Raw genomic sequence first — 55822 nt, forward strand, 5'->3', positions numbered from 1 at the left:
GCGACGCTGTCCATGGTTCTGCGTCCCTCCGATATCCTTCCGTGCCGATCCGGAACAGATGGATGGCAAGACGCGCTCAGCTATAGGTCTTTGCTAACGCAACGCCTTCAGCATTCTCTAAGCCCTTGCATGTACAAGAATTTCATCCAGTTCTGGGGAAACGGCTGATGAGCATATCGGGCATTACGAGCACTGCTCTTTCGGGGATGCGAGCACAGACGACGCGTGTCGGCGCAATTGCCAACAACATCGCCAACAGCAGCACGCCGGGCTATGCCAGGCTGAACACCAGCCTCACCTCCGCTGTGTCAGGCGGCGTCCAGGCCGTCATCAACCCGAGCGCGTCAGATGTCGATCCGGCCACCGAACTGACCGACCTGATTGAAGCCGAACAGAGCTATAAGGCAAACGCCGTTGTCTTCGAGACTGGCGCCGACATGTGGGAAATGCTGATGAGCATCAAGCGCGACTGAGCACGCCCGGTTTCATCGGAGACTTGCTAGTGGAATTTTCCACCCAGCCTGAGGACGACCGTCAGGAATGCGCCGGCTCGCTCTGGCGCTGGGCGGCAAGGGCTGCGAGATCGGCGGGCTTCAGCTCGACGGATTCGCCGCAGCCGCAGGCCGATGTCTGGTTCGGATTGGTGAAGGTGAAGCCGGAGCGCAGCGTCGTCGTCTCGAAACCCATTTCGGTGCCCAGCAGATAGAGGGCTGCCGACGGCTCGACCCAGACTTTGGCGCCGTCGCGCTCGATCAAATCGTCCTTGGCATTGGGCTCGGTCACCAGGTCGATGGTATATTCCATCCCGGCGCAGCCGCCCTTCTTGATGCCGACGCGAATGCCTTTGGCATCCGATCCTGAGTTCTCGACGATCGCCTTGACGCGGGCTGCAGCCCCGTCCGTCATGCTCATGATTGCAAAGCCCATTGGCTCATTCTCCTTCCGCAACCGGGGTCAAGATCCGGCGCATCGTCACTCAAATGTAGTACCCTGAAGTAAACGGATCAATACCGCGGGATGTCAGTACCAGCCGACGGCGACTTGCGCCTCCTCCGACATGCGGTCCGGCGACCACGGCGGATCGAAGGTCATGGCCACCTCGACCCCGGACACGCCTTCGACGGCGCCGACGGCATTTTCGACCCAGCCGGGCATCTCGCCGGCAACCGGGCAGCCGGGGGCGGTCAGCGTCATCATGATCTTCACCATCCGGTCGTCTTCGATGTCGATCTTGTAGATCAGACCAAGTTCGAAGATGTCGGCGGGAATTTCCGGATCGTAGACGGTCTTCAGCGCGCTGATGACGTCATCGCTCAGCCGCGCCAGCTCATCGGCCGGAATGCTGGAATGCACGATGCCTTCGCGCACGTCGATCTTCTGTTCGCTTTCGTCCAGGCTCATCACGGACACTCCTCAAGCAAAGAACTTGCGCGCATATTCAAGCGCATCGGCCAGGGTATCGACCTCGGCGCGGGTATTGTACATGCCGAAGGATGCACGGCATGTGGATGTGACGCCGAAGCGTTTCAAGAGCGGCATGGCGCAATGTGTGCCGGCCCTGACCGCAACACCCTGCCGGTCGATCACCATCGAGACGTCATGGGCATGGATGCCGGCAAGCTCGAAGGAAAAGATGCTTCCCTTGTCGGGTGCCGTCCCGAAGACGCGCAGCGAATTGACGGATTTCAGCCGCTCGACCGCATAGGCGGCAAGATCGCCCTCATGGCGGGCGATCGCCTCGCGGCCAACCTTCTCCATGTAGTCGAGCGCATAACCGAGCCCGATCGCCTGCACGATCGGCGGCGTGCCGGCCTCGAAGCGATGCGGCGGGTCGTTATAAGTGACCATATCCTCGGCGACCTCGAAGATCATCTCCCCGCCGCCCTGGAACGGCCGCATCTCGAAAAGCCGCTCCTTCTTGCCGTAGAGCACGCCGATGCCCGACGGGCCGTAGAGCTTGTGGCCGGTCATCACATACCAGTCGCAATCAATGTCCTGGACATCCACAGGCAGATGCACGGCGCCCTGGCTGCCGTCGATCAGCACCGGGATGCCGCGCTCATGCGCGATCCGGCAGACTTCCTTGACGGGAACGATGGTGCCGAGCGCATTCGACATATGGGTGATGGCGACGAGCTTGGTGCGCTCCGTCAGGCTTTTCTCGAAATCTTCGATATGGAAGGCGCCTTCGTCATCCACGGGCACCCAGACGAGCTTGGCGCCTTGCCGCTCGCGGATGAAGTGCCAGGGCACGATGTTGGAATGGTGCTCCATGATCGTGAGCACGATCTCGTCGCCTTCGCCGATCTTCGGCATGCCCCAGCCGTAGGCGACGGTGTTGATGGCTTCCGTCGAATTCTTGGTGAAGACAATGTCGTTGACAGAGGGGGCATTGAGGAAACGGCGCACCTTCTCGCGCGCTGCCTCATAGGCGTCCGTGGCCGCATTCGAGAGATAGTGCAGGCCGCGATGCACATTGGCGTATTCATGCGAATAGGTATGCGAGATGGCGTCGATCACCACCTGCGGCTTCTGTGCCGATGCGCCGTTGTCGAGATAGACCAGCGGCTTGCCGTGCACCTTCTCCGCCAGGATCGGAAAATCCCGACGGATGGCTTCGACGTCGTATGGCGTGGCCGGCACTATCTTGTCCATTGATATATCCGATCAGGCGTGCTTTTCGAGCCAGGCCGAAATCACGCCTTCCAGCGCCTCGACCAGGGCTTCGTCTTCCAGTTCCTCGACGATCTCGGCGACGAAGGCGTTGACGAGCATCGCCCGCGCCTTGTTCTCCGGAATGCCGCGCGCCATCATGTAAAAGAGATGGTTGGCGTCGATATCGGTCACAGTGGCGCCGTGGCCGCACTGCACGTCGTCAGCGAAGATTTCGAGCTCGGGCTTGACCGAGAATTCGGCATCGTCGGACATCAACAGCGTGTTGCAGGCCATCTTGGCATCGGTCTTCTGCGCATCGGGCGCGACCCGGATCATCCCCTGGAACACTCCTTTGGCGCGGTCGAAGACGACGTTGCGGATCACTTCGGTCGAGCCGGTATTCGGCACGTCATGGCCGAGCACCATCGTCACGTCGGTATGGCTGTCGCCGCCGAGCAGATTGATACCGCGCAGCGTCAGATCGGCGCCCTCGCCCGTCACCTTCATGTTGAGCTCCTGGCGCACCAGCTTGCCGCCGGCATTGATGACGAAAAGCCGAAGCTTGGCATCAGCGCCGAGATCGATGCGGATCTGGCCGAGATGCGTATCGTCGGCTCCCTGCTGCTGCAATATGATCCAGGTCAGCTCCGTGCCCTCGCCCACAACGATGTCACTGACGTGAGACACAAAGGCTGCGTCGCCAGTCACCGCAAGGTGACGCTCGATGACGGTCGCCTTGACGTTGGCGCCGAAGGAAACAGGAAGACGCGTATGCGTCTGCCCGCCCGCATGGATGAACTGGATTTCGAGCGGGTTTTCAAGCTCGGTCTCAGCAGGCACGTCGATGACATAGCCGTCGCGCACGAAGCTGCCATTGATGCGGCCGACCGCGTCGTCGCTGCCGAGCGCATCCAGGCCGTCGGCGGCGGAGCCGTCGAGCAGACGTTCGGAATAGGGCGAAACGCCAAGACCGTCAGCGGCAGCCTTCTGGTTGGAATGGCCCTGGATCACCGCCAGCACGGTGGCCTCGGCAACGAGCGGCTCCAAAGCGCCCGAGCCGGCATCACCCGCCTGCGACGGGACAGTGCGCAAAAGATTCTTGAGATCGGTATAGTGCCAGGCCTCGATCCGGCGCGTCGGCAGGCCGGCCCTCTTCAGATCGTCGAGAAGCCGGTCCCGCAGTGCTGTTACCGCGCCATTGCCCGGCAGCTCACCGATCTGCTGGTTGAATGCCTCGATCAGCGCCGCCTCGGCCGCGGTCAGGCGGCTTGTCGTCTGCATGTTCATGGACGTCGTCCTTTCCGCCCGAAACTCAGGCTGCCGCACCGATGATGTCGGCATAGCCATTGGCTTCCAGCTCATGCGCCAGCGTCTTGTCGCCCGACTTGATCACCTGGCCCTTGTAGAGCACATGGACGGTATCAGGCACGATGTAGTCGAGCAGGCGCTGGTAGTGGGTGATGACGACGACCGCGCGGTCCGGCGAACGCAGCGCGTTGACGCCGTCGGCGACGATCTTCAGCGCGTCGATGTCGAGGCCGGAATCGGTTTCGTCGAGCACGCAGAGCTTCGGTTCGAGCAGCGCCATCTGCAGGATCTCGGCCCGCTTCTTTTCGCCGCCGGAGAAGCCGACGTTCAGCGGACGCTTCAGCATCTCAGTATTGATCTGCAACTTGCCGGCGGCATCCTTGACGCGGCGCATGAAGTCCGGCGTCGTCAGCTCGTCCTCGCCGCGCGCCTTGCGCTGCTCGTTCATCGCCACCTTCAGGAACTGCATGGTGGCAACGCCCGGAATTTCGACCGGATACTGGAAGGCGAGGAAGATGCCCTTGGCGGCGCGTTCGGCCGGATCGAGCTCGAGGATGCTCTCGCCATTGTAGAGAATGTCACCCTCGGTGACTTCGTAATCGCTGCGGCCGGAAAGGACGTAGGAGAGCGTCGACTTGCCGGAGCCGTTCGGCCCCATGATCGCGGCAACTTCACCGGCCTTCACCGTCAGGTTCAGACCACGGATGATCTCGGTGCCGTCTTCGGCGATACGGGCATGGAGGTTCTTGATTTCAAGCATCTTTGGTTCCTGGGTTTTCTCTGCGTAGCTCATCAGAGCCTCGCGTAATTTCTAAGGGCGTCGACATGATGCTTGGCGCTATCGCCAAAAACAGATCACAACGAAACCGCGTCTGCTACATCCTGAAGACATTCAATAAATTCTCCGACAGACAGAATAACCTCTCCCGGTTTTTCCACGCGCTGCCGGAGAAACACGTAAGGCTGCTCCGGCGGCGTTTCTGTCTCGTCTCTTTGCTCACGGGGCTGTATCTTCGACAATATCTCCCCGCGCATATTTGCTAGGCGAGCAACAACGAGCTCCTTGGTCATTTCGGTCATCTCAGCCCTCAGTTGTTGCGCCTGTCATCCTCGGGACAAGCCCGAGAATGACGGAGGCCGTGTTTAACCGACCGAGCCTTCCAGCGAGATGCTAATCAGCTTCTGCGCCTCGACGGCGAATTCCATCGGCAGTTCCTGCAGCACTTCCTTGACGAAACCGTTGACGATCAGCGCGATCGCCGCTTCGGTCGGGATGCCGCGCTGCAGGCAGTAGAACAGCTGGTCCTCGGAGATCTTCGAGGTCGTCGCCTCATGCTCGAACTGCGCCGTCGAATTCTTCGCCTCGATGTAGGGCACCGTATGAGCGCCGCACTTGTCGCCGATCAGCAGCGAATCGCACTGGGTGAAGTTGCGCGCATTCGACGCCTTGCGGTGAGCCGAGACCTGGCCGCGATAGGTGTTGTTGGAAACGCCGGCGGCAATGCCCTTGGAGACGATGCGGCTCGACGTGTTCTTGCCGAGATGGATCATCTTGGTGCCGCTGTCGATCTGCTGATGGCCATTCGAAACGGCGATCGAGTAGAATTCGCCGCGGCTGTCGTCGCCACGCAGGATGCAGGACGGATATTTCCAGGTGATCGCCGAGCCGGTTTCGACCTGCGTCCAGGAGATCTTCGAGCGGTCGCCGCGGCAATCGCCGCGCTTGGTCACGAAGTTGTAAATGCCGCCCTTGCCGTTTTTGTCACCGGGATACCAGTTCTGCACCGTCGAATATTTGATCTCGGCATCGTCGAGCGCAACCAGCTCGACCACGGCGGCATGCAGCTGGTTTTCGTCGCGCTGCGGCGCCGTGCAGCCTTCGAGATAGGAGACGTAGGCGCCCTCTTCCGCGATGATCAGTGTGCGCTCGAACTGGCCGGTGCCCTTCTCATTGATGCGGAAATAGGTCGACAGCTCCATCGGGCAGCGAACGCCCTTCGGCACGAAGACGAAGGAACCGTCGGTAAAGACGGCCGAATTGAGCGTCGCATAGTAGTTGTCGCTGGTCGGAACGACGGAACCGAGGTACTTCTTCACCAGTTCCGGATACTCGCGGATGGCTTCCGAGATCGACATGAAGATCACACCGGCCTTCTTCAGCTCTGCCTTGAACGTGGTAACGACCGAGACGCTGTCGAAGACGGCGTCGACGGCGATCTTCGGTTTCTCGACGCCGGCAAGGATCTCCTGCTCACGCAGCGGGATGCCGAGCTTTTCATAGACCTTCAGCAGCTCCGGATCGACGTCGTCGAGCGACTTTGGACCCGGCGTGCTTTTCGGCGCGGCGTAATAATAGATGTCGTTGAAATCGATCTTCGGATAGTCGACGCGCGCCCAGGTCGGTTCTTCCAGCGTCAGCCAGCGACGATAGGCCTCGAGACGCCATTCCAGCATCCACTCCGGCTCCTGCTTCTTGGCCGAAATGAAGCGGATGATGTCCTCCGACAGGCCTTTCGGCGCCTTGTCCATCTCGATGACGGTCTCGAAACCGTATTTGTACTGATCCACATCGATCAGGCGCACCCGGTCGATTGTTTCCTGCACCGCAGCCATCTCATTCTCCAATCTCGCCGGATACAAGGTCCGGCAGCTTGTAGCGTTTGGGCAATTGTCTTGCCCTTTATGTAAGAGGCCAAAAGGGACTTTTCAGCCCGATTGGCAAGTAGAAATTTGCGTTTCCGCAAGTTTTGACAGCGGGCACGCCGCCTCCCCAACCGACCTGCGCCGGTTGGCGATCTTTGTGAAAGCCGCAATCGCCCTGTCGATATCCTCTTCCGTCGTCGAAAAGCCGAGCGAGATGCGCAGAGCTCCGAGCTTGGCGTCACGGCCCATCGCCGTCAGCACATGGCTTTCGCCAAGCCGACCCGATGAGCAGGCCGAACCTGCGGAAAGTGCGACGCCTTCGAGATCGAAGGCGATCTGTCCGGTCTCGGCTTTCAGCCCCGGCAGGGTGAAGAAGATCGTATTGGTGACACGCTCGCCACCCTCGCCGTGGATCATCACATCGGTTGCTACCTCGCGCATGCCGGCTTCGAGCCGCTCGCGCAACGCGCCGATTGCCGCATTGCGCGCCTCGAGTTCGTCGATGGCCGCTTCAGCTGCCGCGCCGAAGCCGATCAGCGCCAGCGAATTCTGTGTCCCTGAGCGGTGACCCCGCTCCTGCCCGCCGCCCTGGATCAGCGGCCTGGGCATCAGCGCTTCGCCCTGCGCAATGAGCGCGCCGGCACCCTTCGGCCCGCCGATCTTGTGCGAGGAAACGATCATGAAGTCCGCGCCGATCCGATTGATATCGAGCGCGATGCGGCCGGCCGCCTGCACGGCGTCGACGACGAAGAGCCCGCCATGGGCGTGGACGATCTTTGCCGCCGCCTCGACCGGCTGAACGATGCCCGTCTCGTTATTGACGAGCATGACGGCGACCATCGGCAGGCCGGCAGCCTTGTCATGCGCATCGAGCAGGCGGCCGAGCGCATCGAGATCGACGATGCCGGCTTCCGTCACCGGGATCTCTGTCATCTTCTCCTTGGCGAAGCGACCGCCTTCGCGCACCGCCGGATGCTCGATCGCCGAAAAATAAAGCTGGCCCAGCCGCAGCGGCGTGCGCCCCATTCGGAAATCCGGTGTCAGCACCAGATTGGCGGCCTCGGTCGCGCCGCTGGTGAAGACCACATTGCCGGCATCCGTGCCGACAAGCGCTGCCACCTTGCGTCGCGCGCCTTCGATGGCGGCGCGCGCGGCGCGACCCTCGCCGTGCACGCTGTTTGGATTGCCAAACACGTCGATGGCGCGCATGATCGCCGCGCGTGCTGCGGGGTGCAGGGGCGCTGTGGCATTCCAATCGAGATAAAGGCGTGGCGGCGCCATGATCTTCAGTCCTGCGCTTGACGAGCTTGCTTCAGCGGCCGCGGTTCATTTTTCTTGAAATTTCCGCCGGGCTTGGCTTATGACACGTTCCACGATGCGTGGATCGCCATGCAAGTTTCGAATTGTTCTAAACTGCGTTTTAGAAAAGCTGACAACATTAGTCAAGTCATGTTGTCGTCCAACGCAGCGCGAACGCGAAATAAAACCCGGAGTACCAATGCCCGAAGTTATTTTCAACGGCCCAGCCGGCCGTCTTGAAGGCCGCTACCAGCCCTCCAAGGAAAAAAGCGCGCCCATCGCCCTGATTCTGCATCCGCATCCGCAGTTCGGCGGCACGATGAACAATCAGATCGTCTATCAGCTCTTCTACATGTTCCAGAAGCGTGGGTTCACGACGCTGCGCTTCAACTTCCGGGGCATCGGCCGCAGCCAGGGTGAATTCGACCACGGCGCCGGCGAACTCTCGGATGCCGCCTCGGCGCTAGACTGGGTGCAGAGCCTGCATCCTGATTCCAAGACCTGTTGGGTCGCCGGCTATTCCTTCGGCTCCTGGATCGGCATGCAGCTCCTGATGCGCCGGCCGGAGATCGAAGGTTTCATGTCGATCGCCCCGCAGCCGAACACCTACGACTTCTCCTTCCTGGCGCCCTGCCCCTCCTCCGGCCTGATCATCAACGGTGAGGCCGACAAGGTGGCGCCGGAAAAGGATGTCAATGGCCTTGTGGAAAAACTGAAGACCCAGAAGGGCATCCTCATTACCCACCGCACAGTTGCCAACGCCAACCACTTCTTCAACGGCCAGGTGGAAACGCTGATGGGCGAATGCGAGGACTATCTCGACCGGCGCCTCAACGGCGAACTGGTGCCGGAACCCGCCGCCAAGCGGATCCGCTGACACCACGAAATCCAGGCCTCGTCGATGCCATGACGGCCCGGAACACAACCGGGCCGGATGTGCCAGAACAGATCACCTATCGTGTTGCAATCCATATTGCAGTGCGGTAGGGTCCTCGCGATCCTAACAAAAGCGAGGTCCGCAATGGCCAAGTCGTTCGGGGAAGTCCTGGATAAGTATAGGGGTATTGGTCCGGGGTTCGATTTTCTTCGAATAGGGCTCGCCTTTTCCATCGTATTGACCCATTCCTTTTTGTTAACCGAGAACAATGACTTCATCAGGGGGTCGGTATTCTGGTTCACTGAATACGCTCTTGTTCCGATGTTCTTCGCTTTGAGCGGATTTCTGATCGCCGGCAGCGCACAGCGCCTCAGCCTCCGGAATTTCCTGATCAACCGAGGCTTGCGCATCGTCCCGGCCCTTGCGGTCGATATCGTCGTCTGCTCCTTGATTATCGGGCCGATCATTACGGTCGTGTACCACTCCGAATATTTTACCGATCAGCGGTTTTTCAAATACTTCCTGAATATCGTCGGCTGGATCCATTACGAGCTGCCGGGCGTCTTCCAGGATAATCCGAGCCAGCGCGTCAACGGCGCTCTGTGGACGGTTCCCTGGGAAATCTTCTGCTACATCATCATGTCGTTCCTGATGATCACCGCCATCGTCAAGACGCGCTACAAGCTGCTCGCGGTGACGATCACCTACATCGTCATCGGCCTTATTGTGCAGAAGATGCCCTATCTGTTGCCTGATACAATCAAACCGACCGCTAGCTTCCTGTTCATGAGCCGAGGTTCCCAGCTGATAACGGCCTTCATGATGGGCATCGTCGCCTTTCAATTCAAAGCGGTCATTCCGCATTCCCGCTGGATATTCGCCGCCGCTTGCCTGGTTTGCATCGTTGCTATCCTCACCCTGGACAGCCGGGCGACGGAGTCGGTGATGAACCGGCCCCTGGTCATCACCTCTCTCGTTTACATCACCGTCTTCGTCGGCCTGTCCGAGGTGCCCATCCCGGCCTTTTTCAGGAAAGGCGACTATTCCTACGGCGTCTATCTCTATCACGACCCGTTTTTGCAGATCTGGATCAGCTCGTTCCCGTCGGTTTTCCTCTATCCGAAATATGGTGCGCTGGCGCTCTATCTCGTCGGCCTGCCATCGGCTCTCGCCGTTGCGGTGCTGTCCTGGCATTTCATCGAGAAGCCCATTCTTGGTCTTCGCAAGAAGTTCTCGTTCATCGCCCAGGTCAGGGGCGTCGAGGACGGCAATCAGGCTGGGCGCGAATCCCATGTCCGGCCGGTCGCCGTAAAGAGTTAGAGCTTTGCCGGCCGTTTATCGGCGGTGAGTTCGAAAGCCGTGTCCAGCACTCCATCGATCAGGATCGGCGCGCGTTCGCGCATGCCGATCTTTCTGAGGACGCGCTGCGAGGCGGCGTTTTCGGGATGCGTGAAGGCGATGAAGCCCGATGCAAACTTTCTTTCGAAGAACCAGTCGGCGAGCGCACCCGCCGCTTCCGTTGCCAGACCCTTGCCCCACGCCTCCTCGCGCAGGGAATAGCCGAGTTCGAATTGCACGTTCCTGAACTTTGAAATCCCGGCACGGCCGAGAAACTGACCGTCTTGGGCGAGGAGCTTGTATTTGGTCGTGCCGTCGCGCGCCTGCTCCTCGAACCAGCCGCGCAGCCGCTCCTCAGCCTTCTCCAGGCTCCACGGCGCGCTACCGGACAGATAGCGGGTCGTCGCCATCGTCGAATGCAGCTGTTGCACCAGGGTCGCATCGCCTTCTTCCCACATGACGAAGGTGAGCCTTGGCGTCTTCAGTATGATCCTTTGCTCTTTCATGGAGTTGCCAGTGCGCCGCCGGTGACCGGCGCACCCACTCCCGTCGTGCCGGGAAATGTCAATGGCAGCCCGTCCAGCGAGCGGACGGCGAGATAGGCCCAGGCCTCGGCTTCCATCGCATCGCCGTCGAAGCCTGCCTCCTCGGCGCTCAGTACTCTTGAGCCCAGCCTTTCGGCCATGACCGAAAACTCCGCCATCAGGGTGGCGTTCAGCCGCCCGCCGCCGCAGACGATATAGATCGACGGGTTCTCGGGCAGGAAACCGGCGGAATTGATGATCGAGGCGGCGGCGACATGCGCGAGCGTCCGGGCGCCGTCTGCAAGGCTCGCCTCCTCGGGCCGAAGCGGCGCGAAATCGCCGCGGTCGAGCGAACGGCGAACATTGCCGCGGAAGAACGGGCTTTGCAGATAACGCTCTGCCAGGCTGGCCACGACCTTGCCGCGTCCGCCGATTTCCCCACCGGGATCATAGGTTCTGCCGGTCTGCATCTCCACCCACTGGTCGATCAGCGTATTGCCCGGCCCGCTGTCGAAGGCCGATATCCGGCCGTCCGTGCCGATAAAGGTGAGATTGGAGATGCCGCCGATATTGACGAAGCACACCGCCTGGCCCTGCTGCTGGAATTTTCCCGCAAGTGCGGCGTGATAGGCCGGCACAAGCGGTGCACCCTGCCCGCCATGGACCATGTCGTTGGCGCGCATGTCGTAGACCACCGATATCCCGGTTCTCTTCGCAAGTTCCTGCCCATCGCCGATTTGGATCGTCAATCCCTCATCAGCGCGATGGACCACCGTCTGGCCATGGAAGCCGAGAACACCGACGGCAGCGGCAGAAAGCCCGAAACGCTCCAGGAATGCCGTTACGGCAGTTGCATGCCGCAGGGTGAGTTCAAGCTCGATGTCACGAAGCTCGGCGGGTCGTTCGCTCCTGTCGCTCAGTGGACGTGCGATTTCCAGCGCCCGTTTGAGCCGACCGCGAAAATCCGCGTCATAGGGCACGCCCATGAACGGTCCGCGCTCGATGAAGCCGCGGCCGTCGGTCCTGATCAGCGCGACGTCGATTCCGTCCATCGACGTGCCGCTCATCAACCCGATCGCGGTCCTGATGACATCCATGAGGCTTGCCTCCCATGCGATTCCCGGATGCACTTTTATAAAAACAGTGCTAAACGCGCCGCGACAGATCAACAACAACGAACTTGCGTCAAGCCCGCATGGGGTGCGGCGCAGATATCAAGAGACGAAACCCATGTCCGAGTTCAAGTCCGATTTCCTCCGCACGCTGAAAGAGCGCGGCTTCATTCATCAGATTTCCGATGAAAGCGGCCTCGATAACCTGTTCGCGAAGGAAACTGTGACGGCCTATATCGGCTTCGATCCGACGGCGCCCAGCCTGCACGCCGGCTCGCTGATCCAGATCATGATGCTGCACTGGATGCAGAAGACCGGTCATCGCGCCATCTCGCTGATGGGCGGCGGCACCGGCATGGTCGGCGATCCCTCCTTCAAGGAAGAAGCGCGCCAGCTCATGACCGTCGATACGATCGAAGGCAACATCGCCTCGATCAAGCGCGTCTTCTCCAACTACCTAAACTACGGCGACGGTCCCAAGGACGCGCTGATGATCAACAATGCCGAATGGCTGCGCTCGCTGAACTACCTCGAATTCCTGCGCGACGTCGGCAAGCACTTCTCGGTCAACCGCATGCTGTCCTTCGATAGCGTCAAGACGCGGCTCGACCGCGAACAGTCACTGTCCTTCCTGGAATTCAACTACATGATCCTCCAGGCCTACGACTTCGTCGAGCTTGCCAAGCGCTACGACTGCCGCCTTCAGATGGGCGGTTCGGACCAGTGGGGCAATATCGTCAACGGCATCGATCTCGGTCACCGCATGGGCACACCGCAGCTCTATGCGCTGACATCGCCGCTGCTGACGACATCGTCGGGCGCCAAGATGGGCAAGTCGGCGACGGGCGCTGTCTGGCTGAACGCCGACATGCTCTCGGCTTACGATTTCTGGCAGTACTGGCGCAACACCGAGGATGCCGACGTCTCGCGCTTCCTGAAGCTCTACACGACGCTGCCGATGGATGAAATCGCCCGTCTCTCGGCACTCGGCGGTTCGGAGATCAACGAGGTCAAGAAGATCCTTGCAACCGAGGTAACGGCAATCCTGCACGGCCGCGAGGCCGCTGAACAGGCCGCCGAAACCGCGCGTAAGACCTTCGAGGAAGGCGGCCTTTCGGAAAACCTGCCGTCGGTCGACGTGCCCGCCTTCGAGCTCGACGCTGGCATCGGCCTTCTGTCGCTGATCGTTCGTGCCGGCCTTGCCTCATCGAACGGCGAAGCCCGCCGCCACGTCCAGGGCGGCGCAGTCCGCATCAACGACGAGGCGGTCAGCGACGAGCGCAAAATGATCGGCAGCGGCGAAATCACGACCGATGGCGTCATCAAGCTTTCGCTCGGCAAGAAGAAGCACATCCTGATCCGCCGCGCGGCGTAAGCGGCTTCAATTCCGAACCGATATCAAAGCCGGCGCCTGCGCCGGCTTCTTCTTTGCCTCACTATTCGGGTCGGCGAGCAAGATCATTCAGCTCACCACCGGTATTTCGGGGCATCTCGTCTGGTTTCTTAAGAAGATAGCCCGGCGGATCGACGCTTGAAGCGGGCTTCACCCGCGACCACCAGCTGATCGAGAAGATCGGCGGCGTCATCTCCGCGTCCAGAGGAACCATCAGGACGTGGTCGGAACGGATGACCGCCTCTTGCGATTTCAGCGGCACGCCCTTTTCCGCGGAAAGCGACACGTCGGCAATCGTGACCGCCATCATGGCGGCCGATGCGAAAGAAACTGTCCGGGCGCACTGCATGGCATCCTCCGACATCGCACCGGCCGTTGCTTCCTGGCCGGGACAGTATAGTACATCAGATTTTCCTAAAATAGGCAAAGCATCAATGCCGGATTTGTCAGCCTGGCTGGGAATTGGCTTTGTCGTGGAGGAACCCACGCACTTTCTTTACTGCGAAGCGCCACGACCCGCATAACGAATACTTTGTCGGAACCTTTTCCGCCCGCCGGGATTTGCGACCTGATTGGATTGGAGCGCCGGCATGATCAACGACCTCTGGTATAAAAATGCTGTCATCTACTGCCTGTCCGTCGAGACCTTCATGGATGCGAACGGTGACGGCGTGGGTGATTTTCAAGGCCTGATGCGGCGCCTCGACTATCTCTCCGGCCTTGGCGTGACAGCGATCTGGCTCATGCCGTTCCAGGCGTCGCCCGGTCGCGATGATGGTTACGACGTCTCCGACTATTACAATGTCGACCCGCGTTATGGCTCGCTCGGCGATTTCGTCGAATTCACCCACGGCGCCAAGCAGCGCGGTATCCGGGTGCTGATCGATCTGGTGATCAATCATACGTCCAAGGACCATCCCTGGTTCCAGGACGCCAGGAGCGATCCGCGCTCGCGCTATCGCGACTGGTACGTCTGGTCCGAGAAAAAGCCTGATAATGCCGATCAGGGCATGGTCTTCCCGGGCGTCCAGAAGACGACCTGGACCCATGACGACAAAGCCAAGGCTTATTATTTTCACCGCTTCTACGATCATCAGCCCGATCTCAATACGTCGAACCCCGAGGTGCAGGCGGAAATCCTCAAGATCATGGGCTTCTGGATCCAGCTCGGCGTCTCGGGTTTCAGGATGGATGCCGCTCCCTTCATCATCGCGACGAAAGGCGCCGACGTTACCAAGCCTGTCGAGCAGTTCGACATGCTGAGGAAATTTCGCGAATTCCTCCAATGGCGCCTGGGCGATTCCATCGTGTTGGCGGAGGCCAATATCCTGCCGAAGGACAATTTCGAATATTTCGGCGATGACGGTGACCGCATGCAGATGATGTTCAATTTCCAGGTCAATCAAGCGCTGTTTTATGCCTTCGCCAGCGCCGATACGCGCCCGCTCACGAAGGCCCTGGACGCCACGAAGCCGCGCCCGGCGACCGCGCAATGGGGCCTCTTCCTCCGCAACCATGATGAACTGGATCTCGGCCGGCTGACGGACAAGCAGCGCGGCGCGGTATTTGCCGCTCTCGGACCCGAAAATGACATGCAGCTTTATGACAGGGGCATTCGCCGTCGCTTGGCGCCCATGCTCGGCGGCGACCGCCGCCGGATCGAAATGGCCTACAGCCTGCTGTTTTCGCTGCCGGGAACGCCCGTTATCCGCTACGGCGACGAGATCGGCATGGGCGATGATCTAAACCAGCCGGAACGTGACTGCGCACGCACGCCGATGCAATGGTCGACGGAACCGGAAGGCGGCTTCACCAAAAGTAAAAAGCCGGTCTCGCCCGTCATCAATGACGGTCCCTATGGCTTCCAGTATGTCAACGTTGCCGAACAGCGTCGTGATCCCAATTCCTTGCTGAACTGGACCGAGCGGATGATCCGGATGCGCAAGGAAGCCCCTGAGATCGGCTGGGGCGATTTTTCTGTGATCGACACCGGGAACGATGGCGTGCTGGCGCTTCGTTATGACTGGCGCGGCAATTCGGTGTTGATCCTGCACAACCTGCACCCGCAGCCGACGGAAGTGACCTTCGATCCCGACATCGGTGAAGACGGACGACAGTTGATCGATATTGCCGATGGCGCGAGCAGCAAGGCAGACGGAAAAGGATTTCATACCGTCATGCTCGATGCCTACGCTTATCGCTGGTATCGCGTCGGCGGTCTCGACTATCTCCTCAGGCGGAGAGAGATTTAGCTACGTCACGCCACGACAACTGCCGTGACTGCTTCCCGCCTCACTGGAATTCGAAGATCTGCCGGAAAACACCAGGTGCGATGATCGACAGCGGGTTGATCTGCAGGTTCGGCTGGTCGAACTTGCCTGTCAGCTTAAAGGTGATGCCGATCAGGCCGCGGTCGCTGCCATTGCCGAGGATAACGCCGATCAGCGGCAGTTCGGCAAACAGGCGGTTGAGGCCGTAGGCCGGCATGAAGGTGCCGGTCATGTCCATGTTGCCCTTGCGATCGCGCACGATGCCCTGGAAGGTTGCGCCGATCTGGTCGCCCCGCAGCACGCCGTTTTCGATGCCGACCATGCCATTGCGCGAGACGACGCGTGCAAAGCCGCGCTGGAAGCGCTGTGACGAGGTATCGATATCGCGCTTGACAGCTTCGTTGAGGCTGCGCTGCTCATTTCCGACAGGTGTTGAGACAATCGAGCGCAGCCGTTGTTCGTTGACGATCGCGAAGCGGCGCACGTCGAGCGAACCATCCCAGCCGCCCTCCGCCCCCAGCCGGATCGCGAGATTGAGCAGGCCGCCCTGCATGTGCTGGTAGAGATCGGCGAAACGCGATACCGCCCCGGCATCACCGCTGGTGATGTTGATGACGCCGCCGTCCTTCATCTGGCTGACCACCGCCTCGCCGCTGTCGGTAACGGCGGAAAAGTTGAGCGCCTGCAGCTTGTCGCCGCGCAGTGATATTTGCGCCTGGAAATTGCCGACCTTCTCGTCGTTGAAGCCGGTGACGTTTTTCAGCCTGGCGCGCACCGATACGCCGGTGTCGCCGGCATCCCCATCACCATCGTCACCCGAGCCCGATTTCAACCGCTGGATGACCGGTCGCGCATCGGCGCTGTCGCCGGAGACCGAGACGTCGAAATTGCCCTTGCTGCGTTTCACCGACAGGGCGAAATCGTCGAGCGAGGAGAGCTTGACGCTATCGAAATCGGCCGAAATCAGCCCGCCCTTGCCGATGTTCAACGATCCGCTGGCACCGAAACCGTCGCCCTTCAGGCGGAAGTTCCTGATCTGGGTATTGTCGGCCGGGCCTGATGTTTCGAATTCGGCCGTGGCGGCAATGCCACTGCCCTTCGACCAGCCTATCCAAGGCAATTCGAGCAGCGACTTGGTGAGGTCGAGCTGGACGTCCTGCCGGTCGTCATCGATCCGCGTCAGCACCATCTTCACACTGCCGCCGACGATGCCGGAAAGGCCGGGTATCAGCTTGTTGCGCTGGTCCTCAGAAAGGGTCGCAGTGATCACCCGTTGTTTGGCCGCTGTGTCGGATGCCTCGACCGGTTCGGTAAGATCGATATCCGCCGGGACGCCGTCGATCTGGGCCTTGGCATCGAGCGTGATCCGCTTCGGATTGCCGTTCAGCGTGCCGTCGAGATTGCTGATCATCCGGCCGGAAAACGGCTTGGCAAGATCGACGTCGGTGAGCTTCATCGCAACAGTCCATTCGGCCGGCGGCGGATTTTGCGAGGAGAGCAGGCCGAAATGGGCCTTCACATTCGCCTCGATCCGGCCCTTGAGATCGTCGGGCGTAAAGCCGGCCCGCTGCAGCACCCGGATCGGCCTGTAGGTCAGAAGCTCGCCGACGGCATCTGCGGGGCCGGACACCGCAAGATCGATATCAGCCATCAGTGGCTTATCGTAGTTGGCGGGCAAGATGAACGTCCCTTGGCCGAGAGCGACGGACCGGCCGGACGGGAAATAGGACGTGCCGTTCTTGATCGCGATCGTCGCAACCGGGCCGCTCAGATCGAAATGCGCTGACGTGTCGCGGATCGGCGGAATGTCGCCGGCGACGTTCATCCGCGCGCCCGCAATGTCGAAGCCGATGCGGATCTGGTTGGCGTCGAGTTTCAATCCTTTGCCGCCGGCTGCCTCGTCCAACCTGCCGAACGGAATGAAGACGGAAATGGAAGCGTTGGTGACGGTGCCGCCAAAGAGATTGCCGTGCAGCCAGGTGCGCACCTTGGGCGCCATCCAGAACGGCCAGAGCTGCTTGATCGCTGTCGTCTGCAGCTGCGCCGACTGGCCAGCGAAGCTGATTTCCGGCGATTTGTTGCCGAGCTTGACGTGCAGGGATCCGTAGAGCGCGCCGAGCGGGCTGGAAGCGGTTATGTTGGGAAACTGGAATTCACGGCCGGCGACCATGTAGCGCCCGGTCGCCTGGATGTCGAAGGAGAGCGGCGGCTCGCCGGAGCCGCCGGGGGCTGCCGTGCCGCCGCTGACGAGCAGGTCGATGCCGAAGCCCTTGCCGGCCTGCGGGTCGAGCTTGTCGAGATCGATCAGCGCGCCGTTGATGGGAAGCTTGGTCGCGCCGAATCGAGCGTTCGATCGGGCGATCTCGATCGTCTGCTTGGCGAAATCGTAGACGAGATTGATTTGCCCGCCCGACAGCTCCTGCGGATCGCCATCGGCATAGATCTGGCCGGGATCGATGTCGATTGTCGCCGCAAGCGCCGGCTGCACGCCATCGCGCCCTCTGGTGGCCGACACCGTGAGGTCGGCAAAGGCGCTGAGCCCCTGCCGTATTGCGCCCTGATCGTTGCGTTTCAGCCCGAAGGGCGTGAGGTCGGCATGCTTCAGCGTCGCAACGACCTTCGACACGTGGCCGCCGTCCTTCTCGGCCAGCACATCGAGCTCCGCCACTTCACCGTTGAGCGCGACTTCGCCGGTCAATTGCAGCGACGACGGACCGGCATGGGCAAAGACGAGATTGTCGATGACCAGCGACAGCGGGCCGTTGGCGGTATCGGCAAGCTTGATGTCGATGCCGGAGATGCGCATCGAATTCGTCGAGCCGCGCGTCACGATGCTGTCGAACATGTCGAACTGCGAGAAGATCTTCTCCATCGCCGCCGGCACGGCGTCGATGCGCAGATCGTCGAGCTTGACGGCATTGCCGGAGGGCAGAAGCGCGGTATCGAGCGCGATATCATCTGCTTCGATATCCGTAACGGCGATGCGGCCGCGGAAAAGCTGAAGCGGATCGAGCCCCAGGCGCACCGAACCCGTCGTCGATACGTGCTGGCCGCTCTCCTGGTCGATCATATTGACGTTGCGTGCTTCCAGCGCCAGCCGGAAGTCCGACGTGAAGCGGATGACGGTGGAGCCGACCTCGGCGCGATAGCGCGGTCCGGCCGCGCCGTTCAGCACCGCCTGTGCCTGCTGCGACAGCGGCTTGTCGAACATGCCGCTCTCGACGGTGAAAACGATGGCAGCAAGAATAAGCAGGATCAGTCCCAGAAATCCTGAGCTCAGCTTCGCCGTGCGGCGCATCGGCGAACGCGGCGGCGGGCAATGGACGATGATCGGATTCTCGGCCTGGGCGGACGGCAAGCGGTCCAGCGCAACGATATCCTTCTTGCGAAACGTGACCTTTTCGCCGCGGATGGCTGACATGCGCGCCCTCGGGCTCTCCCTTAAGTGAAGAATTGAACCCGGCCATGCTGGACGGGTATCCGTCCACTATATAATTCGGGGAGAGAAAGTGTCATCCACAAACCCGGCAAAAGAAAGGTTTTCCCAATGGCGGTTCCCGGCATCGGCGTCTCGGCCCCTGATTTCAACCTTCCCCGCGACGGCGGCGGCCGCGTTTCGCTGGCCGAATTCCACGGCAAACCGCTCGTGCTGTTCTTCTATCCCAAGGACGACACCACGGGCTGCACCGCCGAATCACTGGCTTTTACCGCGTTGGCGGCCGAGTTCGAAGCGGCGGGTGCTGCCGTCATCGGCATGTCGCCCGATTCGGCCGCCTGCCATGACAAGTTCATCAAGAAGCACCGTCTTTCGGTGGCGCTTGCCTCGGACGAGGAAAAGACGACGCTGCAGGCCTATGGCGTCTGGAAGGAAAAGAGCATGTACGGCCGCAACTTCATGGGTGTCGAGCGTACCACCTTCCTGATCCGCCAGGACGGCACGATCGCCACCATTTGGCAGAAGGTGAAGGTGCAGGGCCATGCCGAAACCGTCCTTGAGGCCGTGAGGAACCTGACGGCGTGACTGGGGATCTCACGATATCCTCGTTGCGCGGCGGCGCCATCGATGCGATCAGTTCGGCCGATCTCGACCGCAAGACGGCAGTTGCGCAGGAAAGCGCCACCCGCTGGTTCGCCCGCCGGGTGTCGCTGCGCTCGCCGCTCGATGCGGCCCTGCCCGACAGGCCCGGCCGTCCCGAGAAACCGATGCTGACGCCGCCGACCCAGGTGGAGAAGCGCTCGCTGCATACGCTCAAAGGGCGGATCGCGCTGCTCCACGCCATCGCCCATATCGAGCTCAACGCCGTCGATCTGGCGCTCGATATCGTCGCGCGATTCGCGACCGAGCAGGTGCCGAATTCCTTTTTCGACGGCTGGATGCAGGTCGCCTTCGAGGAGGCGAAGCATTTCCGCATGGTGCGTACCAGGCTCAACGATCTCGGCGCCGATTACGGCGATCTTCCCGCCCATGACGGGCTCTGGCAGGCTGCCCATTCGACCCGCAACGACCTGACGGCAAGGCTCGCCGTCGTGCCGCTGATCCTGGAGGCCCGCGGCCTCGACGTTACGCCGTCGCTGCAGGCGAAGATGCGTCAGACCGGCGACCTCGAAAGTGCCGATGTCCTCGACGTCATCTACAACGACGAGAAAGGCCATGTCGCCGTCGGCGCCAAATGGTTCCGCTTCCTCTGCGCCCGCGAGAAGCGCGACCCTGCAAAAGCCTTCCAGGAGCTGGTGCGGGCGAATTTCCGCGGACCGCTGAAGCCGCCTTTCAACGACCTTGCCCGCGCCGAGGCTGGGCTGACTCCGTCCTTCTACCGCTCGCTCGCATCGATCAGCCACGCTTGAAGTCACTGAAATTTATGATGCGACGGCGACAATGAAAGCATTCATTAACCATAACGGTGTCTAATTTCCGAAAGAGGCGTAGAGCATCAATCGGGAGAGCCTGCGTGAACAGCGGACATCAGCACCGGGTATTCGGCAGGCGGGCACAGGAACATATCCTCATCCTGGCAAGCGGTGACAAGGTCCGCCATATGACGGTCCGGCCGTGGATGGCTGCGCTGGCCCTCTGCTTCGTCGGTGTCTTCTCGATCGGCTATCTCCTGGCCACGTCCTATCTCGTGCTGCGCGACGATCTGATCGGCGCCACCATGGCCCGCCAGGCGCGCATGCAGCACGACTATGAAGACCGCATCGCCGCCCTCCGCGCGCAGGTCGACCGCATCACCTCCCGCCAGCTTCTCGATCAGCAGGTGGTCGAAGACAAGGTCGACAAGCTGATGGAGCAGCAGATGGCGCTCACCTCGCGCCATGGCAAACTCGACAATCTGCTCGACCGCGCCGAAAGCTCGGGCCTGACGGAAAAGGACGGCGCCCTGCCCGCGCCGACTTCCCCGGTTCAGTCTTATGCGCCCGATATCAAGGACAAGCGTGCATCACTTAACCGTGGCGGCATCGAGGCGATCGAGAAACAGCTGGCGAGCGGCGCGCCCGCCGATGCGACACCGGACAATTCGACGCTCGCCTATGTGCCGGCCACTGACACGGTTGGCGACCGTGCCGACCGCATCTTCTCCAAGGTGACGCTGTCGCTGAAAGATGTCGAACAGGATCAGCGCAGTCGTGTCGAACAGTTGACGAGCGATGCCGGCAATGCCGCCAACGCCATCGAGACCGTGCTGACCCGCTTCAAGATTCCAATGCCCGAGAGCGCTGCCGAGAAGGACGACGACGATGCGGTCGGCGGCCCCTATGTCGAGCCTGAAAGCAACGACGGCTTCAACAATTCGCTGGTTGCGCTCGACGGCGCACTGACCCGGCTCGAGGCAGTGCGCAGCACCGCCGAATCCCTGCCCTTCCGCAATCCCGCTATCGGCAAGGAAGTGACCAGCCCCTTTGGCAACCGCCGTGATCCGTTCCTCGGCCGCCTCGCGCTCCATTCCGGCATCGATTTCCGCTTTTCGCCGGGCGAAAGGATCCGCCCGACGGCGCCCGGCAAGGTGATCTCCGCCGGCTGGACCGGCGGCTACGGCAACATGGTCGAGGTCGATCACGGCAATGGCATCTCGACGCGTTACGGTCATATGTCGGAGGTTATGGTCAAGGTCGGCGACACGGTCGATCGCAATCACGTCATCGGCCTTGCCGGCAGTACCGGCCGCTCGACGGGCACGCACCTGCATTATGAAGTGCGCCAGGACGGCCACGCCGTCGATCCAGTATATTTCATGAATGCCGGCCTTAAACTCGCCACCTATATTAAGTAACTCCTGCCCGGTAACCAACGCTTCACTCTGCAATGGGTGCGGCGTCTCTATTTCTTGACTTGCCGGCCATTCGGGGCTATGTCGCGCTGCATTGCGGCATGCAATCCCGCCGACTCGTTCAGAGCTCGGCCGAACGGAATGGAAACAGTTTTCCCTTTGACGACATTTGCTGACCTTGGCTTGAGCCAAAAAGTGCTATCCGCTGTTACGGATGCGGGCTACACGATCCCCACGCCCATTCAGGCGGGCGCCATCCCGTTTGCGCTCGAGCGCCGCGATATTTGCGGCATCGCGCAGACCGGCACTGGCAAGACGGCATCCTTCGTGCTGCCGATGCTGTCGCTTCTCGAAAAGGGCCGTGCGCGCGCGCGCATGCCCCGCACGCTGATTCTCGAACCGACGCGCGAACTCGCCGCTCAGGTCGCCGAGAATTTCGAAAAATACGGCAAGAACCACCGCCTCAACGTCGCCCTCCTGATCGGTGGCGTTTCCTTCGAAGACCAGGACCGCAAGCTCGAGCGCGGCGCCGATGTGCTGATCTGCACGCCCGGCCGCCTGCTCGACCATTTCGAGCGCGGCAAGCTCCTGATGAGCGGTGTCGAGATCCTCGTCATCGACGAGGCCGACCGCATGCTCGACATGGGTTTCATCCCCGATATCGAACGCATCGCCAAGATGATCCCGTTCACCCGCCAGACGCTGTTCTTCTCGGCAACCATGCCGTCGGAGATCCAGAAGCTCGCTGACCGCTTCCTGCAGAACCCCGAGCGCATCGAGGTCGCAAAGCCGGCTTCCGCCGCAGCGACCGTGACGCAGCGTTTCGTCGCCTCGCACGGCAAGGATTACGAAAAGCGCGCCGTCCTGCGCGAACTCGTCCGCGCCCAGACCGAGCTCAAGAACGCCATCATCTTTTGCAACCGCAAGAAGGATGTCGCCGATCTCTTCCGTTCGCTCGAACGCCACGGTTTCTCGGTCGGCGCCCTGCATGGCGACATGGACCAGCGTTCCCGCACGATGACGCTGCAGAGCTTCCGCGATGGCAACCTCCAGCTTCTGGTCGCTTCCGACGTCGCCGCCCGCGGCCTCGATATCCCCGATGTCAGCCACGTCTTCAATTTCGACGTGCCGATCCATTCCGAGGATTACGTCCACCGCATCGGCCGCACCGGCCGTGCCGGCCGCTCGGGTGCCGCCTTCACTCTCGTCACCAAGCGCGACACTAAGTTCGTCGATGCCATCGAGAAGCTGATCGGCGAAAAGGTCGAATGGCTGAGCGGTGACCTGACGTCACTGCCGCCGCCGGCAGAAGACAGCCGAGACAGCGAACGCCCGCGCCGCAACAGCCGCGAGCGTGGCGCCAGAGACGGTGCAGGCCGAGATCGTGCACCGAGAGAGAATGGCGACAAGGATCGTGGACGCGGACGCGGCATTCGCGCCGCCGCGAGTCATAAATCTGACAACGACATACAGGATAATGGCGTCGACGTGATTGAAGCAGCACCAGTAAAGGCCGACATCGTGAAGAACGAGCGCAAAGCAGAGCAGAAGCCGCAGAACAATGCGCGTAACAGTCGGCCTTACCCGGCAAATGATGACAGCCGCGACCGCCGCCGTCATCGCGACCACGACGACGGCCCGACCCCGGTCGGCTTCGGCGACGATATTCCCGCCTTCATGCTGATCGCCGGCAGCGCCAAGGTCTGAACGTCCAATGGGCAGGCCCGGTCTCGATTTTCCGGGCCTCGGTGTCGGCCTGGTGATTCTGCGCGACGCCAGGATCCTTCTTTACAAACGCATGCGTCCACCTGAAGCCGGCTATTGGAATATCGTCGGCGGCAAGGTTGATCATATGGAGCCGGCTGAGGAAGCTGCGCGTCGCGAGGCCGAAGAGGAAACCGGCCTGACAATCGGTCGGATCGAACGCCTCTGCATGAGCGAGCAGATCATCGAGGCCGACCGCCAGCACTGGATTTCGATCCTCTATCTCGCCCGCGACGTCGAGGGCGAGCCGCAATTGACCGAACCGGACAAGCTCTCGGATTTCGGCTGGTTTCCCCTGACCGATTTGCCCGAGCCGCTGTCGGCCTTCACCAAGGCCGCGATAGCAGCCTTGCCGGCTGCAACACGGGGCGAATAGCTATTCGGCGCGAAGCGACGCCTCATAGGCAAGCCTCACCCATTTCGCCATCAGATCGGGATCGTCATAGGCCTCGTCGGGGATCGACCAGTAGGGCATTTTTACCGGCTTGCCCTTCTTGCCCTCATAGGTCCATTGCGTGGCCCCGGCGGCGGCAAATTCAGGCGCGCTCGTCTCGTCGGCCTTCAGCAGCATCTCGTCACGCACTTCGAGCGCGATGATGCGCCCGAGATGATAAATGCCCTTGCCGCCGAACATGCGCTTGATGGTGACAGGGCCTAGCCCCTGAAACATTTCCTCGATCCCGGCATTGTCCATTCTCTAATTCCCTCGAAATCCCGGCCACTCCGATCACAGCGCGTGATAATCCCGGTTCATATAGATGAGCGCCGGGTGTTTTTCGCTGAAGCGGACGGCCGCGACCTCACCGAAGACGACATTGTGCGTCGGCATTTCCTTGATATCGATCACCCGGCAATCGAAGGCGGCAAGCGCATCGAAGAGAACCGGCGCGCCGGTGACGAGTGTGTCGAAACGGGCGCTGGCGAAGCGGTCGTCATTGGTAAGCGCGGTGCGCCCGGAGAAAGCATCCGCGACGGCCTGGTGATGGGCGCCGAGCGTGTTGAGCACGAAGATGCCGCTGCGGAAAAAAATCTCGTTCTTCGGATTGGTATTGTTGAGGCAGATCAGCACAGAGGCTGGATTGTCCGAAACAGAGCAGGCGGCGGTAATGGTTACGCCACGGCGCAGGCCTTCCATCGCCGTCGTCACGAGCTGCACATGACCGGCATAACGGCTCATGGCGTCGCGATAAAGGCCGGGGTCGATATGCTGCCTGTTCAACACGTGCTTCTCCCGTGCGCGCTATTCTGCCTGGATCGACTTGCTATCGCGCCAATATGGCGAGCATCGGTTACCTTTTCTACAATAGGACCGGTGAAAAGCGCCGTGTTGCGCTTGTTTTTCTTTGACGATCGCGGCCTTGCGGATAAAAGGGCATGGACGATGGCTAGGGATCTCCGCCTTTCATGATCAACCTGCGTGGCATAGCAGCTTTTCTGGCGCTGCTGGGAGCGGCGGCTGAAAGCCATGCGGCTGGCGTGACGATCGGCGTCGTCGCCCCTCAGAACGGAGCGCTCGCCCTCCTCGGCGCCCAGATCGCCGCCGGCGCCGGCTTCGAGATCCAGCAGTCAGGAAATACTCTGGTCGCCATCAACGAAACCTGCGAAGACAATAGCGGTGCTGCCGTTGCCGATGCGCTTGTCAACGCCAAGGTCCAGGTCGCGATCGGCTTTCTCTGCAGCGAAACGCTCGAAGGCGCGCTGCCGAAGCTGAAGGATGCCAATATTCCCGCAATCACCGTCTCCGTGCGCTCCCGCATCCTGATGGAGGATGCGTTGAAGAACGGCTGGCCGCTCTTCCGGGCGGCGCCCGCCGACGGTGCCGAGGCGGCAAAGATCATCGAGGTGATCCTGAAGGACTGGGCCGCCGACCCGATCGCCCTGATCGAGGACGGTACCATTCATGGCCGCGAACTGACGGAAGCGGTGCGCAATGCGCTGGAGCGGAACGGCCTGAAGCCGGTCTTTACCGATACCTACCGGCCGGGACAGGAGCAGCAGATTGCCCTTGTCCGCCGCCTGAAACGGGCCGGCGCCACCAGGGTCTTCATCGGCGGCGACCGCAACGACGTCGCCGTCATTGCCCGCGACGCCAAGGCGGAGAATATCCCGCTGTCCATCCTCGGCGGCGATGCCATGCGCGCTGCCGACCAGCCGCTGCCGCTGAATTCAGGCGTGCGTGCCGTCGCCCTGCCCGAATACGCCCTCCTGCCGGAAGGCACGGCTGCGGCCGACGCGCTGCACGCCAAAGGCATCGAGCCGGAAGGTTATGTCCTGCCGTCGCTGGCCGCAGCCCTCATTGCCGGCCAGGCCGGGCAAGCCGCCGCTGCGGCGGGCAAGCCCCTCCAGGAGACGCTTCTCAGCACGACATTCCAGACGCCGGTCGGCACTCTTGCCTTCACCGGTGCGCATGAACTTTCGCAAAACCCCTACCGCCTGCTCGAATGGCGGGGCAACGGCTTTTTTCCACCCGCCGCGCCGACGCGATGAACGGCGCGCCTGCTTTGAATTCAGGCCCCGCACTCTGGCGGCCCAAACGGAGTAAGATTTGATGACGCTGCCCATTCGCATTGCCCCCTCGATCCTCGCGGCGGATTTCGCCAGGCTCGGCGAGGAGGTGCGCAACGTGACGGCCGCCGGCGCCGACTGGATCCATCTCGACGTGATGGATGGGCATTTCGTACCGAACATCTCCTTCGGCCCCGATGTCATCAAATCGCTGCGCTCCTATACATCAGCCACCTTCGACTGCCACCTGATGATCTCGCCGGTCGACGATTATCTCGAAGCCTTCGCCAAGGCCGGCTGCGACCGTATCACCGTCCATGCCGAAGCCGGACCACATCTGCACCGCTCGCTGCAGACCATCCGCAATCTCGGCAAGAAGGTCGGCGTGACAATCAATCCTGCGACACCGCTCAGCGCCATCGAGAACGTGCTCGACGATGTCGACCTCATCCTGATCATGTCGGTCAATCCCGGTTTCGGCGGACAGAAATTCATTCCGGCAATGGCCGTCAAGATCGCCGCGGCGAAGTCACTGATCGGTGATCGGCCGATCGAACTCGAGGTCGACGGCGGCGTCACGGTGGAAACGGCGCCTGAAATCGCGCGGGCGGGCGGCAACGTCCTTGTCGCCGGCTCGGCAATTTTCAAGGGCGATACGGTCGAGGATTATCGCCGGACTGTCGCCGATCTGCGTCAGGCAGCCGAAGGGGCACGAGCATGAAAAAACGTCTGATCATCGGTGGCATGCTTGCCGTCGCATTTGCCGGCCTGCCCGGCCTGTCACTTGCCGGCGACATCGCAAACATCCAGCCGATCGGCTTTTCCGCCGACGGTAAGGTTTTCGGATTCCAGGAATTCGGCATCGAGGAGAGCGGCGGCGTCCCCTACTCCAACACCTATTTTATCCATACCGAAGACGGCCACTATCTCGAGGGCACGCCCTTCCATACCGAGCTGACCGACAAGGACGCCAATCTCTCCAAGGCGCGGCGGCAGAACCTGACGGCGGCGCGCAGCCAGATGGACAAATATGATCTGCTGACCAATCCCGGCCTGATCGCCGCCTTCAATCCGCCGACCGAGCTCGGCTCCCCTTCGAAGACGATCCGCTACACGACGCTTGCAACCGACGGTCCGCCGAAAGCGCCTTATACGCTCTCGCTCGGCGAGATGCCGGTGCCGACGCCGAAGGATTGCGCTGCGGTCGACAAGCGGGTCATCGGCTTCAGACTGCAGATGATCGAGAAGGAAGGCGCTCCGAACCGGCAGGGGGCGCGCCAGGCCACCGCAGTTCCGGCCGAGCGCGTATGTTCCGTCGAATACCGGATCGGTGGTGCCGTGGTCTATCAGCCGGAGGCCGGAAACCAGGTTCACATCGCCCTCGTCCTGGCCTTCGATGCCGACAGGAACGGACGCTGGATCGCAATTCCGGTTCAACCCTGAGCATGCATCGCCCGAGGACGGATCGCCCCCGGATGGATCGTCTAAGAGCTGCACGGCCGCCCTACCCCGATCTGATCGCCGGCGCGTTGCTTTGGGGCATGCAGATGCTTGCCGCCGCCATGCTCGGCCTTTACCTGCGCAACGGCCTGCAGACGAGCCGCCTTGCTGAGGTCGCCGCACTTTATTTCGCCGGCGGCCTGTTCGCCTGGCCGTTCGCCCTGCCGCTCGCCCGCTTCCTCGCCTTTGACAGGCCGCTGGAAACGCGTTTTGCCGCTTTTTTCGTGACGCTGGCAGCGGCCACGATCCTGATGACCGCCTTCCTCTTCGCCATGGAATACCGGATGTTCTATTCGCGCTGGCACGCCCCATTCGGCAGTATCGTCTGGGCTTTCCAGTTCGTCTTCACCAGTATCAGCGCAGTCTATCAGTTCCTGGTGATCGGCCTGCGCCTCTTCCTGCCGCTCGGCCTCGTCTGCCTTGTCGCAAGCAGCTATCATCTTGCCAAACGCATGCGTTGAGATTGCCGCCCGTCTTTGCTACAGGGGCGCTAACAAACCTCTTGAAAGGCAGCCGCCCATGATCCCGCGTTATTCCCGGCCCGAAATGGTCGCCATCTGGTCTCCCGAAACCAAGTTCCGCATCTGGTTCGAGATCGAGGCGCATGCCTGCGACGCGCTGGCCGAACTCGGCGTCATCCCGAAATCGGCTGCAAAGACGATCTGGGAAAAGGGCGGCGCCGCCACCTTCGATGTCGACCGCATCGATGAGATCGAGGCCGTCACTAAACATGACGTCATCGCCTTCCTCACCCACCTCGCCGAGATCGTCGGCCCGGATGCGCGCTTCGTTCACCAGGGCATGACCTCGTCCGACGTGCTCGATACCTGCTTCAACGTGCAGCTGGTACGCGCCACCGATATCCTGCTTGCCGATATCGACCGGCTGCTCGAAGCGCTGAAAAGCCGCGCCTTCGAACATAAGGACACCGTCACCATCGGCCGTTCGCACGGCATCCATGCCGAGCCGACCACCTTCGGCGTCAAGCTGGCGCTTGCCTATGCCGAATTCGAGCGCTGCCGTCAGCGCCTCGTCGCCGCCCGCGAGGAAGTCGCGACCTGCGCCATATCGGGCGCCGTCGGCACCTTCGCCAATATCGATCCGCGCGTCGAAGAACATGTCGCCGAAGCGCTCGGCTTGAAGGCCGAGCCGGTCTCGACACAGGTCATCCCGCGCGACCGCCACGCGATGTATTTCGCCACGCTCGGCGTCGTCGCCTCGTCGATCGAGCGGCTGGCAACCGAGATCCGCCACCTGCAGCGCACCGAGGTGCTGGAAGCCGAGGAATATTTCTCGCCTGGCCAGAAGGGCTCCTCTGCCATGCCGCACAAGCGCAACCCGGTTCTGACCGAAAACCTGACCGGCCTCGCCCGCATGGTCCGCTCCTACGCCATGCCGGCAATGGAAAACGTCGCCCTCTGGCACGAGCGCGATATCTCCCACTCCTCGGTCGAGCGCATGATCGGCCCCGATGCCACCGTGACGCTGGATTTCGCACTTTCGCGGCTCGCCGGCGTCATCGAAAAGCTGCTGGTCTATCCCGAAAATATGGAAAAGAACCTCAACAAATTCCACGGCCTCGTCCACTCGCAGCGCGTCCTGCTGGCGCTGACCCAGGCCGGCACCTCCCGCGAGGATGCCTATCGCCTCGTGCAGCGCAACGCCATGAAGGTCTGGGAACAGGGCAAGGATTTTCTGGAAGAGCTGCTGGCGGATGCGGAGGTCCGCGCTGCACTGTCGGAAGAGGATATTCGGGAGAAGTTCGACCTCGGCTATCATACCAAGCATGTCAATACGATCTTCCGCCGGGTCTTTGGGACGGCTTGAGGGTCGCGGTCAACGCAGTGACGGCGCCCCTGCTCGGCGCCGTCTTCAACATATCTCGCTGTTGTTATTTATTAGCTGGTTTCTCCTTACCCGCAGCCTCAACATAATTGGGAAAGCGATACAGGCGACGAGGACAGAAGGAAGGCAGTAGGCCAAAACGAACAACAAAAAGACGAGCTCTTTTTCTCCGAAACCAGACAACGACAGAAACACTGCTGCAATCAAAGACAGCGTGCCAATAAAAACAATAAACGCCCAGAAACACGGCCGCGAATTCATTTCGATATATTTAATACGATAGGAAATAAACAATATAAAAATGAAGGGAAGCGAAAAAATAAACTTCGCGATCAAAGTGCCCATGGCCAGATCTCCGAAGAAAAATGGCAGATGACCAACCGTTATTCCAAGCAGATAGGCCTGAAAAAACAGCTCAGTCTGGGGCTCTCTTAGTTCGGAATCGACCATCTTCCCTACGCAATACGAACTCATCGTCTTGGAACTGTATTTAGCGATTCAATTTTTCTCAAGTGGCCGCTGCTTCTGCTTCGATGCCTTGGCAGCCACAGAGCGCTTAGGTGCATCCGCCTTTTTCGGCGGTGCCGCATTCGCTGCCTCCGATGTCCTGCAGGCCTCCGTCTCGCCCCTGCCCTTTGCGGCCTTGGCGACCAGGTGGTTGAGGTGCTTCAGCTCCTCCTCGTCGAGATTTTCGATACCGATGAAACGGTTCTCGGCATGGCTGGTTAGGATGATTTCGTTGAGCTTGGCCTGGATCGCCCGCGTGTCGCGCGTCTGGGCGTTCTGCAGCACGAAAACCATCAGAAAGGTGATGATCGTCGTGCCGGTATTGATGATCAACTGCCAGGTTTCCGAATAGTCGAAAAAGGGGCCAAGTGCCGCCCAGATAACGACGACGATCAGTGCCAGGATGAAGATGATGGGCTTGCCCGCCCATTCCGATACCTTTGTCGCGAAGCGGGCGAACAGATGCTTCATCGTCACCTCTGCAATCCTCCCTCGAAGCCACCGGAGCATGATGTCGACGACATCATGCTCTCGGCTAAACAAACTCCGAGGCAGGATCGAGGTTCCGTCAGGGATCCCAGATTCCGGGGATTCCCCGCAGGCGGGGCCCTGGTTACGCTGTGGCTTCCCGAGCAATCAGCTTGCGATAGAGATGCCAGGTCGCATGGCCGAGGATCGGGATAACCAGCGCAAGCCCGGCAAAGACCGGGATCGTGCCGATGACGAGCAGCGCGGCGACGATCAGGCCCCAGAGCAGCACCGGCACCGGATTGAGAATCGTCGCGCGGATCGACGCCGTGACGGCGGCGACTGCCCCGACATCGCGGTCGAGCAGCAGCGGAAAGGTAATGACAGTCATTGCCAGCACGACGAGCGCAAAGACGAAGCCGATGAGATTGCCCCAGATGATCAACTGCATGCCCGCTGACGTGCCGAAGACCTGGCGGAAAAAATCCGCCATGCTGCGCGGAAAGACCTCGCCCAACAGATTGCTATAGAGCGTCTGCGCCGTCACCAGCCAGACGACGAAGAGGCCCAAGAGCATCAGCCCGACCGCCACGATCGACGGCAGCGCCGGCGAATGGCGCACGTCCAGTGCATGCGTCCACGACGCGTCGAGGCCGGCCTCGCGCCGGCGGCTGATCTCATAGAGGCCAATCGCCGCGATCGGGCCGATCAGCACGAAACCCGCCATCAGCGGGAAGACCATCGGTAAAAGGTTGGCGCCCGAGGTCCACAGCGTCAGGAAGACGCCGGCGATCGGGTACATCAGGCACAGGAACACATAATGGGACGGTTTCTCCATGAAATCTTCATATCCGCGCTTCAGCGCGTCGAATACGTCAGCGATACCGATGCGATTGACGACGGGCCGCGCGAAGCTTTCGCTTGCACCCGTCATGACGTGAAATGCCGCCATGGCTTTCTCCTCCTCAGCCGAGACCTGATCGGCGGCGGACAGCATCGGCGGGCAAGCCGACACGAAATCCGCAACCGGCACTGGAGGAATATAGCAACTTTCACGGCCCGTGTCGCTCCCTCCCTTGATATCCCCCTCTTGACATCTTGGACCAGCTTTCTCACATCGGCGGCATCATGAAAGCCTCAGACGCAGATATCCTCATCATCCCCGGTTACACCAATTCCGGCCCGGGCCACTGGCAGAGCCGCTGGGAGGCAAAGCTCAGCACGGCGCGGCGCGTCGAACAGGCCGAATGGACGAAGCCGGTGCGCGAGGACTGGATCGCCCGCATCGCCGAGGAGGTGAACGCCTCAACCCGTCCGGTCGTTCTCGTCGCCCATTCGCTGGGCGTGCCCTCGGTGATCCATGCCATCCCGCATTTCCGCAACCGGGTGGCCGGCGCCTTCCTCGTCGCCCCGCCCGATGTCGCCAATCCCGATATCCGCCCGAGGCACCTGATGACCTTCGGTCCCTATCCGCGCGATCCGCTGCCCTTCCCGTCGATCACCGTCGCCAGCCGCAACGATCCTTTCGGAAGCTACGATCATGCCGACGATGTCGCCAGCAGCTGGGGCTCCTTCCTCGTCGATGCCGGCGAAGCCGGTCATATCAATGCCGATTCCGGTCACGGGCCCTGGCCGGAAGGCACCATGGTCTTTGCCCAGTTCCTCGGCCGGCTCCCTGCCTGATCGAGGAAAAGGCGCCATCCCGCTTGTTGAGCAAGTGCTTTCTAAGTCTTTCTTAATGGAATGACAGCAGACTGCACCGAGGTGACATAAGCGAGAATGCCCGTGAAGAAAGCCCATCCAGAGGCCGGTGATCCGCATGGCGATGCCGCAGCGGTTGAGGCAGGCATCGGCAATGGGGCAGCCGACGATCCCGACCTGGCCGAGCGGGAGAGCCGCTGGAATTATGCGCTTGTCGGCTCGGGCCTTGGCGTATGGGATCATAATTACCGTCTCGACCGGAAATATTACTCGCCGACATGGAAAACCATCCGCGGCATGGCGCCCGACGAGGAAGCCGACGGCGATTACGAGGCTTGGCTGCAGCTCGTCCATCCCGACGATCGCGATTTCGTCGTCCATGCGATCGACCAGCAGAACGCCGGCGATCCCGATTACCAGATCTTCGAATATCGCGAGCGTCACAAGGACGGTCACTGGGTCTGGATCGAGTGTCGCGGCGCCTGCGTCGAATGGGACGAGAATGGCGTGCCGACGCGCATCATCGGCACTGATACCGATATCACCGCCCGCAAGCAGGCCGAGGAGACACTGTCGCGTTTGTCGCGCCGGCTCGATCTGGCGCTGGAGATTTCCCGCATCGGCGTCTTCGAAGCCGATATCGAGCATGATACCGTCGAATGGGACGACCGCCTCATCGCCATTTATGGCCTCCAGGGCGCCTCGCGGCAGATCGCCAGCGACGCCTGGGCGAAAAGCCTGCATCCCGATGACCGCGAGCGCGTGCTTGGCTTGTCCGACCGTAGCGTCGAAAGCGGCCGCGATTTCCAGCAGGAATACCGCATCATCCGCGGCGACGGCGTCGAACGTGTCATCCGCGCCCGCTCAGCCTTCTTCATCGACGGCAACGGCCACCGCAAGCTGATTGGCGCCAACTGGGACGTGACCGAGGAAGTCGCGCTCCGCAACGAGCTGCAGCGCGCCAAGGATCTGGCCGAGGCGCGCAACCGCGAGCTCGAGCTCGCCAAGGAGAGCATCGAGCACCTGGCGCTGCACGATTACCTCACCGGCCTGCCGAACCGCCGCTATCTCGACAAGATGCTGGGCGAGCGTTCGGCCGAATGCCGGGCCAAGGGCCTGGCACTGGCGATCCTCCATATCGATCTCGACCGCTTCAAGCAGATCAACGACACGCTCGGCCACCGGGCCGGCGACGCCATGCTGCAGCATGCCGCAAGCGTGCTGAGGAATTCCGTCCGCGCCGCCGATTTTGTCGCCCGCATTGGTGGCGATGAATTCGTCATCCTCTGCGCCGTCGATCCCGCGTCAAAGAAGATCGGCGGCCTTGCCGAACGTGTTATCCGCGAATTGCGCAAACCCGTCAGATATGAGGGGCACGACTGCCGTTTCGGCGCCAGCGTCGGCATCGCCATCGACAGCGGACCGAAGCTCGACGCCAAGCAGATACTGCTCGACGCCGATATCGCCCTCTATCGTGCTAAAGGCCTCGGCCGCAACCGCTTCGAATTCTTCTCGGCCTCGGCCCGCCGCGACATCATCTCCGCCAAGCATCTCGCCGACGAGATCCTGATCGGCCTCGAGCGCAGTGAATTCGTGCCCTTCTATCAGCTGCAGTTCGATGCCCGCACGCTGGATGTCACCGGCGTCGAAACGCTTGCCCGCTGGCAGCACCCGGTGCACGGGCTACTGACGCCTGACCGCTTCCTCGATATCGCCGAGGATCTCGACGTCGTCTCGACCATCGACGCCCTGATCCTGGAGCGCGCCATTGCCGACCGGAAGGCGTGGCTGAAGGACGGGCTACCGATCCCGAAGATATCGGTCAACGTCTCCGCCAGGCGGCTCGCCGATCCCGATCTGGGCAAGAAGCTTCGCGCCCTGAAGATCGAGCCCGGCACATTCTCCTTCGAACTGCTGGAATCGATCTCGCTCGACGATTGCGACGAGGCGGTGGCCGCCAACCTGAAAAAGCTGCGCAAGCTCGGCATCGACATCCAGATCGACGATTTCGGTACTGGCCATGCCTCGATCGTCAGCCTGCTGCGCCTGAGCCCGAAGACGCTGAAGATCGACCGCGAGCTGATCCGCATGCTGCCGCAATCGGCCGAGCAGCGCAAATTGGTCGGCTCGATCATCGATATCGGCCGCTCGCTGAACATCCTCGTCATCGCCGAGGGCGTCGAAACGGCGGATCATATCCGGATTCTCGAAGAACTCGACTGTGACACGCTGCAGGGCTACGCGCTCGCCCGGCCGATGCCGGCGATGCAGATCCCCTCCTTCATCCGCGCCGGAAGCTGGCGCCACGGGCAAACCGCCGCTCGCGCGCTGCAGACGCAGCTTCGCCGCGCGCTGCCAGGCAGAGCCGCCAAATAAAAACCTGCATAAGCGGCCCGCCATTTCGCCTTCATTCCACAGTAGAGGAAAAGGCGCTAAACTCCTCTTGCGAATTCATTCGATTCTCTTGGCGGTATTCCGTAAAATTGGAAACCAAGGCCGCGAAATCCGGAAACAAGGGAAGGAGCGACAGGCGGATTGTGAAACCCTCTCTTTTCCTTTAAGGGGACGCCACGAGATCGATCCACTCGCGCTATCCCAAGAGCGCCAACAATAGAGAATGACCACGATGAACCGTCGCCGCCGTATCTACGAGGGCAAGGCAAAGATTCTGTATGAAGGCCCGGAACCGGGCACTTTGATCCAGTTCTTCAAGGACGATGCCACTGCCTTCAACAAGAAGAAACACGAAGTCATCGATGGCAAGGGCGTCCTCAACAACCGCATCTGCGAATATATCTTCAGCCATCTGAACAAGATTGGCATCCCTACTCATTTTATCCGCCGGCTCAACATGCGCGAGCAGTTGATCAAGGAAGTAGAGATGATCCCGCTGGAGATCGTCGTGCGCAATGTTGCGGCCGGTTCTCTCGCCAAGCGCCTCGGCATCGACGAAGGCGTCGTGCTGCCGCGCTCGATCATCGAATTCTATTACAAGTCCGACGCGCTCGACGATCCGATGGTCTCCGAAGAGCACATCACCGCCTTCGGCTGGGCAAACCCCGCCGAGCTCGATGACATCATGGCGCTTGCCATCCGCGTCAACGACTTCATGACCGGCCTCTTCCTCGGCGTCGGCATCCAGCTCGTCGATTTCAAGATCGAATGCGGCCGCCTCTTCGAAGGCGATATGATGCGCATCATCCTCGCCGACGAAATCTCGCCGGACAGCTGCCGGCTGTGGGATATCGAAACCCACGAGAAAATGGACAAGGACCGCTTCCGCCGCGACCTCGGCGGGCTGCTCGAAGCCTATTCCGAAGTTGCGCGCCGTCTCGGCATCATCAATGAAAACGAGCCCGTGCGCGGCACCGGCCCGGTTCTCGTCAAGTAAGGCAGGAAAGACAAAGTGATCAAGGCTCGTGTCACCGTCACGCTGAAAAACGGCGTTCTCGATCCGCAGGGCAAGGCTATCGAGGGTGCGCTTGGCGCCCTCGGCTTCTCGGGCGTCGGCCATGTAAGACAGGGCAAGGTCTTCGACCTCGAGCTGGAAGGCGCCGACAAGGGCGAGGCCGAGGCCGACCTCAAGGCCATGTGCGAAAAACTGCTCGCCAACACGGTGATCGAGAATTACGCAATCGCGATCGACTGATGATCACAGACCCGTCGTCCGGCGGACTTTGAGGATTTGGCGTCTTGATGAAAGCAAAGCTGGAGACGGAAGTCTCGAAATATATGAGCTATGTTTTGCGTCATGCGCCTGATGCCGCGGGTTTGACGCTTGATAGCGAGGGTTGGGTGTCGTTCGAAGAGGTCGAAAAGGTGTTGGCGTCGAAATACGACGTTTCCCGCGCCGACATTATCGAAATTGTCGACAACAATCCAAAGAAGCGCTTCACGCTCGCCGATGGCAGAATTCGCGCAAACCAAGGTCATAGCGTCGATGTCGATCTCGCATTGAACCAGGTTGAACCGCCCGCCGCTCTTTTTCACGGCACGTCGCTGACGAACTGGCACTCGATCGAGCGCGAAGGCTTGAAGAAGATGCAGCGGCACCACGTTCATCTGTCGGCGGATGTCGAAACGGCGAAAATTGTTGCAGCCCGCCGCAAGGTTGAAGATATCATCCTGCGTGTGGACGCCGCCCGCATGTTTTCAGAGGGTCATTCTTTCTTTGTCTCCGACAATAGAGTATGGCTCGCCGAAAGTGTTCCAGTTCAATATCTTTCGCTAGATGCAGGGACCCCATGAAATCAGCCGTCGTTCAACTTCCGGGCCTCAACCGTGACCGCGACATGATCGCCGCCCTGACCAAGATCTCCGGCAAGCCGCCGGTGACGATCTGGCAGACGGAAACCGAGATCCCCGATGTCGATCTGATCGTCATTCCCGGCGGCTTCTCTTATGGCGATTACCTACGTTGCGGCGCGATCGCCGCCCGCATGCCGGTCATGCAGGCGATCATCGACAAGGCTGCAAAGGGCGTGAAGGTGCTCGGCGTCTGCAACGGCTTCCAGATCCTCGTCGAGGCCGGCCTGCTGCCCGGCGCGCTGATGCGCAATGCCTCGCTGAAATTCGTCTGCCGTGAGATCAAGCTCGAAGTCGTCAACGCCGAGACGGACTTCACCCGCGCCTACGCGCAGGGCCAGGTCATCCGCTGCCCGGTTGCCCATCACGACGGCAATTATTTCGCCGACGAAGCGACGCTGTCCGCGATCGAAGGCAATGGCCAAGTGGTGTTCCGTTATGCCGAGGGCACCAATCCGAACGGCTCGATCAACGACATCGCCGCGGTCATGAATGAAAAGGGCAACGTGCTCGGCATGATGCCGCATCCCGAGAACCTGATCGAAGCTGCCCATGGCGGCTCGGACGGTCGTGGCCTCTTTGCCTCGGCGCTCGACGTCATCGCCGCCTGAGCCTCGGCATACGAAAATCCTTCTGTTCGGATCTGGAGCAATCGATGCGCCCTCGCCTCTCCGTCGCAAACGCCGCCCTGTTGACCGCTGTCGCAGCCATGGTCGCAGCCTGCCAGACGCCGGCGCCGACAGGCCCGAACCGCGCCGCGCTGCCGACCATGGAACGCGTGGCGCTCGCTGCCAACGCCTGCTGGTTCAAATCGGGCGATCCGGCCTTTGCAGCCTATAAGCTTGCGCCGGAACTCAATTCCTTCTCCGGCCGGCCGCGCATTCTGCTTGTCCACAAGGGCAGCCCGGAAAGCCGGCCGTTGCTCGTCGTTCAGGCGGAAGGAAGCCCATCGCGCCTGCAGGCCTTCGGTCCGATGATGTCGGAACCGGTCGCCGGCCGCATCACCACCGACGTCAACCGCTGGTCAGGTGGCAACAAGGCCTGCAACTGACCGACCCGGTCAGTTCCGAATCACGTTTCAGTCCCAAAAGAACGACTTGCCGACTTCGCGCGCCGCATCTGACTGCGACACCCCGATATCCTTGAGTTCGGTCGCCGTCAGCCCTCTCAGCGCGCGCCGGCCTTCCCGCTTCTGATGCCAGAGAAGAACTGCGGCCCAGATCCGGTCCAGGCGCGTCGTCGCCTCGGCAGGCGCGTCCGGGAGGACGAACTGCCTCCTGTCCTCATAAGTGACAATCGGTACAATTGGCATTTTGATCTCAGGCAGGGCAGACATTCCATGAATCCTCTCGGTTCGTCCGTTGGATTGTCTCTTACTCTTGACGGGTACAATGTGCCAATATATACAATTGTCACCATGACAAATTGGCTTCCCGATATTTCCCGCGGTTCCGGTCCGGTCTATCTCCGGCTTGCCGACAGCATCGAATCCGCCATATCAAGCGGCGCCCTGCCCGCCGGCAGCAAATTGCCGCCGCAGCGCAATCTCGCCTACGACATCGGCGTGACGATCGGCACGATCGGCCGTGCCTATGCGCTGGTACATGAGCGCGGCCTGGTCGCCGGCGAAGTGGGGCGGGGCACCTATGTGCTGAACCGCTCCGAGACGCCGCCCGGAGAACAATTCGATCCGCTGACCGTCTCGCTCGGCGGCACCCGCATCCAGGATGCGCCTGGGAACAAGATCCGCTTCGACACGACAGCCGCCCCCGATCTTGGCCAGGGAAAGGTCATAGCAGGCATCCTTGCCGAGATCGGCGAGCAGCATCTCTCGGAGATCTCCTCCTATTCCCGTAGTTTCCCGCGCAACTGGTTCGAGGCTGGCCGCCTGTGGCTTGCCCGCAGCGGCTGGACGCCGGACACTGAAAACATCGTGCCGACGCTCGGCGCCCATGCAGCGGCGATATCAGTCGTCGCCGCCGTCTCGGCGCCAGGCGACAAGATCGTCTTCGAGGATCTCACCTATACCCAGGTCAGCCGTAGCGCCCGCCTCCTCGGCCGCCGCACGCTCACGGTAGATTCCGATGAGCTCGGCGTGATCCCCGAGGATTTCGAGCGGCTTTGCCAGCAGCAGCATCCGAAGATTGCCTTCCTGATGCCGACCGTCCACAATCCGACGCTGGCGATCATGTCCTACGAGCGGCGCGCAGCCATCGCCGCAATCGCCAGGAAACACAGTGTCTGGCTGATCGAGGACGACCTCTACGGCGGCATGGCCGACGACGACACGCCGCTGCTCGCCTCGATTGCGCCCGATCGCACCTTCCTCGTCAACGGCCTGTCGAAAGCGGTCGCCGCCGGCGTGCGCGGCGGCTGGGTCGCCTGCCCGCCGCATTTTGCCCAGCGCATCAAAGTGACGCACAGGATGATCACCGGCGGCCTGCCCTTCATCCTGGCGGAGACCTGTGCGCGCCTTGTTGAAAGCGGCATGGCGCACGAGATCCGCAAGGCAAGTGTCGAGGAACTCTCCCGGCGCGTCCGGCTCGCCCGCGAACAGTTGCAGGGCTTCGATTTCGAATCGCACCCGCACGCGCCCTTCCTCTGGCTGAAACTGCCGGAGCCCTGGATGTCGGGCACCTTCAAGAATGCCGCCTTCCGCGACGGCGTGCTTGTCGACGACGAGGACGAGTTCAAGGCGGCGCGCGGAGAGAGACCCTATCATCGCGTTCGCGTCGGTTTTTCCTCGCCGAAAACAGGGCAGGAACTGATCTCGGGCCTGATGATCCTGCGCCGGCTGCTGGAAAATGGCGGCTCGGCCTATGACGGCGAAATATGACCTGTTGCAAATACACGTCATAAGTCGAAAAAACACCAAACCCTGTGCCTGAATACTTCGCGAATCGTACCTTCATGCTAGCTCTTTGTCATTCCGCCGGGTGAACGGAATCATAAGGACAGCAGATGAGGATCGACTTCAAAAAGGTCGTTCTGCGATTGTTTGTTATAGCGTCAGTGGCAGTGATGGCAGGCTCGGCAAATGCCAGCGAACAGATATTCGATGAATTGCGTTTCGGCGCTTCGGCCTCGGTACAATCGGGCCATTCCAGGGAAGACGGTATCTTTCCCGAAATTACCGCTCTCTTCGATCCTTTCGGCTACGACACAGCGGTCGGCTGGCAGCAACAATTGCTGCATCCCCGCGTTCATCTCGGCACCTCGATCGGCACGTCCGGCGAGGCCACCCAGTTCTTCACCGGTTTCACCTGGACGGTCGATTTCAACGAGAAGCTCTTTGCCGAAGCCGGCTTCGGCGGCGTCATCCATACCGGCGATCTCGAGGGCGATGATGACGGCCCGGAACTCGGCTGTCGCGTCCTCTTCCACGAATATCTGGGCGCCGGCTATCGTTTCAACACTCACTGGAATGTCATGGCCCAGTTCGCCCATTCCTCGCATGCCAATCTCTGCGACGGGCCGAACGACGGCATGACGCGCGCCGGCTTGCAGGTCGGCTATAAGTTCTGACAGTCCGTTCGACAATTTCAGCGGGTTGGCCGACGGATGATTGAACTGCTCATTGCGGCCGTCTGATCGACCATCGGCAGGCGGGGAACCGTTCAGTCCCATGTGGGACGAACAAGCTTCAACTCGCCCTGACAAGCCGCCGCGACGCAGTCCGCCAAGCTGCCAAACCGAAGCGCCTTACCCAATCCAGGACCGTAGTGAGCGAATTTCGCGGAATTGGTGATAATTGTATCGACCGATTTTGGGATGACAGGCTCCGCAAGTGTGCACCAGCACGCATCGGTTACGAATTCTACGCCGAAGTCCGCCAATTTGCCGACGAGATTCGCAGCGGAAGCCCTTTCGAACGTCGCACGGTTGCAGGTAACCAGAACCTTGACGTCAGGATGTTTCGCCAGGCCTTCGCAGAGCGCGGCCAGCCGCGCGCATTCGTCGAAAGAAAAATGGGGATTGCCCAGCGCGACGAACTCGATGGCATCCACAGACCCGCCGTTGAGTTTCCTCCAGTCCGCCACGACGTCCTTGGGACAGATTTCGTACCTCGCCTTGATCTTGCTTCCGACAATGCTCTCAAGGCTGTCGGCCTCCGGCGTGACACCGACGATATGGAACATGGGAGAGCCTGATGTCGTCGCAAAACCCGCCCCGAACGCCTTTAGGTCGTCCAGATTCGGCTTCCACGTCTCGAGGCCGATCACGACCGGAATTTCATCTCCGACAAGCTTGCCGATGTGGTAGCCGAGAATGGGGTAGACCATGTCATCCCGCGACACGAAGCCCGACACATTGACCACGAGGCTGGCGCGGCTATTGTCGGCGATATGCGGCCCGGTCAGCGGCGCGCGCCCGGTGAGAGCGATGCACAGATCCAGGTAGTCAGGATACTTGGCAGTGCGAGCACCCAAAACGCTGTTGGCGAATACGACGGCGTTCGACTCCGCCCAGGCGACCTGCTCACCCTGCCTGGGTGCGGACGACAGCTGATAGGGCGCGCAGGTGAACGTCTTTCGTGCTCCCATGGAGGCATAGGCCTCACCCAATTCGGATGCGGGTCCGGCGACGTCGGGAGACACGCCCTGCTCCCGCCAACGCATCTGGTCCACCGATATCGAGTTCAGGGTCGTTGGAACGGCAACCCTACCCTCCCAGTCCCGCATGCGTTTCGCGAATTCCAGGCTGGTCGGCCCGGTGTAGATGCAGCCGTCGATATGGACCTGGGAGATATCGATGAGTTCCGTCGCTCCCTGAATTTCAGCCATGCGCGTCGTGGCCCTCATTGCCACCTGCACGGCCTTGCCCATTTCCCCGTTCAAAGCCGACCGATCCCTCGATGTCAGCGCTATCGAATTTCCATAGGTGCGATCGGCGGCATCGAAACCGGGGGCGGTTTCGATCCGGCTCGCGATGACCTTGTCGCCGATGAGGGTGACTTCAGGGATAGAGTGCAGCTCGGCGAAGTCGTCTTCGGAGAGCTGGACAACGGGGATCGATCGGCCGAACACTTCGTCAGCGACGATCACGCCGAGCGACAGTATTTCCTCCTGGCGCGAGACCACGATGCCGGCGGGAGCGTGCCCGTTCATGATCAGCTCCATGAGCACGCTGCTGCCCGTACACGAGCCGCGTCCGCCGGGGATGGCGAGAATTTTTCCTGTCAGGACCTGTGTCGACAGGGGATGGTGGCGGTCGATGACTTCTCCGGTCCGGAGTCGACGCCGCCCCAGAAGCTGAGCGCCGTGTCGCTGAATACGATCGACCCCGTAGCGAAGCCAGCCACAAGCGCGCGCCCGGCAAATACCTTTTCGTCTGCCTGTTGTTGTATGTCCGGCATTGTATCTCGATACCATCAACCAAGAAGAAAAGTTTCCAGAGGAAACATCATCGGCACAAAAGCTGAGGCCGGAGCCTTGCCCCATTGCTATCGATCGAGAATCAAAAGCAAGTTGTCAAACAGACTCTGAGAAGCGGCCGCCCGTACGGGCCGAAGAAGTCGCCCGCCCTCTGTTGACGGCGGGCATTTTCCTGTCGCGCGCCGTCCCTACATAGGTTAAAGAGCGGAAAACGCGCAACGGCAGGGACTTTCGAGAGCTCATGACCATTCCAAACACCATCCCGATCACGCCGGAACTCATCGCGGGCCATGGCCTGAAGCCCGACGAGTACCAGCGTATTCTGGATCTGATCGGCCGCGAACCGACCTTCACCGAGCTCGGCATCTTCTCGGCCATGTGGAACGAGCACTGCTCCTATAAATCCTCGAAGAAATGGTTGCGCACGCTGCCGACCAAGGGGCCGCGCGTCATCCAGGGCCCGGGCGAAAATGCCGGCGTGGTCGACATCGATGACGGCGATTGCGTCGTCTTCAAGATGGAGAGCCACAACCACCCCTCCTATATCGAGCCTTATCAGGGGGCTGCGACCGGCGTCGGCGGCATCCTGCGCGACGTCTTCACCATGGGCGCGCGCCCGATCGCCGCGATGAACGCGCTGCGCTTCGGGGAGCCGGATCATCCGAAGACCCGCCACCTCGTCTCCGGCGTCGTCTCCGGCGTCGGCGGCTACGGCAATTCCTTCGGCGTCCCGACGGTCGGCGGCGAGGTCGAATTCGACGCTCGCTACAACGGCAACATCCTCGTCAACGCCTTTGCCGCCGGTATTGCGAAGTCCAACGCCATCTTCCTGTCCGAAGCCAAGGGCGTCGGTCTTCCGGTCGTCTATCTCGGCGCCAAGACCGGCCGTGACGGCGTCGGCGGTGCGACGATGGCCTCGGCCGAATTCGACGAATCGATCGACGAGAAGCGCCCGACCGTTCAGGTCGGCGACCCCTTCACCGAGAAGTGCCTGCTGGAAGCCTGCCTCGAGCTGATGCAGACCGGCGCCGTCATCGCCATCCAGGACATGGGTGCGGCCGGCCTCACCTGCTCGGCCGTCGAGATGGGCGCCAAGGGGGATCTCGGCATCCTGCTCGAACTCGACAAGGTGCCGGTCCGCGAAGAGAGGATGACGGCCTATGAGATGATGCTGTCGGAAAGCCAGGAGCGCATGCTCATGGTGCTGCAGCCGGAGAAGGAAGAGGAAGCCAAGGCGATCTTCGTCAAGTGGGGCCTCGATTTTGCCATCGTCGGCTGGACGACCGACGATCTGCGCTTCCGCGTCATGCACCAGGGCGAGGAAGTCGCCAACCTGCCGATCAAGGATCTGGGCGATCAGGCCCCCGAATATGATCGCCCCTGGCGCGAACCCGGCAAGCATGCCCCCCTGCCCGCCAATCTTGTCGCCGCACCCGAGGATTACGGCCAGGCGCTGCTGCAACTCGTCGGCTCCGCCAACCAGTCGAGCCGCCGCTGGGTCTATGAGCAATACGACACGCTGATCCAGGGCAATTCGCTGCAGCTTCCGGGCGGCGATGCCGGTGTCGTGCGCGTCGACGGCCATCCCTCCAAGGCGCTCGCTTTCTCCTCCGACGTCACCCCGCGTTATGTCGAGGCAGACCCCTTCGAAGGCGGCAAGCAGGCGGTCGCCGAATGCTGGCGCAACATCACCGCGACAGGCGCCGAACCGCTCGCCGCCACCGACAATCTGAACTTCGGCAATCCCGAAAAGCCCGAGATCATGGGCCAGTTCGTCGAGGCGGTGAAGGGCATCGGCGAGGCCTGCCGCGCGCTGGATTTCCCGATCGTGTCAGGCAACGTCTCGCTCTACAACGAGACCAACGGCGTCGCCATTCTGCCGACCCCGACGATCGCAGGTGTTGGCCTGCTGCCGGACTGGCGCAAGATGGCTCGCATCGGCACCGCCAACGACGGCGACAAGGTGATCATGATCGGCGTCGACGGCAGCCATCTCGGCCAGTCCGTCTATCTGCGCGACGTGCTTTCCAGCCGCGAAGGTCCGGCACCGGAGGTGGATCTGTTTGCCGAGCGCCGCAATGGCGATTTCGTTCGCTCCGTCATCCGCAATGGCCAGGCGACCGCTTGCCACGACATCTCCTCGGGCGGCCTTGCCGTGGCGCTCGCCGAAATGGCGATGGCCTCGGGCCAAGGCCTGACGATCGATCTGAGCGAAGGCAAGGGTGCACCACATGCGCTGCTCTTCGGTGAGGATCAGGCGCGCTACGTCCTCACCTTGCCTGCCGATGTCGCCGATTTCGTCTGCATCAATGCGGAAGGTGGCGGCGTTCCTTTCCGCCGTCTGGGCACGGTCGGAGGAACGGCGCTCGTCGTCGGCGATCTCATCTCGCTGCCGATTCAACAATTGCGCGATGCCCATGAATCGTGGTTCCCTGATTTCATGGAAGGCCGCGGCGAACTTGCCGCTGCGGAATGATGCGCAAGGAGTAACGATCATGGCCATGAAACCCGGCGATATCGAAGACATGATCAAGGCTGGGATTCCCGGTGCCAAGGTGACGATCCGCGATCTGGCGGGCGACGGCGATCACTACGCCGCCGAAGTCGTGGCCGAAGCCTTTCGCGGCAAGAGCCGCGTGCAGCAGCACCAGATGGTCTACGAGGCGCTGAAGGGCAATATGGGCGGCGTACTGCACGCTCTGGCCCTGCAGACTTCGGCGCCGGAATAGAGCCCGACGCAAATCTGGATGACGATGCCCGGCCCTCAGCCGGGCATTCTCTTTTCATCGGGATCGGCAAAGACCAAGGCCGGCATTGGCCCGGATGTCAAAAGCGTAAAGTCGAAGGGCGCCTGCAGATCAGGCCCAAGCACATATTGACGGTGGACACGAAGCTGGTCCGTGCGGATCTTGCGATAGTGCTCGCGCGTCAGCATCTGCTTGACGCGGATCAGGATCATCTTCGCCTGGGGCGCATCCGCATGGCCGGAGACGGCGACGACAGGCACTTTGTAGAAATTGATCGAATCCGTCAGGCACTGCACGTCGAGCCAGGAAATCTCGGGACAGCGGGCGATCAGCCCGACGCGGGCGCGAAGCAGTGTCGCCGATGACATGAGCGCACATTGCAGGATGGCGCTGCCGAGGGTGGCAAACACCACGTGCTTGCCTTTGAATATCTCCGGCTCTCTTTCCAGCAATATGCCGATGACATGGGCGGCGACGCTCGATCCCATGCTGTGCGAGGAAATCACATATTCGTCCGCCTCTTCGTCAAGCGCCGTGCGTACGGCGGTGGCCCGATCCTCCAGCCAGCCGTTGAAATCTGTCCGGTCCATGCGGCCGAGCGCCACAGCCATTTCCCAATCGGCAAAGAGATGCAGCGTATGGAAACGCTCGGAAAACGGCAGGAAGGCGAAGACGAAGAAACAAAGCGCCAGCGGTCCGCTCCACAGCATGTGCCAGGGCGAAAAACCGAGAGCATAGGGCAGGATGGCGATCTGCGCCGTCAGCGCGATCGCCAGTGCCGTCAGCACGAACGGGAAGAGGAAGAACAGGCCGAAGCGCCAGGCGTGGCGAAAATATCCCCGCATCCCGCCTTCGAGCATGATCTCGGCGCAGCTTCGGAAGCCCGCAATGATCTGGCTCAGCGTGTTGCCGCTGCGCAACCTGCTTACCAGCGTATCGTGATCGACCATGTGGATCCGGCTCTTCGTCTGCCAGCCAGCGGAACCGGCCCCTGCCTCCGGCGCTGTAGCCTTCTCACCCGTCGTGACCACGAAACTGACGGGGTCGCTCCTCCCGTCCGCTGCCCCTGTCTCAACCGAATAGCCCCAGACGGCGGCACTCTGCCTCGCCGAACGCTCGTAGCGCGCCCTGTGGGCAACGCCGTCAAGCGGCTCGAAGCCCGGGAAATGCAGGACGACCCGCTTCTCGATCAGTTTCATTCCGCTCTTCCGGCCGGGCAGATGGCCGGCATGTTGCTGCGATCCGGCTGCTGTGCCGCTGATATGGGCAAAAAAGCAGCTATGGTCTCGAAGCCGTCTTGCTAACCGAACTCTTCCGGAATTCAATAGCATCCATGTCGATTCCATCACGAACGGAGTGGTTTTGTGGCCGACCTAGTCAAAGAATTTGATATCAGGCGTCGTCGACAGCGTGCTGAAGGAGATCCTGAAGAAAACCACCGGCCGCGCTACGACGAAGCGCAAGAGGCGTAAGACACGCCCGGCCGCGACGACGACAGCTGCGCGCAAGGCGACCTCGGCCAAACCCAAGCCTCTCCGCAAACAAGTCAGCAAGCGCCGCACCGCCGCCGGCCGCAGCCGTCAACGCCGCAGTTGAGGTACAATGAAAATGTGAGCAGTTTTCGGACGAGTTCTGCGGCGCTATTGGGGGCATGAAGCGATGATGCGCATTGTGAAAATTATTCTCGCGGCCGTTGTCGCGATCTGTCTCATCGCCGTTGCCGGCGTATACGCCCTATCGGAGATGCGTCTCTCCAGGACCTATGACGTCGCAGCGGCCGATTTCACCGTAAAGACGACGCTGTCTGCGGAAGAAGCCGAACGCCGCGCCCGCACGCTGATGTGCGGCGGCTGTCATCACGATGCCGGCAACGTGCTCATCGATGAGCCGGGCGTCGGCCGCATCGTCGCGCCGAACCTGACCCGCTTCGTGCCCATATACAGCGATGCTGAACTCGTGCGCCTCATCCGCCACGGCATCAAGAAAGACGGCACCGGTGTCTTCATCATGCCGGCAAGCAACTTCGCCAATATCACCGATGACGACATGGCGGCGATCATTGCCTGGCTGCGCAGTCTGAAGCAGCTTCCCGACGCGGTGGTGGGAACGACACAATGGGGACCGCTCGGGCGAATCGGCCTGGCGCTCGACAAAATCCCCTTCGAAGCCGATCTGGTGCCCGCCGTCATCGCCCCTGCCGCCACGCGTCCGGCCGATATCGGCGAATATGCCTTCAGGACCGACTGCAGCCATTGCCACAATCTCGATACGGCAAAGCAGTCGGAAGCCTTCCTGGCACCGGCGCTTAAGCCCCTGGCACAATCCTATTCGGCTGCCGATTTCAAGACGCTGCTGCGCAGCGGCAAGGGTGTCGGCGGCCGCGATCTCGGCGTGATGACGCAGGTTTCACAATGGGATTTCAGCCACTTCACCGATACTGAAATCGAGCAGATTCAGATCTATCTGGCCCACCGACCGTAACGCGACGGCAACAACCCGGCAACGGCCTGCCCGAATTGGTCTTTTTTTGGTTCGGGCGGCTGGAATTCCTGCTGTCGCATGCTATCTAAAGGCAACGATTGAAACGGCGGGCCTTTAACCCGCCTGTTGAAAGGATTAGGTCCCATGAGCGGTATTCACGAATTCATCGACAACGAAATCAAGAGCAACGACGTCGTCCTCTTCATGAAGGGCACGCCGCAGTTTCCGCAGTGCGGTTTCTCCGGCCAGGTCGTACAGATTCTCGATTACATCGGCGTCGACTACAAGAGCGTCAACGTGCTCGCCGATTCGGAAATCCGCCAGGGCATCAAGGAATACTCCAGCTGGCCGACAATCCCGCAGCTTTACATAAAGGGCGAGTTCGTCGGCGGCTGCGACATCGTCCGGGAAATGTTCCAGGCTGGCGAACTGCAGCAGCACCTCCAGGAAAACGGCATCGCGGTGCGCGCCGCCTCCTGACCGGTCACCGGGCGTCCGCCCGGTTTCCAAATCTGTATCTTGAGTCCGAGGCGCTGCGGCAAGCAGCGCCTTAGCCTGTTTATGGGAATTTCATTGTGACAGATTCATCACAAGCCGTGTCCGCGGGCCGCCTGCCCATGGGCAAGCGAGAATTTATCGCGCTCGCCGCCTTCCTGATGGCCGTCAACTCTCTGGCGATCGACATCATGCTGCCAGCCTTGCAGCAGATCGGCGCCAGCCTCGGCGTCGAGAGCGAAAATCACCGGCAATTCGTCGTCTCCACCTATCTGCTCGGCTTCGGCTGTGCCCAGCTGTTCTACGGGCCGCTCTCTGACCGTTTCGGTCGCCGCACGCCGCTTTTGATCGGTCTCGTCATCTATATCCTGTCCGCTATCAGTATCGTCTTCGTGCCGTCCTTTGCAGGGTTGCTCGCCCTGCGCTTCGTGCAGGGCGTCGGTTCGGCCGCAACCCGCGTCATCACCGTCTCAATCGTTCGCGATATCTATGGCGGCCGGCAGATGGCCGAAGTCATGTCGCTGATCATGATGGTCTTCATGATCGTACCGGTCATTGCGCCCGGCACCGGCCAGATCGTCATGTTCTTCGGCAACTGGCACCTGATCTTCCTCTTCATCGCCACCATGGCGACTGGTATTGCCGTCTGGGCCTATCTCCGCCTGCCGGAAACATTGCATCCCGCCAATGTCCGTCCCTTCACCTCCCGCTCCATCTTCGGCGCCTTTAAGCTGGTGCTGACCAATCGCGTCGCGCTCTGCTACACCATCGCCAGCACCTTCATCTTTGGCGCGCTGTTCGGCTTCATCAATTCGGCCCAGCAGGTCTATGTCGGCATTTACGATCTAGGCGTCTATTTCCCCTTCGCCTTCGCCGGCGTGGCGATCTTCATGTCGCTGTCGTCCTTCTTCAATTCGCGCTTTGTCGGCAAGCTCGGCATGCGCCGCCTGTCGCACGGCTCGCTGCTCGGCTTTATCGCCATCAACGCCATCTGGCTGATCGTCCAGATAGCCAGCACCGAGCCGATGCCCTTCGCGCTGTTCATCTCGTTCTTCGGCCTTGCCATGTTCCAGTTCGGCTGGATCGGCTCAAACTTCAATTCGCTCGCCATGGAGCCGCTCGGCCACGTCGCCGGCACCGCCTCCTCGGTCCTCGGCTTCATGAGCACGGTCGGCGGCGCCCTCATCGGCGCCGGCATCGGCCAGGCCTTCGACGGCACCGCGCTGCCGATGGTCGCGGGTTATTTCTTTGTGTCGATCATTGGCCTTGTCTTTGTGCTGATCGCCGAGAAGGGCCGCCTCTTCCAACAGCAGAACCCGGCCGTCTGAACGGCCGGCCTCCCTCGCATCCGGGATCTCAATAACATGACGTCGCCGCATAAACCGCACCAGGAAAACCAGGGCTCCCGCCGCATCGGCATGGGCTTTGGCGAATTCGTCGTCACCATCGCCATCATGACCGCCAGCGTCGCCATGGCAATCGACAGCATGCTGCCGGCTTTGCCCAATATCGGCCATTCTCTCGGCGTCACCAATACCAACGACGGGCAGCTGATCATCGGCGTGTTCTTTTTGGGATTCGGCGTCTCGCAGATCTTCTTCGGCAGCCTTTCGGATACCTTCGGCCGCCGCAACATCCTGCTCGGCGGCCTCGCCTGCTATGTTGTCGGAATGTTTGCCGCCGCAGCAACCGGCAGCTTTGAAATGCTGCTCGTCATGCGCTTCGTTCAGGGTGTGGGCGGTGCTGCTGTGCGCATAACGACCATGGCCATGGTTCGCGACTGCTTCGGTGGCCGCGAAATGGCCCGCGTCATGTCCTATGTGATGATCGTCTTCATGATCGTGCCGATCGTTGCCCCCTCCGTCGGCCAACTCATCATCCTTTATGCCAACTGGCACTGGATCTTCATCCTGCTCGGCATCATCGCCACTATCCTGTTCGTCTGGGCTCTCCTGCGGCTGAAGGAATCGCTGCCGCCGGAAGAACGGCTGCCGCTGTCGGTCGGCTCTGTCGTCGATGGCTTCAAGACCGTGCTCACCAACCGGATCACCTGCGGCTATATGATCGGCCTCACCATGTTCACCGGCGTCATCAGCGCTTATGTGATCTCGGTGCAACAGGTGTTCGGCGAGGTCTACGGCCTTGGCGACTGGCTGCCGATCGCCTTTGCGGCCACCGCCGGCGGCATCGCCGTCGCCAATTTCGCCAACGGCTTCTTCGTGCGCAAATTTGGCATGCGCCGCATCTCGCACGCTGCCCTGCTGATCTTCACGGCGCTGTCGGCCATCGGCTTTTTCCTCGCACTGGTCGGCAAGCCGGATTTCGCCGTCGCCTACGGCATCTTCTCCATCGTGTTGATGATGTTTGCCGTGATCGCCACCAATTTCACCGCGATCAGCCTCGAGCCGATGGGCAATCTCGCCGGTACGGCGACCGCCATCACCGGCTTCGTCTCGACGACGGCCGGCGCTATTCTCGGTGGCCTGGTCGGCCAGATGTTCAACGGCACAGTGCAGCCGCTCTTCGGCGGCTTCGCGTTTTTCGGCGCGGTGACGATCGCAGCCACCCTCTGGGCGGAAAATGGCAAGCTGTTCACCCACCCCGGCGACAGTCCACAACTCGATCCGGGTGCTGCCCATTTCTGAAATGGAAATCTGTCCGACCGACTGGTCTCCGGCGGCATTGCATTAAGTGGCACTCTGCCGTTTCTGAATCTGGAAGCCCCTGGACGAAGGAGCCTGATTTTGGATGCAGAATATCAACGTCTCCCTCCGCCATTGCAGGGCGAGATAATTCAAGTCAAACCGGATGCCAGCACAGGCATGGTGGTGCTCGGCGGCTCCAGTGGCCGGGTCGATGTGGCCCGCGCCAGGTTGTTTGCAAGCCAGGGGGCAACGGTCATAGCGCTTCGCTGGTTCGGCGGCGAAGGCCAGGTGCCAGGCATTTGCGAGGTGCCGCTGGAAACCTTTTTCGCTGCCACTGATTACTTGATCGAACTCGGTTGTAAACGCATCGTCCTGGTGGGGACATCGAAAGGCGCCGAAGCTGCGCTGCTCACGGCGGTATACGATCCGCGCATCAGCGCGGTCGTGGCAATAAGCCCTTCTTCAGTCGTCTGGGGAAATATTGGTCCCGGTCTTGATGGCATCAGCTGGCCCGAGCGCTCGTCGTGGACATTGCGAGGTACACCGCTTCCTTTTGTTTCGTCAGATCCAGAATGGGCGCGGGAATACAGAGACGGCTTGGTCGCCTATAGGGATCTGTTCGAAAGATGTCTCGATATGCACGAGTCTGAGATCGACGCAGCGGCTATCCCTTTGGAGAAAACGAATGCCGAAATTCTGCTCGTAGCGGGATGCGATGACGCGCTCTGGCCATCAGACAAATTTGCCGTGTCGCTTGTTCGAAGGCGCGCAGCTTCCGGCTTACTCACCCAGCTTGTCTTGGGAGAAGATGCGGGCCATCGCATTCTGCTGCCGGGCGAAACGACTCCCCGATCATCTGTGCGCGCTCATGGTGGAAGTGACGAGGCCGACGCTCAATTGGGACGACTCGCGTGGGAACATATTCTTCAGATGCTATAGCGTGAGCGCTGCAGTGATTTGATCGATAGTTCAATCCACGGCAGTGCGCGGAAAGGCACCCTCGATGGACGACCGAATTCTGATCAGGCCTTACGCACCACTCGACGTGGACGCGACGATTGAAATTTTTCTGCGCGCCATTCGAGAGGTCGCGTCGAAAGACTACTCACCCGCTGAAATACAGGCTTGGGCAAAGGTGGAAGATCGCGAACTATGGGCAGAGCGAAGGATAAGCAGGCCTGCCTGGATCGCAGAATTTGACGGAGAGCCTGTCGGGTTTTCCGACCTGACCGGCGACGGATGCCTGGACATGATGTTTGTGCACCCCGAATTCCAGGGCCTTGGAGTCGCAAGTCGGCTATTGAGCAGGGTCGAAGACGAAGCCCTGAAACTGGAGGTTAGCCGAATCTATACCGAAGCCAGCAGAACGGCCCGACCGTTTTTTGAGCGCAAAGGCTTCCGCGTCATAACGAAACAAATCGTCGAGAAGCGTGGGCAAGGCCTGGAAAACTTTCTCATGGAAAAGCTCTACCAGTAACATGCGGCAGGTCGAGCCGTTGTTCAGACCGTGAACACCGCACGCCGCAGCACCTCCCAGGAGGCCTTGTCGGGGGTAATCAGCAGCCCGCCATCGAGATGATGCGGCAGGTAGGGCGAACCGTCGAAACGCGCCGCATAGGCGCCGGCCTCCTGCGAGATCAGCGTGCCGGCAAGATGATCCCAGGGCATCAGCTTGTTGTACATGAGGTAATGCACATGGCCGCCGGCAAAAGTGCGGTATTCGTGGGCGGCACAGCGATAATTGGTGAGGAAGCGCACCTTGGCGAGATTGGCGAGCACTTCGGCGCGCTTTTCCTTCGGCAAGTAGCCGGTCGAGGCCATGCCGACCATGTGCTCCAGTTCGACCGGAGCTGCGACCGAGAGCCGCTCGGCGCCGCCGTCCGGCCGCCGCAGCCAGGCACCGCCGCCCTTTTCCGCCATCACCCAGTCGTCGCCCATTGGATCGTAGATGATACCGGCAATCGTCTCGCCGCCGGAGATAACGGACGCCATGACGCCGAAGGCCGGGATGCCGGCGGCGAAATTGAAGGTGCCGTCGACCGGATCGACGACGATCGCGAGATCGGCATGCTCGAGGCTGCCGAGCAAATCCGGATCGGCCGCGACCGATTCCTCGCCGAGGAACAGTGCGCTCGGCCAGAGTTGCGCAGCTTCCGCCTTGATCATCCGCTCGGCCTGCTCATCGGCCTCGGTGACGAGATCGGTGGCCTCGCTCTTGGCGCGCACGTCGTCCTGACCAAGCCGGCGAAAGCGCGGCAGGATCTCCGCCTTCGCCGCGCGGCGCAGCAGATCCGCAAGTACGGTCGCATCGACAGTCGAAGTCATGTCAAATCCCCAGGCTTAGGTCTCTCAGGAGAAGCTTGAATCAGATGCCGACGATCTCGCGCCGGATGAGTTGCCAGCTCTCCCGGTCGGGCGCGGAGATGATGCCGCCCGTCGTCTCACCGGGGCGATAGGGCGTGCCGTCGAATTTCGCCGTATGGCCGCCGGCCTCCTGATGCGCCAGCACGCCGGCCAGGTGGTCCCAGGGCATCAGCTTCGCATGGCCGATGAAATGCATCTTGCCGGAGGCAACCATCCAGTATTCGTAGGCCGAGCAGTTGAAGGCGAAGGTCATCCGGATCTTCGCCATGTTGGCGCAGATGCGCGCGCGATCCGGTTCGTCCATGTGGCTCCATGACAGGCCGCCGACCATCTGGTTCAGGCTAGCAGGCTCGGCGACCTTCAACTTTGTCGACTGCCCGTCCCGACGTGTCAGAAAGGCGCCTGCCCCCCTGATCGCGGTCACTGTGTCGCCGAGAACGGGATCGTGAATAATGCCGGCGACCGTCTCGCCCCTGACGGTCATCGCCAACATGGTCCCGAAGACAGGAAGCCCGGCGGCGAAATTGAACGTCCCGTCGACAGGGTCGATGACGAAGGCGAGCTCGGCATCGGCAAGTGCTGGCACGACGGACCGGTCGGCGTCATAAGCCTCCTCGCCGACGACGAGTGCTGCGGGAAAGCGCTCTCTCAGCGCCACGGTGATCCGGTGTTCGGCAAGCAGGTCAGCCTGCGTCACCAGATCGATTGCCGAAGTCTTTTCCGAAACATCGGCAGCGTCGAGATTACGGAAGCGCGGCATGATTTCGGCGCGCGCCGCCTCCCTGACGCAATCGCCGAGAAAGAGAATATCCTGATCTGAAATAGTCATGCGAAATCCTGTCCTTGATGCAATGGCCAGCCTGCTTACAGCGCCGCGCGTCTTTTTAGACGCGCAAAGGACGCTGTAACATTTAAATTGCTGCATAATTTTATCCTTAGATCGATTCCGATTTAAGGAATTATGCAGTAGCCGCCCATTCATGAAGGTTCGGTGACACCAAGGGTGGAAAAGTCGAAGAGTTTCGGATCGAGCAGATGCGACGGGTTCACATGCGAAAGCGCCCGCAGCATCGTATCCTTGCGGCCCGGCATCCGCCGCTCGATATCGGCGAGCATGTCCTTCATCGCATTGCGCTGCAGCCCGTCCTGCGAGCCGCAGAGATCGCAGGGGATGATCGGAAACTGCATGGCGGCGGCGAATTTCGAGAGGTCGTCCTCCGCGGCATAGGCAAGCGGCCGGAGCACCATCAGATCGCCCTCGTCGTTCAGAAGCTTTGCCGGCATCGAGGCGAGCCGGCCGCCATGGAAGAAATTCATGAAGAAGGTTTCGAGAATGTCCTCGCGATGATGACCGAGCACCAGCGCATCGCAACCCTCTTCCCGCGCGACGCGGTAGAGATTGCCGCGCCGCAGCCGCGAACAGAGCGAACAATAGGTGGCGCCTTCAGGCACTTTCTCCTTCACGATCGAATAGGTATCGCGATATTCTATCCGGTGGCGGACGCCGACCTTCGTAAGATAAGCCGGCAGCACGTGCTTCGGAAAATTCGGCTGTCCCTGATCGAGATTGCAGGCGATGAGTTCGACCGGCAGCAGGCCGCGCCATTTGAGATCGAGCAGCAGCGCCAGCAGCCCGTAGGAATCCTTGCCGCCCGAAAGGCCGACCAGCCAGCGCTTCTGGCCCTTCAGCATGTCGAAATCGTCGAAAGCCTGGCGCACCTGCCGGAGCAGGCGTTTGCGCAGCTTGTTGAAGGAGACCGAGCGCGGTGCATCGGCAAACAGCGCATGGCCGCCGGTGTCGGCTTCGCCGGTTTCCAAATCATCGGCGATGTTGGCTGCGATATTCATTGCTTCGTCCTACGGAAATTCCACATTTGCTCTAGCAGAAACCCATCTGGCAACACAGCGTCAATCGCCGAAAACCGACCAGCCGGTGCGCGCTGCGAGCATTTCCAATGCCGCAGCGCCGAGCTGTGAATTGCCGACCTTGTTCAGCCCCGGCGACCACACCGCGATCGAGGCGATGCCGGGCGCCACCGCGAAGATGCCGCCGCCGACGCCGCTCTTGCCGGGCAGGCCGACATGATAGGCGAAGTCGCCCGAGCCGTCGTAATGGCCGCAGGTCAGCATCAGCGCATTGATGCGACGCGCCCGCTTCGGCGAGACCACCGAATGGCCGGTCGTCGGATTGCTGCCGCGCGCCGCCAGGAACAGCCCGGCGCGGGCCAGCTGCTCACAGCTCATCGACAAGGCGCATTGATGGAAATAAACGCCGAGCACGTGATCGACGGGATGGTCGAGATTGCGGTAGGCGCGCATGAAGTTGGCAAGCGCGAAATTGCGGTATCCCGTCTGCGTTTCCGAGCGCGCCACCTTGTCGTCGATGGTGATCGACTCGTCATCGGCGAGATAGCGCACGAAACGCAGCAGCTCGCCGATTGCCTCGCGCGGCGCATGGCCGGCCATGACGACGTCGCTGACGGCGATGGCGCCGGCATTGATGAAGGGGTTGCGGGGGATGCCGCTCTCGTGCTCGAGCTGGACGATTGAGTTGAAAGCCGATCCGGAAGGTTCGCGCCCGACGCGCTTCCACAGCCCCTCGCCGACCTTGCCGAGCGCCAGCGTCAGCATGAAGACCTTCGATATGCTCTGGATCGAAAAGGCGATATCGGCATCGCCGACACGATAGACCCTGCCGTCGACGGTGACGATCGCCATGCCGAACTGCTTCGGGTCGACCTTGGCGAGCTCGGGAATATAATCCGCGACCTTGCCCTCGCCGATCCGCGGCTGGATATCGGCGTAGATGCTATCGAGGGTCGCCTGCAAATCTGCCATTGCTTCTCTCCAGGTCGCAAAAAAGCCGCTCGAAAGAGCGGCTTTCCGTATATCGACGCATGCTGTTGTCTCGCAATCGGTTTCGACTGCGAGACGAATGCATTAACGCGAATAGAATTCGACGACCAGGTGCGGTTCCATAACGACCGGGAACGGAACGTCGCTGAGTGTCGGGACGCGGCCGAAGGTTGCGACCATCTTGTGGTGATCGACTTCGATGTAATCGGGAACGTCGCGCTCGGCGAGGCTGACGGCTTCCAGAACGATCACCAGCTGCTTCGACTTTTCGCGAACTTCGATGACGTCGCCGGCCTTGCAGCGGTAGGAACCGATGTTGACGCGTACGCCGTTGACCGAGACGTGGCCATGGTTGACGAACTGACGGGCAGCAAAGACCGTCGGAACGAACTTGGCGCGATAGACGATCGCGTCGAGGCGCGATTCCAAGAGGCCAATCAGGTTTTCAGAGGTGTCGCCCTTGCGGCGGTCGGCTTCGGCGAAGATCGCGCGGAACTGCTTTTCGCGCAGGTCACCGTAGTAGCCCTTGAGCTTCTGCTTGGCGCGCAGCTGCACACCAAAGTCCGAGAGCTTGCCCTT

The 55822-nt window shown here is 61.1% G+C and carries 57 protein-coding genes and 2 pseudogenes (2 of these 59 cut by a window edge); 34 read left to right on the forward strand and 25 right to left on the reverse strand.

Going from position 1 to position 55822, the window contains the following annotated elements:
• Position 1, forward strand: a 1-nt sliver of a protein-coding gene (locus HFO99_RS17595; protein ID WP_222362518.1) for a GH25 family lysozyme. The gene continues 1046 nt to the left of window position 1, outside the view; a 1-nt sliver of its 1047-nt coding sequence is all that appears in the window; its start codon lies off the left edge, out of view; its stop codon straddles the left edge of the window (only 1 of its three bases is visible, at position 1).
• Positions 2-167: 166 nt separating this feature from the next.
• Positions 168-473: a flagellar basal body rod protein FlgC gene (locus HFO99_RS17600; RefSeq protein ID WP_222362519.1), complete on the forward strand. Its 306-nt coding sequence runs from the start codon at positions 168-170 to the stop codon at positions 471-473.
• A 61-nt stretch (positions 474-534) separates the two neighbouring features.
• On the opposite strand, the gene sufA is transcribed toward HFO99_RS17600, so the two are convergent.
• The 8 genes from sufA to HFO99_RS17640 form a co-directional block, all read right to left on the reverse strand.
• A complete protein-coding gene (sufA, locus tag HFO99_RS17605) occupies positions 535-927 on the reverse strand; it encodes a Fe-S cluster assembly scaffold SufA (protein WP_222279416.1) in 393 nt (130 codons plus the stop codon).
• A 93-nt stretch (positions 928-1020) separates the two neighbouring features.
• Positions 1021-1401, reverse strand: a complete 381-nt coding sequence (locus HFO99_RS17610) for an SUF system Fe-S cluster assembly protein (RefSeq protein WP_222362520.1) — start codon at positions 1399-1401, stop codon at positions 1021-1023.
• 12 nt (positions 1402-1413) lie between these two features.
• Positions 1414-2655, reverse strand: a complete 1242-nt coding sequence (locus tag HFO99_RS17615) for a cysteine desulfurase (protein ID WP_222362521.1) — start codon at positions 2653-2655, stop codon at positions 1414-1416.
• Between the two features lie 12 nt (positions 2656-2667).
• Positions 2668-3942 (reverse strand): Fe-S cluster assembly protein SufD, encoded by a 1275-nt coding sequence (gene sufD, locus HFO99_RS17620; protein WP_222362522.1) that lies wholly within the window; start codon positions 3940-3942, stop codon positions 2668-2670.
• A gap of 25 nt (positions 3943-3967) precedes the next feature.
• Positions 3968-4723 (reverse strand): Fe-S cluster assembly ATPase SufC, encoded by a 756-nt coding sequence (gene sufC, locus HFO99_RS17625; protein WP_017988448.1) that lies wholly within the window; start codon positions 4721-4723, stop codon positions 3968-3970.
• A gap of 95 nt (positions 4724-4818) precedes the next feature.
• A complete protein-coding gene (locus tag HFO99_RS17630; protein ID WP_222362523.1) occupies positions 4819-5043 on the reverse strand; it encodes a hypothetical protein in 225 nt (74 codons plus the stop codon).
• Positions 5044-5106: 63 nt separating this feature from the next.
• A complete protein-coding gene (gene sufB, locus HFO99_RS17635; RefSeq protein ID WP_131665275.1) occupies positions 5107-6576 on the reverse strand; it encodes a Fe-S cluster assembly protein SufB in 1470 nt (489 codons plus the stop codon).
• A 93-nt stretch (positions 6577-6669) separates the two neighbouring features.
• On the reverse strand, positions 6670-7887 hold the full coding sequence (locus HFO99_RS17640; RefSeq protein ID WP_222362524.1) for a cysteine desulfurase family protein: 1218 nt from the start codon (positions 7885-7887) through the stop codon (positions 6670-6672).
• Between the two features lie 217 nt (positions 7888-8104).
• On the opposite strand from HFO99_RS17640, the gene HFO99_RS17645 reads away from it, so the two are divergent.
• Positions 8105-8782: an alpha/beta hydrolase gene (locus tag HFO99_RS17645; RefSeq protein ID WP_003559715.1), complete on the forward strand. Its 678-nt coding sequence runs from the start codon at positions 8105-8107 to the stop codon at positions 8780-8782.
• A gap of 144 nt (positions 8783-8926) precedes the next feature.
• Positions 8927-10102 (forward strand): acyltransferase family protein, encoded by a 1176-nt coding sequence (locus HFO99_RS17650; protein ID WP_222362525.1) that lies wholly within the window; start codon positions 8927-8929, stop codon positions 10100-10102.
• On the opposite strand, the gene HFO99_RS17655 is transcribed toward HFO99_RS17650, so the two are convergent.
• Together HFO99_RS17655 and HFO99_RS17660 are read right to left on the reverse strand one after the other, a co-directional pair.
• A complete protein-coding gene (locus HFO99_RS17655; RefSeq protein WP_222362526.1) occupies positions 10099-10626 on the reverse strand; it encodes a GNAT family N-acetyltransferase in 528 nt (175 codons plus the stop codon). The two genes, HFO99_RS17650 and HFO99_RS17655, sit on opposite strands and share 4 nt — an antisense overlap.
• The gene (locus HFO99_RS17660; protein WP_222362527.1) at positions 10623-11741 is read right to left on the reverse strand and encodes an anhydro-N-acetylmuramic acid kinase; all 1119 of its coding nucleotides are present in this window, start codon (positions 11739-11741) and stop codon (positions 10623-10625) included. Before HFO99_RS17660 ends, HFO99_RS17655 begins: the two co-directional genes overlap by 4 nt.
• A gap of 133 nt (positions 11742-11874) precedes the next feature.
• On the opposite strand from HFO99_RS17660, the gene tyrS reads away from it, so the two are divergent.
• Entirely contained in the window at positions 11875-13131 is a 1257-nt protein-coding gene (gene tyrS, locus HFO99_RS17665) for a tyrosine--tRNA ligase (protein ID WP_222362528.1), read from the forward strand.
• Positions 13132-13192: 61 nt separating this feature from the next.
• Here tyrS and HFO99_RS17670 read toward each other — a convergent pair whose 3' ends face one another.
• Entirely contained in the window at positions 13193-13513 is a 321-nt protein-coding gene (locus HFO99_RS17670) for a hypothetical protein (protein ID WP_222362767.1), read from the reverse strand.
• Between the two features lie 226 nt (positions 13514-13739).
• Between HFO99_RS17670 and HFO99_RS17675 the strand changes: the two genes are divergently transcribed.
• Positions 13740-15401, forward strand: coding sequence for an alpha-amylase family protein (locus HFO99_RS17675; protein ID WP_222362530.1), 1662 nt, complete (start codon positions 13740-13742; stop codon positions 15399-15401).
• A gap of 40 nt (positions 15402-15441) precedes the next feature.
• Here HFO99_RS17675 and HFO99_RS17680 read toward each other — a convergent pair whose 3' ends face one another.
• Positions 15442-18840 carry an AsmA-like C-terminal domain-containing protein gene (locus HFO99_RS17680; protein ID WP_222362532.1) on the reverse strand — a complete coding sequence of 1133 codons (3399 nt, stop codon included), beginning with the start codon at positions 18838-18840 and terminating at the stop codon, positions 15442-15444.
• Positions 18841-18966: 126 nt separating this feature from the next.
• Between HFO99_RS17680 and HFO99_RS17685 the strand changes: the two genes are divergently transcribed.
• The 5 genes from HFO99_RS17685 (at position 18967) to HFO99_RS17705 (ending at position 23825) form a co-directional block, all read left to right on the forward strand.
• Complete coding sequence (locus HFO99_RS17685) at positions 18967-19440, forward strand: peroxiredoxin (protein ID WP_162117074.1); 474 nt, start codon at positions 18967-18969, stop codon at positions 19438-19440.
• The gene (locus HFO99_RS17690) at positions 19437-20264 is read left to right on the forward strand and encodes a ferritin-like domain-containing protein (protein ID WP_222335034.1); all 828 of its coding nucleotides are present in this window, start codon (positions 19437-19439) and stop codon (positions 20262-20264) included. Before HFO99_RS17685 ends, HFO99_RS17690 begins: the two co-directional genes overlap by 4 nt.
• Positions 20265-20368: 104 nt before the next feature.
• On the forward strand, positions 20369-21688 hold the full coding sequence (locus tag HFO99_RS17695; RefSeq protein ID WP_222362534.1) for a peptidoglycan DD-metalloendopeptidase family protein: 1320 nt from the start codon (positions 20369-20371) through the stop codon (positions 21686-21688).
• A gap of 138 nt (positions 21689-21826) precedes the next feature.
• Positions 21827-23392, forward strand: coding sequence for a DEAD/DEAH box helicase (locus HFO99_RS17700; protein ID WP_222335032.1), 1566 nt, complete (start codon positions 21827-21829; stop codon positions 23390-23392).
• Between the two features lie 7 nt (positions 23393-23399).
• Positions 23400-23825, forward strand: a complete 426-nt coding sequence (locus HFO99_RS17705; RefSeq protein ID WP_222335031.1) for an NUDIX domain-containing protein — start codon at positions 23400-23402, stop codon at positions 23823-23825.
• Here HFO99_RS17705 and HFO99_RS17710 read toward each other — a convergent pair whose 3' ends face one another.
• Together HFO99_RS17710 and HFO99_RS17715 are read right to left on the reverse strand one after the other, a co-directional pair.
• Positions 23826-24143 carry a TfoX/Sxy family protein gene (locus HFO99_RS17710; RefSeq protein ID WP_017964468.1) on the reverse strand — a complete coding sequence of 106 codons (318 nt, stop codon included), beginning with the start codon at positions 24141-24143 and terminating at the stop codon, positions 23826-23828.
• Positions 24144-24176: 33 nt separating this feature from the next.
• Positions 24177-24671 carry a flavin reductase gene (locus tag HFO99_RS17715; protein ID WP_222251446.1) on the reverse strand — a complete coding sequence of 165 codons (495 nt, stop codon included), beginning with the start codon at positions 24669-24671 and terminating at the stop codon, positions 24177-24179.
• 182 nt (positions 24672-24853) lie between these two features.
• Here HFO99_RS17715 and HFO99_RS17720 point away from each other — a divergent pair, with 182 nt between their 5' ends.
• From HFO99_RS17720 to purB, 5 genes are all read left to right on the forward strand, one after another.
• Positions 24854-25936: an ABC transporter substrate-binding protein gene (locus HFO99_RS17720; RefSeq protein WP_222362549.1), complete on the forward strand. Its 1083-nt coding sequence runs from the start codon at positions 24854-24856 to the stop codon at positions 25934-25936.
• A gap of 61 nt (positions 25937-25997) precedes the next feature.
• On the forward strand, positions 25998-26675 hold the full coding sequence (rpe, locus tag HFO99_RS17725; protein WP_222362551.1) for a ribulose-phosphate 3-epimerase: 678 nt from the start codon (positions 25998-26000) through the stop codon (positions 26673-26675).
• Positions 26672-27397: a DUF2259 domain-containing protein gene (locus HFO99_RS17730; protein ID WP_222362553.1), complete on the forward strand. Its 726-nt coding sequence runs from the start codon at positions 26672-26674 to the stop codon at positions 27395-27397. Before rpe ends, HFO99_RS17730 begins: the two co-directional genes overlap by 4 nt.
• A gap of 32 nt (positions 27398-27429) precedes the next feature.
• Positions 27430-27915, forward strand: a complete 486-nt coding sequence (locus tag HFO99_RS17735; protein ID WP_222335027.1) for a hypothetical protein — start codon at positions 27430-27432, stop codon at positions 27913-27915.
• A 58-nt stretch (positions 27916-27973) separates the two neighbouring features.
• The gene (purB, locus tag HFO99_RS17740) at positions 27974-29281 is read left to right on the forward strand and encodes an adenylosuccinate lyase (RefSeq protein WP_222362555.1); all 1308 of its coding nucleotides are present in this window, start codon (positions 27974-27976) and stop codon (positions 29279-29281) included.
• A gap of 45 nt (positions 29282-29326) precedes the next feature.
• On the opposite strand, the gene HFO99_RS17745 is transcribed toward purB, so the two are convergent.
• The 3 genes from HFO99_RS17745 to HFO99_RS17755 all read right to left on the reverse strand — a co-directional run bounded on the left by HFO99_RS17745 (position 29327) and on the right by HFO99_RS17755 (position 31226).
• Complete coding sequence (locus tag HFO99_RS17745; RefSeq protein WP_162117062.1) at positions 29327-29749, reverse strand: hypothetical protein; 423 nt, start codon at positions 29747-29749, stop codon at positions 29327-29329.
• Between the two features lie 48 nt (positions 29750-29797).
• Positions 29798-30277 carry a low affinity iron permease family protein gene (locus HFO99_RS17750; RefSeq protein WP_222335025.1) on the reverse strand — a complete coding sequence of 160 codons (480 nt, stop codon included), beginning with the start codon at positions 30275-30277 and terminating at the stop codon, positions 29798-29800.
• A gap of 142 nt (positions 30278-30419) precedes the next feature.
• A complete protein-coding gene (locus HFO99_RS17755) occupies positions 30420-31226 on the reverse strand; it encodes a DUF2189 domain-containing protein (RefSeq protein WP_222362557.1) in 807 nt (268 codons plus the stop codon).
• Positions 31227-31402: 176 nt separating this feature from the next.
• Here HFO99_RS17755 and HFO99_RS17760 point away from each other — a divergent pair, with 176 nt between their 5' ends.
• The 7 genes from HFO99_RS17760 to HFO99_RS17790 all read left to right on the forward strand — a co-directional run bounded on the left by HFO99_RS17760 (position 31403) and on the right by HFO99_RS17790 (position 37331).
• Complete coding sequence (locus tag HFO99_RS17760) at positions 31403-31957, forward strand: RBBP9/YdeN family alpha/beta hydrolase (protein WP_222308762.1); 555 nt, start codon at positions 31403-31405, stop codon at positions 31955-31957.
• A 96-nt stretch (positions 31958-32053) separates the two neighbouring features.
• Positions 32054-34351 carry a putative bifunctional diguanylate cyclase/phosphodiesterase gene (locus tag HFO99_RS17765; protein WP_222362559.1) on the forward strand — a complete coding sequence of 766 codons (2298 nt, stop codon included), beginning with the start codon at positions 32054-32056 and terminating at the stop codon, positions 34349-34351.
• Between the two features lie 250 nt (positions 34352-34601).
• Positions 34602-35366, forward strand: a complete 765-nt coding sequence (gene purC / locus HFO99_RS17770) for a phosphoribosylaminoimidazolesuccinocarboxamide synthase (RefSeq protein WP_003540062.1) — start codon at positions 34602-34604, stop codon at positions 35364-35366.
• A 15-nt stretch (positions 35367-35381) separates the two neighbouring features.
• The gene (purS, locus tag HFO99_RS17775) at positions 35382-35624 is read left to right on the forward strand and encodes a phosphoribosylformylglycinamidine synthase subunit PurS (protein ID WP_222251459.1); all 243 of its coding nucleotides are present in this window, start codon (positions 35382-35384) and stop codon (positions 35622-35624) included.
• 44 nt (positions 35625-35668) lie between these two features.
• The gene (locus HFO99_RS17780) at positions 35669-36223 is read left to right on the forward strand and encodes an RNA 2'-phosphotransferase (RefSeq protein WP_222362560.1); all 555 of its coding nucleotides are present in this window, start codon (positions 35669-35671) and stop codon (positions 36221-36223) included.
• A complete protein-coding gene (gene purQ / locus HFO99_RS17785; RefSeq protein ID WP_222251461.1) occupies positions 36220-36891 on the forward strand; it encodes a phosphoribosylformylglycinamidine synthase subunit PurQ in 672 nt (223 codons plus the stop codon). The genes HFO99_RS17780 and purQ overlap by 4 nt, the downstream gene beginning before the upstream one ends.
• A 44-nt stretch (positions 36892-36935) precedes the next feature.
• The gene (locus HFO99_RS17790; protein WP_222251462.1) at positions 36936-37331 is read left to right on the forward strand and encodes a hypothetical protein; all 396 of its coding nucleotides are present in this window, start codon (positions 36936-36938) and stop codon (positions 37329-37331) included.
• A gap of 27 nt (positions 37332-37358) precedes the next feature.
• Here HFO99_RS17790 and HFO99_RS17795 read toward each other — a convergent pair whose 3' ends face one another.
• Positions 37359-37616, reverse strand: a complete 258-nt coding sequence (locus tag HFO99_RS17795; RefSeq protein WP_222362562.1) for a DUF1127 domain-containing protein — start codon at positions 37614-37616, stop codon at positions 37359-37361.
• Positions 37617-37697: 81 nt separating this feature from the next.
• On the opposite strand from HFO99_RS17795, the gene HFO99_RS17800 reads away from it, so the two are divergent.
• Together HFO99_RS17800 and HFO99_RS17805 are read left to right on the forward strand one after the other, a co-directional pair.
• A complete protein-coding gene (locus HFO99_RS17800) occupies positions 37698-39116 on the forward strand; it encodes a PLP-dependent aminotransferase family protein (protein WP_222362564.1) in 1419 nt (472 codons plus the stop codon).
• A 125-nt stretch (positions 39117-39241) separates the two neighbouring features.
• Positions 39242-39805 (forward strand): acyloxyacyl hydrolase, encoded by a 564-nt coding sequence (locus tag HFO99_RS17805; RefSeq protein ID WP_222362566.1) that lies wholly within the window; start codon positions 39242-39244, stop codon positions 39803-39805.
• A 92-nt stretch (positions 39806-39897) separates the two neighbouring features.
• On the opposite strand, the pseudogene HFO99_RS17810 reads toward HFO99_RS17805, so the two are convergent.
• Positions 39898-41636 (reverse strand): annotated as a pseudogene (locus HFO99_RS17810) (aconitase X).
• Between the two features lie 260 nt (positions 41637-41896).
• On the opposite strand from HFO99_RS17810, the gene purL reads away from it, so the two are divergent.
• Both purL and HFO99_RS17820 read left to right on the forward strand, forming a co-directional pair.
• Positions 41897-44131 (forward strand): phosphoribosylformylglycinamidine synthase subunit PurL, encoded by a 2235-nt coding sequence (gene purL, locus HFO99_RS17815; RefSeq protein WP_222362567.1) that lies wholly within the window; start codon positions 41897-41899, stop codon positions 44129-44131.
• Between the two features lie 19 nt (positions 44132-44150).
• Positions 44151-44384: a BolA/IbaG family iron-sulfur metabolism protein gene (locus HFO99_RS17820; RefSeq protein WP_003540079.1), complete on the forward strand. Its 234-nt coding sequence runs from the start codon at positions 44151-44153 to the stop codon at positions 44382-44384.
• 35 nt (positions 44385-44419) lie between these two features.
• Here the strand turns inward: HFO99_RS17820 and HFO99_RS17825 are convergent, their stop codons facing one another.
• Positions 44420-45601 (reverse strand): hypothetical protein, encoded by a 1182-nt coding sequence (locus HFO99_RS17825; RefSeq protein WP_222362569.1) that lies wholly within the window; start codon positions 45599-45601, stop codon positions 44420-44422.
• A 165-nt stretch (positions 45602-45766) separates the two neighbouring features.
• Here HFO99_RS17825 and HFO99_RS33445 point away from each other — a divergent pair.
• The 7 genes and pseudogenes from HFO99_RS33445 (at position 45767) to HFO99_RS17855 (ending at position 51500) form a co-directional block, all read left to right on the forward strand.
• Positions 45767-45998 (forward strand): annotated as a pseudogene (locus tag HFO99_RS33445) (hypothetical protein).
• 63 nt (positions 45999-46061) lie between these two features.
• A complete protein-coding gene (locus tag HFO99_RS17830) occupies positions 46062-46883 on the forward strand; it encodes a c-type cytochrome (protein WP_222362571.1) in 822 nt (273 codons plus the stop codon).
• Positions 46884-47027: 144 nt separating this feature from the next.
• Complete coding sequence (gene grxD, locus HFO99_RS17835) at positions 47028-47363, forward strand: Grx4 family monothiol glutaredoxin (protein WP_017964491.1); 336 nt, start codon at positions 47028-47030, stop codon at positions 47361-47363.
• 137 nt (positions 47364-47500) lie between these two features.
• Positions 47501-48706, forward strand: a complete 1206-nt coding sequence (locus HFO99_RS17840) for a multidrug effflux MFS transporter (RefSeq protein ID WP_222362573.1) — start codon at positions 47501-47503, stop codon at positions 48704-48706.
• A gap of 36 nt (positions 48707-48742) precedes the next feature.
• Complete coding sequence (locus HFO99_RS17845; protein WP_222362575.1) at positions 48743-50023, forward strand: multidrug effflux MFS transporter; 1281 nt, start codon at positions 48743-48745, stop codon at positions 50021-50023.
• 99 nt (positions 50024-50122) lie between these two features.
• Positions 50123-50962: an alpha/beta hydrolase gene (locus tag HFO99_RS17850; protein ID WP_222251471.1), complete on the forward strand. Its 840-nt coding sequence runs from the start codon at positions 50123-50125 to the stop codon at positions 50960-50962.
• A 64-nt stretch (positions 50963-51026) separates the two neighbouring features.
• A complete protein-coding gene (locus HFO99_RS17855) occupies positions 51027-51500 on the forward strand; it encodes a GNAT family N-acetyltransferase (protein WP_222362577.1) in 474 nt (157 codons plus the stop codon).
• A 23-nt stretch (positions 51501-51523) separates the two neighbouring features.
• On the opposite strand, the gene HFO99_RS17860 is transcribed toward HFO99_RS17855, so the two are convergent.
• From HFO99_RS17860 to rpsD, 5 genes are all read right to left on the reverse strand, one after another.
• On the reverse strand, positions 51524-52348 hold the full coding sequence (locus tag HFO99_RS17860) for an inositol monophosphatase family protein (protein WP_222362579.1): 825 nt from the start codon (positions 52346-52348) through the stop codon (positions 51524-51526).
• A gap of 40 nt (positions 52349-52388) precedes the next feature.
• Positions 52389-53216, reverse strand: a complete 828-nt coding sequence (locus tag HFO99_RS17865) for an inositol monophosphatase family protein (RefSeq protein WP_222362581.1) — start codon at positions 53214-53216, stop codon at positions 52389-52391.
• Positions 53217-53365: 149 nt separating this feature from the next.
• Positions 53366-54235, reverse strand: coding sequence for a tRNA 2-thiocytidine(32) synthetase TtcA (ttcA, locus tag HFO99_RS17870; protein ID WP_222335010.1), 870 nt, complete (start codon positions 54233-54235; stop codon positions 53366-53368).
• Positions 54236-54295: 60 nt separating this feature from the next.
• Complete coding sequence (locus tag HFO99_RS17875) at positions 54296-55225, reverse strand: glutaminase (RefSeq protein WP_130682789.1); 930 nt, start codon at positions 55223-55225, stop codon at positions 54296-54298.
• A 102-nt stretch (positions 55226-55327) separates the two neighbouring features.
• A protein-coding gene (rpsD, locus tag HFO99_RS17880; RefSeq protein WP_017964499.1) for a 30S ribosomal protein S4 crosses the window boundary here: on the reverse strand, positions 55328-55822 show its 3' portion. It continues 123 nt past the right edge of the window; the window shows 495 of its 618 coding nt (coding positions 124-618); its start codon lies beyond the right edge, outside the window; it ends in the stop codon at positions 55328-55330.

Origin of the sequence: Rhizobium leguminosarum, from assembly GCF_019798305.1 — a bacterium.
Classification (GTDB): domain Bacteria; phylum Pseudomonadota; class Alphaproteobacteria; order Rhizobiales; family Rhizobiaceae; genus Rhizobium; species Rhizobium leguminosarum_U.

Excerpts from the sequence above, each read along its gene's own strand:
- HFO99_RS17845 (WP_222362575.1), top strand. The coding sequence starts at position 48,743 with ATGACGTCGCCGCATAAACCGCACCAGGAAAACCAGGGCTCCCGCCGC.
- HFO99_RS17685 (WP_162117074.1), top strand. The coding sequence starts at position 18,967 with ATGGCGGTTCCCGGCATCGGCGTCTCGGCCCCTGATTTCAACCTTCCC.
- purB (WP_222362555.1), top strand. The coding sequence starts at position 27,974 with ATGATCCCGCGTTATTCCCGGCCCGAAATGGTCGCCATCTGGTCTCCC.
- HFO99_RS17660 (WP_222362527.1), bottom strand. The coding sequence starts at position 11,741 with ATGGATGTCATCAGGACCGCGATCGGGTTGATGAGCGGCACGTCGATG.
- sufC (WP_017988448.1), bottom strand. The coding sequence starts at position 4,723 with ATGCTTGAAATCAAGAACCTCCATGCCCGTATCGCCGAAGACGGCACC.
- HFO99_RS17865 (WP_222362581.1), bottom strand. The coding sequence starts at position 53,216 with ATGACTATTTCAGATCAGGATATTCTCTTTCTCGGCGATTGCGTCAGG.
- HFO99_RS17820 (WP_003540079.1), top strand. The coding sequence starts at position 44,151 with ATGGCCATGAAACCCGGCGATATCGAAGACATGATCAAGGCTGGGATT.
- HFO99_RS17640 (WP_222362524.1), bottom strand. The coding sequence starts at position 7,887 with ATGGCGCCGCCACGCCTTTATCTCGATTGGAATGCCACAGCGCCCCTG.
- HFO99_RS17610 (WP_222362520.1), bottom strand. The coding sequence starts at position 1,401 with ATGAGCCTGGACGAAAGCGAACAGAAGATCGACGTGCGCGAAGGCATC.
- tyrS (WP_222362528.1), top strand. The coding sequence starts at position 11,875 with ATGTCCGAGTTCAAGTCCGATTTCCTCCGCACGCTGAAAGAGCGCGGC.
- HFO99_RS17710 (WP_017964468.1), bottom strand. The coding sequence starts at position 24,143 with ATGGACAATGCCGGGATCGAGGAAATGTTTCAGGGGCTAGGCCCTGTC.
- HFO99_RS17615 (WP_222362521.1), bottom strand. The coding sequence starts at position 2,655 with ATGGACAAGATAGTGCCGGCCACGCCATACGACGTCGAAGCCATCCGT.
- purC (WP_003540062.1), top strand. The coding sequence starts at position 34,602 with ATGAACCGTCGCCGCCGTATCTACGAGGGCAAGGCAAAGATTCTGTAT.
- HFO99_RS17680 (WP_222362532.1), bottom strand. The coding sequence starts at position 18,840 with ATGTCAGCCATCCGCGGCGAAAAGGTCACGTTTCGCAAGAAGGATATC.
- HFO99_RS17765 (WP_222362559.1), top strand. The coding sequence starts at position 32,054 with ATGCCCGTGAAGAAAGCCCATCCAGAGGCCGGTGATCCGCATGGCGAT.
- HFO99_RS17630 (WP_222362523.1), bottom strand. The coding sequence starts at position 5,043 with ATGACCGAAATGACCAAGGAGCTCGTTGTTGCTCGCCTAGCAAATATG.
- HFO99_RS17855 (WP_222362577.1), top strand. The coding sequence starts at position 51,027 with ATGGACGACCGAATTCTGATCAGGCCTTACGCACCACTCGACGTGGAC.
- HFO99_RS17655 (WP_222362526.1), bottom strand. The coding sequence starts at position 10,626 with ATGAAAGAGCAAAGGATCATACTGAAGACGCCAAGGCTCACCTTCGTC.
- HFO99_RS17805 (WP_222362566.1), top strand. The coding sequence starts at position 39,242 with ATGAGGATCGACTTCAAAAAGGTCGTTCTGCGATTGTTTGTTATAGCG.
- rpe (WP_222362551.1), top strand. The coding sequence starts at position 25,998 with ATGACGCTGCCCATTCGCATTGCCCCCTCGATCCTCGCGGCGGATTTC.
- HFO99_RS17860 (WP_222362579.1), bottom strand. The coding sequence starts at position 52,348 with ATGACTTCGACTGTCGATGCGACCGTACTTGCGGATCTGCTGCGCCGC.
- sufA (WP_222279416.1), bottom strand. The coding sequence starts at position 927 with ATGGGCTTTGCAATCATGAGCATGACGGACGGGGCTGCAGCCCGCGTC.
- HFO99_RS17755 (WP_222362557.1), bottom strand. The coding sequence starts at position 31,226 with ATGGCGGCATTTCACGTCATGACGGGTGCAAGCGAAAGCTTCGCGCGG.
- HFO99_RS17760 (WP_222308762.1), top strand. The coding sequence starts at position 31,403 with ATGAAAGCCTCAGACGCAGATATCCTCATCATCCCCGGTTACACCAAT.
- grxD (WP_017964491.1), top strand. The coding sequence starts at position 47,028 with ATGAGCGGTATTCACGAATTCATCGACAACGAAATCAAGAGCAACGAC.
- HFO99_RS17825 (WP_222362569.1), bottom strand. The coding sequence starts at position 45,601 with ATGAAACTGATCGAGAAGCGGGTCGTCCTGCATTTCCCGGGCTTCGAG.
- HFO99_RS17735 (WP_222335027.1), top strand. The coding sequence starts at position 27,430 with ATGGATCGTCTAAGAGCTGCACGGCCGCCCTACCCCGATCTGATCGCC.
- HFO99_RS17750 (WP_222335025.1), bottom strand. The coding sequence starts at position 30,277 with ATGAAGCATCTGTTCGCCCGCTTCGCGACAAAGGTATCGGAATGGGCG.
- HFO99_RS17790 (WP_222251462.1), top strand. The coding sequence starts at position 36,936 with ATGCGCCCTCGCCTCTCCGTCGCAAACGCCGCCCTGTTGACCGCTGTC.
- HFO99_RS17670 (WP_222362767.1), bottom strand. The coding sequence starts at position 13,513 with ATGTCGGAGGATGCCATGCAGTGCGCCCGGACAGTTTCTTTCGCATCG.
- HFO99_RS17875 (WP_130682789.1), bottom strand. The coding sequence starts at position 55,225 with ATGGCAGATTTGCAGGCGACCCTCGATAGCATCTACGCCGATATCCAG.
- HFO99_RS17795 (WP_222362562.1), bottom strand. The coding sequence starts at position 37,616 with ATGTCTGCCCTGCCTGAGATCAAAATGCCAATTGTACCGATTGTCACT.
- HFO99_RS17675 (WP_222362530.1), top strand. The coding sequence starts at position 13,740 with ATGATCAACGACCTCTGGTATAAAAATGCTGTCATCTACTGCCTGTCC.
- HFO99_RS17600 (WP_222362519.1), top strand. The coding sequence starts at position 168 with ATGAGCATATCGGGCATTACGAGCACTGCTCTTTCGGGGATGCGAGCA.
- HFO99_RS17745 (WP_162117062.1), bottom strand. The coding sequence starts at position 29,749 with ATGGTCGATTCCGAACTAAGAGAGCCCCAGACTGAGCTGTTTTTTCAG.
- HFO99_RS17800 (WP_222362564.1), top strand. The coding sequence starts at position 37,698 with ATGACAAATTGGCTTCCCGATATTTCCCGCGGTTCCGGTCCGGTCTAT.
- sufB (WP_131665275.1), bottom strand. The coding sequence starts at position 6,576 with ATGGCTGCGGTGCAGGAAACAATCGACCGGGTGCGCCTGATCGATGTG.
- sufD (WP_222362522.1), bottom strand. The coding sequence starts at position 3,942 with ATGAACATGCAGACGACAAGCCGCCTGACCGCGGCCGAGGCGGCGCTG.
- purQ (WP_222251461.1), top strand. The coding sequence starts at position 36,220 with ATGAAATCAGCCGTCGTTCAACTTCCGGGCCTCAACCGTGACCGCGAC.
- ttcA (WP_222335010.1), bottom strand. The coding sequence starts at position 54,235 with ATGAATATCGCAGCCAACATCGCCGATGATTTGGAAACCGGCGAAGCC.
- HFO99_RS17840 (WP_222362573.1), top strand. The coding sequence starts at position 47,501 with ATGGGCAAGCGAGAATTTATCGCGCTCGCCGCCTTCCTGATGGCCGTC.
- HFO99_RS17645 (WP_003559715.1), top strand. The coding sequence starts at position 8,105 with ATGCCCGAAGTTATTTTCAACGGCCCAGCCGGCCGTCTTGAAGGCCGC.
- HFO99_RS17700 (WP_222335032.1), top strand. The coding sequence starts at position 21,827 with ATGGAAACAGTTTTCCCTTTGACGACATTTGCTGACCTTGGCTTGAGC.
- HFO99_RS17730 (WP_222362553.1), top strand. The coding sequence starts at position 26,672 with ATGAAAAAACGTCTGATCATCGGTGGCATGCTTGCCGTCGCATTTGCC.
- HFO99_RS17705 (WP_222335031.1), top strand. The coding sequence starts at position 23,400 with ATGGGCAGGCCCGGTCTCGATTTTCCGGGCCTCGGTGTCGGCCTGGTG.
- HFO99_RS17830 (WP_222362571.1), top strand. The coding sequence starts at position 46,062 with ATGATGCGCATTGTGAAAATTATTCTCGCGGCCGTTGTCGCGATCTGT.
- HFO99_RS17650 (WP_222362525.1), top strand. The coding sequence starts at position 8,927 with ATGGCCAAGTCGTTCGGGGAAGTCCTGGATAAGTATAGGGGTATTGGT.
- purL (WP_222362567.1), top strand. The coding sequence starts at position 41,897 with ATGACCATTCCAAACACCATCCCGATCACGCCGGAACTCATCGCGGGC.
- HFO99_RS17720 (WP_222362549.1), top strand. The coding sequence starts at position 24,854 with ATGATCAACCTGCGTGGCATAGCAGCTTTTCTGGCGCTGCTGGGAGCG.